Raw genomic sequence first — 41,472 nt, 5'->3', positions numbered from 1 at the left:
GCTCCTCGGCACCCTCGCCGGGTACTTCGGCGGCTGGCTCGACGCGGTCATCAGCCGCGTGATGGACATGCTGCTCGCCTTCCCGCAGCTGCTCTTCATCATCTCGCTCATCTCCGTGATGCCCAACAACATGCTGGGCCTGCAGGGGACGGGCGTCCGGCTGCTCGTGATGATCATCGTGATCGGCTTCTTCGGCTGGCCGTACATCGGCCGGATCGTGCGCGGCCAGGTGCTCTCGCTGCGCGAGCGCGAGTACATCGAGGCGGCGAGGAGCCTCGGCGCGGGGCGGCCCTACATCCTCCGCAAGGAGCTTCTGCCGAACCTGATCGCGCCGATCACCGTCTACGCGACGCTGATGATCCCGACCAACATCCTCACGGAGGCGGCGCTGAGCTTCCTCGGAGTCGGCGTCAAACCCCCAACGGCGTCGTGGGGCTCGATGCTCTCCGACGCCGTCACGTTCTACGAGACCGACCCGACGTACATGATCATCCCCGGTATCGCGATCTTCGTCACCGTGCTCTCGTTCAACCTCTTCGGCGACGGCGTGCGCGACGCGCTCGATCCCAAGGGGACCCGCTGACCCGCCACTTGAGACCCCGCCCCGCCGTCCCAGCGGGTGCCGATCTACACGGAGGACCACAATCGTGACAACCCAACGCTCAACCAGGCGCAGAGTGGCCGGTATGTCGGCGCTGACAGCCGCGGTCCTGGTTGCCACGGCAGCCTGCGGCGGCGGTGGCGGAAGCGAGGACAGCGAGGGCAAGGCGGCCGGCTACAACGCCGGCGTCGACAAGGTCGCCAACCCGTCCGACAAGAAGGGCGGCACGCTCAAGTACGTCGGCGTCCAGGACGCCGACTCCTGGGACACCACCAGGATGTACTACGGCTTCGCGTTCTCCTTCTCCCGCTACTACTCGCGCACCCTCGTCAGCTACACGGGAGCGCCGGGCCAGAAGAGCATCGAGCTCAAGCCGGACCTCGCCAAGGAGACGGCGAAGATCTCCGACGACGGCAAGACCTACACGTACACGCTCAAGGACGACGTGACGTGGGAGGACGGCAAGGAGATCACCTCCGAGGACGTCAAGTACGGCATCCAGCGGCAGTGGGCGCAGAAGACCCTCGCGGGCGGCCCCGTCTACGTCAGGGACGTGCTCGACCCCGACAGCAAGTACAAGGGCCCGTACGAGGACAAGGACGGCATCGACGCGATCGAGACGCCGGACAAGAAGACGATCGTCTTCAAACTCCCCGAGCGCAACGGCGACTTCGAGCAGATGCTCGCCATGCCGACCAACGCGCCGGTCCGCGAGGACAAGGACACCAAGTCGAAGTACGGCCTCAAGCCGTTCTCCTCGGGTCCGTACAAGTTCAAGAACTACACGCCCAACAAGGGCCTGACACTGGTCCGCAACACCGAGTGGAAGCGCGGCTCCGACCCGCTCCGCAAGGCGCTCCCCGACCAGGTCAAGCTGACGCTGCTCACCAACCCCGACGAGCGCGACAACCGCCTCCTCAACGGCGACGCCGACCTCGACATCAACCAGCGCGGCATGGAGGCCCAGGGCCGCCAGAAGGCGCTGAGCCAGAACAAGGAGAACGTCGACAACCCGCAGACCGGGTTCATCTCCTACGCCGTCTTCCCGAAGAGCGTGAAGCCCTTCGACGACATCCACTGCCGCAAGGCGGTCATCTACGGCACCGACCACAAGTCGGTCCAGACCGCGCGCGGCGGCCCGGCGGCCGGCGGCGACATCGCCACCAACATGCTGCCCCCGGTCGTCCCCGGCTACGACAAGGGCGAGGACCAGTACGGCCAGGCGAAGAACGGCGGCAAGGCCGACATCGCCAAGGCGAAGGAGGAGCTGAAGAAGTGCGGTAAGCCGAACGGCTTCAAGACCACGCTCGCCGTCCGCAACACCGACAAGGCGGACATGAAGTCCTCCGAGGCGATCCAGGCGTCGCTGAAGAAGATCGGCGTCGAGGTCGAGATCGACGCGTTCGACGGCGCGCAGGGTGCGTCCATCGTCGGCGTCCCCGACACGGTGAAGCGCAAGAACTACGGCATCATCATCTACGGCTGGGGCCCGGACTTCCCCAGCGGCCAGGGCTACGGCCTGCCGCTGTGGCACAGCGACTACATCCTCGACAGCGGCAACAACAACTACGCACTCATCGACGACAAGAAGATCGACGACGGGTTCGCGAAGGCCATCGCCGAGGAGGACCCCGACAAGGCGGCCGACACCTACGCCGAGGTCAACCACGAGGTCATGAAGGGCGCTTACTACATGCCCCTCACCTACCTCAAGGTCGTGCAGTGGCGCTCGGACCGGCTGACGAACGTCTACTCGGCCGACGCCTTCAGCGGCTGGTACGACTTCGTCAACATCGGCGTCAAGTGACCGACTGAACGACCGAAGTGACCCGTACCGACATCACCATCTGACGGCGTCACCCGCCGCTGGCACGAAGGGCAGGTGAAGGCCGCCGTCGCGGCGGTCCGGTGCTCCCCCGACCGGGGAGTCCGGGCCGCCGGCAGGCGGCCGAGAGCAGTGCTCACATATCTCATCAGGCGGCTGTTCGCCGTCGCAGTGATGCTGGTCGTCATTGTTCTGGCGGTCTTCTGCATCTTCTTCCTCATTCCGAAGTGGACGGGCACCGACCCGGCGCTGATGTTCGTCGGCAAGCAGGCCGACAAGGAGGCGATCGAGGGCGTCCGCGAGAAGCTGGGCCTCGCCGACCCGGTTCTCCTGCAGCTCCTCGAGTTCTTCAAGGGCATCTTCGTCGGCCGGGACTACACGGGCGGCGGTGACACGATCCACTGCTCCGCGCCCTGCTTCGGCTACTCGTTCCGGAACGAGCAGGAGATCTGGCCGGTCCTCACCGACCGCCTGCCCGTCACCCTCAGCCTCGCCCTCGGCGCCGCCGTGGTCTGGCTGATCATCGGCCTCGCCATCGGCGTGCTCTCCGCGCTCAAGCGGGGGTCGCTCTGGGACCGGGCCGCGATGACCGTCGCGCTCGGCGGCGTCTCGCTGCCCGTGTACTTCACTGGCCTCATCTCGCTGGCGCTCTTCGCCTACCAACTCGGCTGGGTGAATAACGCGTTCACACCTCTGGAGGAGAACCCGGCCCAGTGGTTCAGCGGCATGGTCCTTCCCTGGATCACGCTCGCCTTCCTCTTCGGTGCGATGTACGCGCGGCTCTCCAGAGCCACGATGCTGGAAGTGATGGGCGAGGACTACATCCGCACCGCCCGCGCCAAGGGCCTCAGGGAACCGGTGGTCATCGGCAAGCACGCGATGCGCTCCACCATGACGCCCGTCCTGACCCTCCTCGGTATCGACCTCGGCGCCCTGATGGGCGGCGCGATCCTCACCGAGACCACCTTCAGCATCCCTGGGCTCGGCCAGGCGGTACTGAAGGCGATCAACGAGCGTGACCTGCCGCTGATCCTCGGCGTCACCCTCATCACCGCCACCGCCGTCGTCCTCGCCAACCTGATCGTGGACCTCCTGTACGGCGTGATCGACCCCCGAGTGAGGCTTGCATGAGCGACGCAGCAGACTCCGCCGCCGGCGCGCAGAGCGCCGAGGCGGCGGCGGGCGAGCCGGTGGAGACGACGAAGGCGAGCGCACCCCCCTCGTCCTTCCTCGAAGTCCGCGACCTGCACGTGCACTTCCCCACCCAGGACGGCTGGGTGAAGTCCGTCGACGGACTCTCCTTCCGGCTGGAGAAGGGCAAGACGCTGGGGATCGTCGGCGAGTCGGGCTCGGGCAAGTCGGTCACCTCGCTCGGCATCATGGGGCTGCACACCGTCGGCCAGTACGGGCGGCAGCGCCCGCACCTCAGCGGTGAGATCTGGCTCGACGGCAAGGAGTTGCTCGGCGCGGAACCGGACGAGGTGCGCAAGCTCCGCGGCCGCGAGATGTCGATGATCTTCCAGGACCCGCTCTCCGCGCTCCACCCCTACTTCACGATCGGCAACCAGATCGTGGAGGCGTACCGGGTCCACCACTCCGTGACGAAGAAGGAGGCGCGCCGCCGCGCCGTCGAACTCCTCGACCGCGTCGGCATCCCGCAGCCCGACAAGCGGGTCGACAGCTACCCGCACGAGTTCTCCGGCGGCATGCGGCAGCGCGCGATGATCGCCATGTCGCTGGTGAACAACCCCGAACTCCTCATCGCCGACGAGCCGACGACCGCGCTCGACGTCACCGTGCAGGCGCAGATCCTCGACCTCATCCGCGACCTCCAGAAGGAGTTCGGCTCCGCGGTCGTCATCATCACCCACGACCTGGGCGTCGTCGCCGAGCTCTCCGACGACATCCTGGTGATGTACGGCGGCCGCTGCGTCGAGTACGGCACGGCGGAGAAGGTCTTCTACGAGCCCCAACACCCCTACACCTGGGGCCTGCTGGGCTCGATGCCGCGGATCGACCGGGAGCGCACCGAGCGCCTCGTACCGGTGAAGGGCTCGCCGCCGAGTCTGATCAACGTCCCCTCCGGCTGCGCCTTCAACCCGCGCTGCCCGTACGCGGACGTGCCCAAGGGCGGTGTCACCAGGACGGAGCGGCCCGAACTGCGCGACCTCGGCGGCGGGCACTACTCCGCCTGCCACATGTCGCAGGAGGACCGCACCCGCATCTGGGACGAAGAGATTGCGCCGAAGCTGTGACCGGCGTCCGGCGCACGGCCGCCGCGCCGAAGGCCCAGAAGAGAACGACGGACGCACCGAGGACGGCAGCGGCGCGGTACCCCTCGGCCGGCGGAACCCGCCGCGGGCGCCCCGAGTCGGACCAGCCAGAGCTGCGAGTGAGGACTAGCCGATGACGATCCCCCAGCAGGCTTCGGGCACCGCCGAGGTCGCGCCCGAGGCGGGGCCGGGCGAGACGCTGCTCAAGGTCAGCGGTCTGAAGAAGCACTTCCCCGTCACCAAGGGCCTGTTCAAGCGGCAGGTGGGCGCGGTGAAGGCCGTGGACGGGCTCGACTTCGAGGTGCGCTCGGGGGAGACCCTCGGCGTCGTCGGGGAGTCGGGCTGCGGCAAGTCCACGATGGGCCGGTTGATCACGCGGCTCCTCGAACCGACGGAGGGCACCGTCGAGTTCAAGGGCACCGACATCACGCACCTGGGCGTCAGCGGGATGCGTCCGCTCCGGCGCGACGTCCAGATGATCTTCCAGGACCCGTACTCCTCGCTCAACCCGCGGCACACCGTCGGCTCCATCGTCAGTGCGCCGTTCCGCCTCCAGGGCGTGAAGCCCGAGGGCGGGGTGAAGAAGGAGGTGCAGCGGCTCCTCGGCGTCGTCGGGCTCAACCCGGAGCACTACAACCGGTATCCGCACGAGTTCTCCGGCGGCCAGCGCCAGCGCATCGGCATCGCCCGAGCGCTCGCGCTCAACCCGAAGCTGGTGGTCGCCGACGAGCCCGTCTCCGCGCTCGACGTCTCCATCCAGGCCCAGGTCGTCAACCTCCTCGACGACCTCCAGGAGGAGCTCGGCCTCACCTACGTGATCATCGCCCACGACCTCTCCGTGATCCGGCACGTCTCCGACCGGATCGCCGTCATGTACCTGGGAAAGATCGTGGAGTTGACCGACCGCAAGTCGCTCTACGAGTCGCCGATGCACCCGTACACCCGGGCGCTGCTCTCCGCCGTCCCCGTGCCCGACCCGCGCCGCAAGGCCGACGGCGGCGGACGCGACCGCATCCTGCTCCAGGGCGACGTCCCGTCGCCGATGGATCCGCCCACCGGCTGCCGGTTCCACACCCGGTGCTGGAAGGCGACGCAGGTCTGCACCGTGGAGGAGCCTCCGCTCCTCTCTCTGCGCACCGGCCACGAGATCGCCTGCCACCACCCGGAGAACCACGAGGACCTCCGACCGGAGCCGCTCCTCAAGGAGGCGCCCGCGTCCGGCGGGGAGCGGATCGAGACGGCGAACTCCGCAGCGGAGGACGACGGTTCGACCGAGCCCGGCGATGCGGACGGCGGCTCCGAAGGGGCTTCCTCGCCGGAGAAGTGAACCGCTGGCCCCGGCTCCCGTCCTGGGTGTAGGAGGCGTGGGCCAGGGGCAGCCGGGTGCCCGACCCCGTGTCGGGCACCCGGCCTCGTACTCGGGGACGGCCGCCGCAGCGGCATGCGGCGCCGCCCGGTAGACATGCCGCGTGGACCTCTACCTCCCCTCGCTCCCGCACTGGCTCGACCTCGCCGGGATCTTCGTCTTCGCCGTCTCCGGGGCGCTCCTCGCCGTCCGGCGCGACCTCGACGCCTTCGGCATCGCGATCCTCGCCGAGATCACGGGGCTCGGCGGCGGCCTCTTCCGCGACCTGGTGATCGGCGACGTGCCGCCGCCCGCCTTCACCGAGCCCGGCTACTACCTCTCGCCGCTCCTCGCCGCGCTGCTCGTCTTCTTCCTCCATCCCGAGATCGAGCGGATCAACAAGGCGATCGGCGTCTTCGACGCGGCGGGGCTCGGCCTCTTCTCGGTGACGGGCACCCTCAAGGCGCACGAGTACGGGCTCGGACTCGGGGCCTGCGTGGCGCTCGGCCTCGCGACGGCCGCGGGCGGCGGCGTCCTCCGCGACGTCCTCGCCAACGAGGTCCCCTCGCTGCTCCGTTGGGACCGGGAGATCTACGGCGTCCCCGCGCTCGCCGGAGCCGGACTCGTCGCGGTACTCCTGGCCTGCGACGCGTTGACACCCGCCACGACGGTCCTCGCCGCGCTCCTCGGCTTCCTCCTGCGGCTTCTCGCCCTCCACTACAACTGGCGTGCACCGCGCGCCTGGCGGCGGGGGAGGGGGAAGACGTAGAACCGCGTGCTATCCCGCGTACCCCTCCCGCGCCGAGACGCACTGCTGGACGGAGAACCCGCGGACCATCGCCGCCGCCGTCTCCGCGTCCTCCGAGGCGGGCCGGATCCCTTGCGGGCCCGGTCCGTTGAGGTGGAACTCCGCCGTGCCGAGGAGCCGTGCGAGGTGCTCGCCGCGGTGCGGTTCCGCGGTGTGGACGGCGCCGACGGAACCGGTGGGGGTCGAGGCGACGAGCGAGGCCGTCTGCTCCTCGTCGTCGAACGGGAGGACCGGGAGCACGGGGCGCGGTACCTCCCGGCGGAAGACGGGCGAGTCGGGCGGCAGCGAGGTGAGCACCGTGGGGTGGACGAGGCAGCCCGAGGCGCGCCCGCGCAGGAGCGGGACGGCTCCGGCGTCGACGGCCTGTCCCGTGAAGGCGGGGACCGCCTCTGCTTGCGAGGTGTCGACGAGGGGGCCGAGGTCGGTGTGCGGGTCGTGCGGATCGCCCACGCGCAGGTCGTGCACACGGGCGACGAGCTTGGCCGTGAACGCACGCTCGACCGACCGGTGGACGAGGACCCGGGCTGCCGCCGTACCGCGGTGGAGGAAGCGGTCCCGCACCGCGTCCTCGACGGCGAGGGCGACGTCGGCGTCGTCGAGGACGAAGAAGGCGCCGTTGCACCGGAGTTGGAGCACCGTGCGCTTGAGGTGCGCGGCCGCGACCGAGGCGATGCGCCGGCCCGCGGCGGCGGAACCCGCGAACGCGACGGCCCGGGGCACCGGATGCTCCAGCAGCGCGTCGCCGATCTCCGCGACGTCCGTGAGCACGACGTTGAGCAGCCCGGGCGGAAGCCCTGCCGCCTCCAGGAGCGCCGCGAGGAGGGTGCCGCCCGCGACCGGGGTGCTCTGGTGCGGCTTGAGCACCACGGCGTTGCCGAGCGCCAGCGCGCAGCCCGCCGTGCGCACGGCGGCCGTCAGCGGGAGGTCGGACGGGGTGATCGCGCCGACGACGCCGACCGGCCTCCGGTGGAGGGCGTGCGCCGCGCCTTCCGACTCGGGCGGCAGGGCGCGGCGCTCCGGGCGCGCGGTCAACCGGGCCGCGTGCAGGAGGAGTTCGCGGGCGGCCGTGAACTGCTCGTCGGCCTCGGTCGCCGTGCTGCCCGACTCGGAGACGACGAGGTCGGTGAGTTGCCCGCGCTCCTGCAGGAGGAGGTCAGCCGCGCGTGTGAAGACGCGAGCGCGCGCCGGGTGAGCGGTCCGCGCCCACTCGCGCTGGGCGCGGGCCGCGGCGCGGTAGGCGGCGTCGACCTCGCGGGAGGTGGCGACGGTGACGGAGGCGAGGCGCTCGCCCGTGTACGGGTCGAAGTCGAGGAGGTCCCAGGAGCCGCTGCCCGGCCGCCACTCGCCGTCGATGCACTGGAGGGCCAACTCCGGGAATCCGCCGGCGAGTCGACCCGGCGCGTGCGCGACCGCTCCGCCCGGCGGCGTGCGGTCCCGCGCCCGGGGGTCGGTGGAGGCAGCGGGCATGGCAGATCCCCTCTCGCGCGCTTCCCTCGCGGTCCCGTGCCCGGCACGGGCCGAGGGCCGCGGCCCCATGTTACGTACGGGAGGGGCGTGTTGACCGTTCGCAGCGGGAGCGGTTGCGACGCGGCGTGGCGCACGGAGCACATAGGGGCGCACGTCGTTCCCACGGTGGTCTGACAGTGCGCCCCGGCGTGCAGTGGGGGAGCACCGGGGGCTGCGCGTGCGTCGGCTACTGGCGGGTAGGGTTTCGTCATGGCAGAAACCGCACTCCACGAGTTCGACCGGGACACCGCCGTCACCCGCGGCGGTCCCGGCGTCCACGACGTGGATCTCTCGGCGGGCTGGAGCATCGGCCACGCACTCAACGGCGGCTACGTCCTCGCCGTCGCCGGCCGTGCCCTCGCCGAGAGCCTCCCGCACCCGGACCCGTTCACCGTCACCGCGCACTACCTCACGGCGACCCTCCCGGGCCCCGCGCGCATCCGCACCGACGTGGCGCGCACGGGCAACACCACCTCGACCGCGTCCGCCGGCGTCTTCCAGACCGACGACGAGGGCCGCGAGACCGAGCGGATACGCGTCCTCGCCACCTACGGCGACCTCGACGCGCTCACCGACGAGGTGGGGACGACGGCCGAACCGCCCCCGATCCCGCAGCAGGCGGAGTGCTTCTCGGCGGCCGACAGCCCCGAGGAGTTCAAGCCGGAGATGGGCAACCGCCTCGATCTCCGCCTCGACCCGCACACTTGCGGTTGGGCCCTCGGCGAACCCAGCGGCCGCGGCGAGATCCGCGGTTGGCTCGGCCTCGCCGACGGCCGCGACCACGACCCGCTCTCGCTGCTGATGGCCGTCGACGCGCTGCCGCCCACCGCCTTCGACTACGGCGTACAGGGCTGGGTGCCGACCGTCGAACTCACCGTCCACGTACGTGCGATGCCCGCCCCCGGGCCCGTACGGATCGCTCTCAGCAGCCGCAATCTCGCGGGCGGTTACCTGGAGGAGGACGCGGAGGTCTGGGACTCCAAGGACCGGCTCGTCGCGCAGTCGCGGCAACTGGCACGCACGCTGCGCCGCAGGTGAGCGGGGCCGCCCGCCGCCGACGGGCCGCCGGGTCCCGCCGCGTGTAGCGTGGGAGGGGTGACGCAGCAGGTGCCGGGCGCCCCGGTGCCTCGGACCCGCAGCCGGAGAGGATGATCCGGAGTGGCGTACCCCGTCGAGAGCACGCTCCCCGCCGACGAGCTGAAGGTCGTGGGGGAGGCGCTCCAGGCCGAGTTGACCGACCTCGTCGACCTCTCGCTCGTGGCCAAGCAGATCCACTGGAACGTGACGGGACCGCGGTTCCGCTCCGTCCACCTCCAGCTCGACGAGGTCGTCGAGACGGCCCGCGAGTACTCGGATACCGTCGCCGAACGCGCGGCGGCCCTCGGCGTCTCGCCCGACGGCCGCTCCAAGACGGTCGCCATCGGCAGCGGCATCCGCACCGTCCCCGAGGGCTGGCTCGCCGACTCCGACGCCGTGCAGGCGATGGTCACGGCCCTCACCGAGTGCGTCTCCGGTGCCCGCGGCCGGATGCGCGAGGTGGGGCCCGTCGACCCGGTCACGGAGGACGTGTTCATCTCCCTCATCGGCGAGTTGGAGAAGCACCACTGGATGTTCCAGGCGGCCAATCAGGGCTGAGGGGCCTCTCGCGTACGGGCGAGGAGCGGGCGTCCCGGCTGTCGCCCGCACTCCGCACGGTCCCCGGTCACTTTCCGTGCGGACGCGTCGCCGGCGGAAGCGCCGCGAGTGCCGCTTCCCAAGGAAAGGCATCCGCGCTTCCCTGCCTCGGCGCGTGCGATGCGCAACCGCCTTCCCCGTACAGCACGTTGACACCTTGCGCCCGCAACACGTCGACGCTCCTGCCCACCGCCGGCTGAGCGGCTTGTGCCCGGTTGAAGTACGGCAGGGCAGCGGTCGGAACCCGCATGTGCACCCCTTCGGATACGAGCCCGATCGCCAGGGTGTCGGCGATACCGGCGGCCCACTTGTTGAGGCTGGTGCACGAGAGCGGTGCGACGACCATGGCGTCCGCCGAGGGCAGCACGTCGGACTCCCACGGCAGTTTGTACTGCGATCGCACAGGGTGCCCGGTCAACTCCGCCAACTCCTCGTGGCGTTGCTCCCACCAGCGCGCGGCGGAGGGCGTCAGGACGAGGCACACGTCCCAACCGGCTTCCTGGGCGCAACGTACACCGACGTCGACGTACTGCGCGGGGGCGGCGGCACAGGCGATCAGGTACAGGACCGAGGGCGGCATGGGGGGAGTCCACAGGGTTCGGGCGGTGGGGGCAAGGGGCACAGGCCGGTCTGCTGCCCCCGCCCGTCGGTGCTTTCCGGGAGCAACACCTCGTGCGGCGACACGACCTGAGCGGCAACCACCCGTCCTACCCTGGGCGTTGAGTGCTTTCACCCATCAAGGGGATGCGATGATCAATCCAACTGCCATGACGACCGGGGAGCGGATCAGGTACTACCGCACCAAGGCCGGGCGCACGCAGGCGTCGGTCGCGGGGCTCGTCGGCCGGTCGGAGGACTGGCTGAGCAAGGTCGAGCGCAACGTCATCGCCATCGACTCGCTCTCGATGCTCATCAGGATCGCGCGCGAACTCGACATCGACAACATCGCCGACCTCGTCGGCCCTTCGGTCGACCTCAGTCTCGCCGGCGGCCCCGAACACGACTCGGTCCCGGCGATCCGCCGTGCGCTCAACGCCCCGCCTTCGGCGCTCGGTTCGGGCCTGCCCGGCGAACCCCTGGCACCCCGCGAACTCGATGAACGCGTCACCGAGGCGTGGGGCGTCTACGAGACCCGCACGGAACGCTACGGTCCGGTCGGGGCGATGCTGCCCGGGCTCCTCGCGGAGTCGTACGCGACGCTGCGGCAGGCGAGCGGCGACGGCGAACGCACGGCGATGCGGGCGCTCGTCTCGCTCCTCCATCTCCACCAGGTGTTCCTGCGCCGTGTCGGTGAGCGCACGCTGTCGCTGAGGGCTGCCGACCGCGCGATGCAGATCGCCGACGAGACGGAGGACCCGGTACTGATCGCCGCTGCCGCGTGGAACGTGTGCGGCGTCCTCACGTCGAGCGGCGAGGTCGGCGACTCGCTGGAACTCGCGCGCCGGACCATCGACCACTGCCGCCCGGACGAGGACGCAACCCCCGAGCACCTGAGCGCTTACGGTGCTCTCCACCTCGCGGGCGTCATCGCCGCCGTCCGGCACAGCAAGGCCCCGACCGCATGGGACCTGCTCGCGCGGGCACGGGAGATCGCCCGCCGACTGGGCACGGACCGCAACGACTTCCACACTTCGTTCGGCCCCACCAACGTCCGGATGCACGGCGTCCACCTCGCGGCTGAGGAGGGCGACGCACACGAGGCGCTGCGCCTCGCCGACGACGTGGAGGTACCCGAACCCGGCGGCGTGCTCCCCTTGGAGAGGACCACCCGGTACCTCGTAGAGGTGATGCATGCGCACAGGCTGACCGGGGACGATTTCGGCACGCTGCACGTGCTGCGCCAGATCATGGAGGCGTCGCCCGAGGAGATCCGGTACTTCCCCCTCGTACGGGAGGCGGTGCAGGGCTTGTTGAAGCGCCCGCGTCCGCAGACCCGGAAGGAGGTGCACGGGCTCGCCGAACACGTCGGCGTGCTCGGATAGGTAGGGGCGCCGCTCGATCGCGGTACCCGGAGCCGGAGGCGGCCCGGAAGACGGTTCCGGGTCGCCTTTCGCCTTGCGCTCTACTGTCCTCACATGACGGGACATCAGCGACGAAGCGTTCGCGCCGCGACAGCCAACCCGGCACGGGGACTTCGGCTGCATCGGGAAGGTGCCTTACGGCGTACCGCAGCGGGTCGGCTTGCGCTGCCGCTCGAACTTCAGGCCGGCGGGGTGTCGATCGGAGTCCGCGCGCCCGCGATGACGATCGCGGAAGCGGCGGAACTCCACGACGAGCTCGGGATACCTCTCGCGCACGCGAACTCATCGACCGGCGCGAGTACGAACAGGGCAAAGTGGCATGACTCCTGAGCACCCCCAAAAGCACACTCGGACGACGGACGAGCACGTTCGGCGGGCACGCCTCTCCGACGCCTCCACACATGAAGTCTTTTTGCCGATCAATTGGGTTCGAGCGTGTCAGGTAGGTGTACGTGACTCCCTGACAGCCTGGGAGGACGGCCGACTGGCCGAACTGCCGGTCGGCGTCGGCTGGGACGTCGTGCGCCTTCCGAGGACCGAAGGCTGGGAGACGGTGCGGCAACTCCAGTGTCTGCGCACCGTGTTGGGCCCGGTGCTGCACACCCGGTACGGCGTCGACGTCCTGGTGCCGACCGGCACGGCCACCGTTTTCGACCTCCCGGACGCGGCCGTGATCGGCGCCGGGGAAACCCTCGAGGTGCCGCACCCGAGCGTGATCGCGCCGCACACCTGCCATGCGAGGTCGTGGATCGTCCCGCCCCGCGACCTCGGCGGGCTCACCGACTCCGCCGACCTCTACGGTGCGTACGCCGCAGCCCTGGCGAGCGTCCGGGGCGGACGGAGGTACCTCCCGTGACCGCCCACGCGCCACCTGTGCCCACACCGGGGCTGATCGCCTCGCTGCACGTACGCCTGTGGCTCGATCACACCGCCGACGGACGGCAGTTCGCGCCGCTGCTGATCACCCACCCGCCGGCCCGCCGCACCGGTGAGGACGCCGCGACGATCGAGGCGCGGATGCGCGGCGTCGCCGAAGCCATCGGCGCTTCGCCGCCGGGGCCACTCCTTCCGGAGAGCGGTCCGCGGCTCACCGTCCACGGCGCCGGCCTCCTGCTCGTGCACCTCGACGGCACCCCGCACGCCCTCCGCCTCCACCAGCCGGCCCGGCGCCTGCACGTGCTCGCCGGTCTCGGTCAGGTACTCCTCGCCGTCGGACTCGATCCGCTCGGGTCGCACGCGTGCGGAGCCGCGGTCGACCGGTACGTCGAGGCGGCGGGTGAGGCGGGGCGGGTCTGCTTCGCGGCTGCCGGCGTGCTCGTGGGAGGACGCTGGGGAAGAGGACGGCTGGAGGTGGCGAACCGGTTCGGGCAGCGGGGGAGTTGATCGGCGGCTGCGGCCATGGCTGGCTCGACGAGTGCGCGGATCCCGCCGGGCGAGCGGTTGACGGCACTGCCCTACGGAAAGCGATCCCAGCAGGGCAGTCGCATCGTGTCGCCGGCCCTCGTCGGGGAAGCAGTCGGCATCGGCCGGCGCCGGCCCTCACGACCATCGCGGGTCACGAAGGCCGACGTCACACCCGGGCTCCGGATTCACCGACGGTGTCGACGACGCCGGGGCCGAGGCGTGCCGACCGGATCAGGCTCCGGGGCTGGGCGCCTGCTCACCGGGGCGCCAAGCCCACGGGCTCCCGGCCGCGCGGCGCAAAGCCGGACGTGCGCGCCGCTCCTCGCCCGTCCAGCATCTTCGCGCCGTCCTGTACCGGTCAGCCGAACCCGTACGGCGGGGCCTACACAGGGAAGATCGCCCACTTGGCCGGTCCGGTCACGTCCGCCACCGTCGGCCGTACTCCGGCGGTGCGGCACAGGAGTTCGAGATCGTCCCAGAACGCGGCATCCTGCGGATCGTCGGCGTCCATCGCCGCCATGGCCGCTCGGACCTCCGACGTGGTCGGTTCGGCGCTGCCCTCCTCGGAGTGGTCGGCCACCACCTCGCCATCGCGGTACACCAGGAAACTACTGTCCGCGTTGATGCTTTTGTACGAGGTGACGGCGAAGGTGCCCTCGGACAGTTCCGGGGTACCGAGTGCCAACCAGCCGTTGTCCTCGACGAGCAGCGTGTGCGGGCCGAGGGAGAAGGCGGCGACGCACGCGTCGTCGATGTCCGCGTCCTCGGCCTCGCTCTGTGTCAAGAGGTCGTCCCAGGTCCCCGTCCTGATGCGGTCCGGGGCGGCACCGAGTCGCAGCAGGACCTCGTCGGGCGTGGTGTCGTGCACGACGGTGGCGCAGTACGCGGTGTTGTCCGTCAGCTTCTCCATCCATGCGTCGAAGTCCTCGGCCGAATCCGCCGGGACGCTGCCGGGATCGGCCACCTCTTCGCCGTTGCGCCAGACGACCGTGCCGTCAGCGCGGCACAGCAGGACCTCCCCCGGCTCCACGCGCAGTTCGTCGGCCGGACCGCCCAGCGGTGGCCGCTCGTCGTCAATGATCCGCAACATGCCGTCCTCGTCCAGCAGCAGTCCCGGCCGCTCCGCGTTCCCCAGGTGCTCATACCAGAGCTCTGTCCAGTCGGCCCCGAACAGCACCAGCCGCCTCTCGTCCCGGTGCCCGAGCACCGTGCTGCCGTCGGCGGAGGTGAGAGAGTGCCGGCGGAGGATCTGTCCCCGGCGGAGCACCGCACCGCGCGGAGTGTCCACGGCAGGGGCGTCGCAAGGCGCGTGTGCGTCCACCGACCACGCGGATGTGCCGTCCTCGTCGAGCAGTTCCACCCGGCCGTCGTCCTGGACCACGAGCCGCCGGGCACCCGAATCGGACGTTCCCGCGCTCCATACCAGCGCGCCGTGCGGGTTACGCACCACGAGATCGCCGTCAGCCGTCACCTCGGTCCACCCGCCGTGGGTCCAACCGGTGCCGGTCGACCACACGGTGCGGTGCTCGGCGTGGCAGTACAGCAGCAGGTCCCCGTCCTCCTGGTGAATCAGGGTGTGTGAGCCGGTGGGGGAGGTCAACGACTGATGCCGCAAGCGCCCGCCGACCCCGAGCTCGGCTCCGCCGTAGGCGTAGGGCACTCCTGCGGACACCGGCGCGACCGGGTTCGGCGCGAAATCGTTCCACAGGACAGCTCCGGCCGCGTCTGTCAGGCAGAGGAACCGAGCCTTCGTTTTCCTGCCCTCGACCGGCAGCATGCGCCAGGTGAGCAGTGTGCCCTCCTGCTCCAACCAATCGACCGGAGCAACGATGTCGTGGCTCCCTCCACTGCCGTTCGGCCGCACCTCGGTGACGCGGAGATTGCCACCCTGCTCGCGCACCACGATCCGCCGCATCTTGGCGGTCTCGCTTATCAGGTAGCTGCTGGCGGTGATGTCGGCCACGGGTGCGGCATTCTGCAACGCCCGAGCCTCCACGGGGCCGGTGCGCATGTTGCTGAGGAGTACGTGCGCGTTGTCGAGCAGCTCCAATTCGCCGGCATCCGTGAGGATCAAGTACTGGGCCCCGGGTGCCGCGAAGCCCGAACGCCATGCCGGCGCGCCGTCGTCTGCCTCGACCTGCACCTCGTGTCCCTGGCCGAGGAGCAGGAGACCAGCGGCACCCGCTCGCCAGGTCACCTCGTCCCGCTCGGTGTCCGTGATCACGGCGGTGTCCGTCGCGTCGCGATGCAGTACGTACCGCCCGGAGGGCGACTGCAGTTCCTTATCTGTGTACAGGCGCTCGAACATGAGCAATTCGTGCATGGTGGCCTTCCTCGGATCGAGTGCCGCGGTCGCGGCGTCCGTGTCCGGGATCCTCTCGGACACCACTGACATGGAGCCTCTTTCAACCCGGTTAGCCGGCCGTGGCGAGCGACGGCCACCTCGAAGTCCCGGTGTATTCGTGCTCATCGAGCGGGCGCGGCGCCTGTCGTCGTGTTCGTCGACATCCCCGAGCCGGTGGGCCGGCTCGAACGGATTGCGGCCTCGATGTGGGCCAGTCGGGCAGCGAGGATGTCCTCGAACGCGGCGCGGCGGTCCGTCCCGAGAGGGCGGATGTCACGGGCGAAGTGGGCCAGGGACGGGAAGAGTTCGGGGTCGGCGCCGAGCACCGCGACCCGGAAATGCTCCATGCCCTGTTCGCGCTCGGCGGGGGTGACCGCGCCGGCCTCGGCCTCGGAGGCGATCAACGCGGCGATGAGCACCGCGATCCGGTGGTAGTGCACCGGGACCTCGTCGTCGGGCAGGCCGGACGTGCGCAGCGCCTGCAGCACCTCTTCCATGACCAGCCGGGAACCGGTGCCGCCCGACGCGTAGCGTGCCCAGACCGTGGCGAGTTGGGGTTGTTGTCCGAAGGCTTCTCTCACGCGCAGGGCCAGGGAAGTGATGCGCTGCTTCCAGTCGCCCTCGGGGCTGTGGCCGTCCATGGCGGCCTGAAGAATCCGGTCGGCGACCGCGCGCAGCAGTTCGGTTTTGCTGCGGAAGTGCCGGTACAGGCTGGAGGAGTCGGTCCCGAGGGCCGCGGCCAGCTTGCGCACGCTGAACGAATCGGCGTCGCCCGTGCGCAGCAGCTCCGCCGCCGCATCCAGGATCTCTTCGGTCGACCAGCGCCTTCGGCCTGCCATGTTGCCCCTTTCGTCAACTCCCAGCATATCCAACGCACTTGGCGTTGCACGCACTGCGTGCATAATGAGTGCGTGAGCGTGCCGAGGGGTTCGGCAGCAGGCGGGCCGGCATCCCCTCGGGCCCTGTCGTCCGGGTCGGACGACCTGTACGGAACCTCGCCCCGGCGCATACGAGAGGACGCACGACGTGGAGAACCCACTGGATTCCGCGGAGCTGAACGCCGCCATGGAGAACGTCCACCGCGCCGGGATGCCGGGCCTGTTCGCCGAGGTGCGAGACGGCGACCAGGTGTGGCACGGCGCCGCCGGGGTCGCCGATGTCGCCACAGGCCGCCCTGTCACCGCGGATATGCGGCACCGCGTCGGCAGCCTCACCAAGACTTTCACCGCCGCCGCGGTTCTCCAGCAGGCCGAGAAGGGTCAGGTCGGTCTCGATGCACCGATCGGCCGGTACCTGCCGAGGCTGGTTCCCGGCGAACGCGGTGACGCGATCACGGTCCGGATGCTGCTCAACCACACCAGCGGCCTCGCCGAATATCTCCCGCACGCCTACCCGTCCCTCAAGGCGTTCCCCGTCCTCGCGGACACCCGGCCCCAGAGCCTCGACGATCATCGGTTCACGCGGTTCGACCCCGTCGAACTGATCGGGATGGGCGTCACCGCCCCTGCCGTCGGTGCCCCAGGCGGCACTCCGGGGGCCTACTCCAACACCAACTACCTGCTCCTCGCCCAACTCCTGGAAGAGGTGACCGGCGCCCCGGCCGAGCGGTACATCACGCGGAACGTCATCGAGCGCGCCGAGCTCAAGAACACCGAATTCCCCGTCGGCCCGTACGTCGACGGGCCGCACTCGCAGCTCTACGAGGCGTGGTTCGGCATGGTCGACCCGCCGCGCGACTACAGCGTCTACGACATGTCATGGGTCGGGCCGTCGGCCTCGCTGATATCGACGGTCGCGGACCTCAACCGCTTCTACGGGTTGCTGCTGGCCGGGCAGATCGTCACCCCGTCGTCGCTGGCGCAGATGCAACGCACCGTCCCGGTCGTCTCCCAGGAGGGAAGGACGATCGACTACGGCCTCGGCCTGCACCCGATGGAGGGTCCAGGACACAGCGCGTTCTGGGGTCATGGAGGCACGGTGTGGGGTGGTGGGGCGCTGGCCATGACCCGTGCTGACGGCAAGCGGCAGATGGCGGTCGCGGTGAACACCCAGAGGTGGAACGCACTCGACTCCGCCGGCAAACCGCAACCCCATCCCATCGACGACGAGCTCGCGACCCTGTACCGCTTGGCGATGTACGGCTGACCGGACCGGGCAGGGTGCCGGGTCCCGAACCACACCCCCCACCACACCGCGCCCACCCAGCGCGCCCCGTCACGACCCCCACCCCGCCCCCACGCCCCACCACGCGCCCCACCGGCGGCCGCGGCGGCCCCGTAGAATTGCGGAACCATGGCCCACATTGCCTACTTCGATCACGCCGCCACGACGCCCATGCACCCGGAGGCCGTGCGGACGTTCACCGCGCAGCTCGCGGTCGTCGGCAACCCCTCCTCGCTGCACGGTGCGGGGCGCAGAGCCCGCCGCACCGTCGAGGAGGCACGGGAGCAGCTCGCCTCGGCGCTCGGTGCCCGGCCCAGCGAGGTGGTGCTCACCTCCGGAGGTACGGAGGCGGACAACCTCGCGATAAAGGGGCTCTACTGGTCCCGCAGGGACGCCGAGCAGCGCCGTACGACGATCCTCGCGAGCCCGGCCGAGCACCACGCCGTCCTCGACTCCGTCGAGTGGCTGGAGGCGCACGAGGGCGCCTCCGTCGTGTGGCTCCCGGTCGACGCGTACGGGCGCACCCACGCCGAGGACCTCAGGGCGGCGCTCACCGAGCACGGGGAGAGCGCCGCGCTCGTCAGCGTGATGTGGGCGAACAACGAGATCGGCACCGTCAACCCGATCCCCGAACTCGCCGCCGTGGCGGCGGAGTTCGGTGTTCCGATGCACTCCGACGCGGTGCAGGCGCTCGGGCAGGTGCCCGTCGACTTCGCCGAGTCGGGGCTCGCCGCGATGACGGTCACGGGCCACAAGGTCGGCGGCCCGTACGGCGCCGGCGCGCTGCTCCTCCAGCGCGCGTACGCACCCGTCCCGCTGCTCCACGGCGGCGGCCAGGAACGGCAGGTCCGCTCGGGCACCCTCGACACCCCCGCGGTCGCCGCCTTCGCCACGGCCGTCCACCACGCCGTCGGACGCCGCGAGGAGTACGCACGGGAGGTGACGGAGCTGCGGGACACGCTCGTCGACGCGGTTCGGAGCGCCGTCCCCGACGCGGTCCTCAACGGCGACCCGGACCCGGCAGGACGCCTCCCCGCCAACGCGCACTTCTCCTTCCCCGGCTGCGAGGGCGACTCGCTGCTCCTCCTCCTCGACTCCCGCGGCATCGAATGCTCGACGGGCTCCGCGTGCACCGCGGGCGTCGCGCAGCCGAGCCACGTCCTCCTGGCCGCCGGCAGCACACCCGAACTCGCCCGCGGCACCCTCCGGTTCTCGCTCGGCCACACCTCGACCAAGGCGGACGTCGCCGCGCTCGCCGACGCGATCGGCCCCGTCGTCGAGCGGGCGAGGAGCGCCGGGCTGAGCTGAGAGGAGGACCCCGCGGCCAGGCGAGCTCGTCGGCGACGGAGGCCGCGCGTGCGATCAGCCGGTCGTCGGGCTCCGTGTCCTTGTCGCGCCGGACGTGATCGCCACGACGACGGGTGCGCCGTCGGGCAGCCGGACGACGGCGACGTCGCTGCGGACGAAGCCCCTTCCGTGGAACCGGAGTTCGCTGGCCGCGGTCACCGCCCCCGCCGCAGCTCCTGCTCGATCATGTGCAGGTACCGGTCCCAGTCCCAGTGCGGGCCCGGGTCGGTGTGGTCGGCTCCGGGGACTTCGATGTGGCCGACGATGTGCTGCCGGTCGGCGGGTATGCCGTACCGGCGGCAGATGCCGGCCGCGAGGCGGGCGGAGGAGCGGTACATCGACTCCGTGAAGGACTCGGGGCGGTCGACCCAGCCCTCGTGCTCGATGCCGATGCTGCGCTGGTTGTAGTCGCGGTTGCCCGCGTGGTAGGCGACGTCGAGTTCGCGGACCGCCTGCGCCAGGTGACCGTCCTTGCGCACGACGTAGTGGGCGGCGGCGCCGTGCGCCGGGTCGCGGAAGACCTTGAGGGCGACGGCGTAGCTGCCCTGGACGACGTGGACGACGATGCGGTCGATCTCGTAGTCGTCGGGGCGGCTCGCCTGGCGCCAGTTGCTCGGGGAGGCGCCGTCCCAGTCGGCGCGTGCGTCGTCGACCTCGCCCTCCTTGCGCGGCTTGATGTTGGACGGCATCCGCCACCACAGGCGGCCGAGGCCGTCCCGCGAGACGTACGCGAGTCCGCCGCAAGCGGCGGCGCCGCCCCCGAGCAGCACCGCGCGCCTGCCGGCCCTGCGCCCGCGCCCTTCGGCGCCCGTCGCGCCGCGGTCGCCGGTATCCCGGTCCGACCCGTCCGACGGGTTCTGCTCCTCGCGCTCCTCGCGCCGCTGCTGATCGCCCACGGCATGAACAACGGCTTCGAGACCGTCCTCGGTTCCGATTAGGCTGGGGACGTTATGACAGCCGTGAACTCCCACCAGCGCGAGGCAGCAGGCCGAGCGGCCGCCCCCGCTCCCAGCGCCCCCGGCGAACCGGAGGGCGCCCCCCGGCGTACGCTGCGGGTGCTCGCCGCCATGTCGGGCGGCGTCGATTCGGCGGTCGCCGCAGCCCGCGCCGCCGAGGCGGGGCACGACGTCACCGGCGTCCACCTGGCGCTCTCCGAGAACCCCAAGTCCTTCCGCACCGGCGCCCGCGGGTGCTGCACCGTCGAGGACTCCCACGACGCGCGCCGCGCCGCCGACGTCATCGGCATCCCCTTCTACGTCTGGGACCTCGCCGAGCGCTTCCGCGAGGACGTCGTGGAGGACTTCGTCGCGGAGTACGAGGCAGGGCGTACCCCCAACCCGTGCCTGCGGTGCAACGAGAAGATCAAGTTCGCGGCGCTCCTCGACAAGGCGCTCGCCCTCGGCTTCGACGCCGTCTGCACGGGCCACTACGCCACCGTCACCGAACTCCCCGACGGCACCCGCGAGCTCCACCGCGCGAGCGACGCGGCGAAGGACCAGAGCTACGTCCTCGGCGTCCTCGACGACCGCCAGCTCGCGCACGCGATGTTCCCCCTCGGGGACACCCTCACCACCAAGGAGGAGATCCGCGCCGAGGCGGAGCGGCGCGGCCTCGCCGTCGCCGAGAAGCCCGACAGCCACGACATCTGCTTCATCGCCGACGGCGACACCCGCGGCTTCCTGGAGCGCCGCCTCGGCCGTGCAGAGGGCGCCATCCTCGACGAGTCGGGCGAGCAACTCGGCACCCACGAGGGCGCGTACGGCTTCACCGTCGGCCAGCGCAAGGGCCTCCGCCTCGGCCACCCCGCGCCCGACGGCAAGCCGCGGTACGTCCTCGACATCTCGCCCGTGGAGAACACGGTCACCGTCGGCCCCGTCGAGGCGCTCGACGTCACCGCGCTCCGTGCGATCCGCCCCCGCTGGTGCGGCGCCCCGCCCGCGGCGCCCGGCACCTACACCGCCCAACTCCGGGCGCACGGCGGCGAGACGCGGGTGCGGGCCGAGGTCGTCGAGGGCGAGCTGCGGATCGAGTTCGCCGAACCGGTGCGCGGCGTCGCGCCGGGGCAGGCCGTGGTGCTCTACGACGGCACCCGCGTCGTCGGTTCCGCGACGATCGCGGCGACGGACCGCAGCACCGCCGCAGCGGGGTAGCCCGCGGGCGGCGTCAGGTTTCGAGGAGGTCGAGCGCCTCGGCGCCGTCCTCGGCGAAGGTGCAGAGCTCGGAGGCGGGCAGCGGCAGGAAGCCCTCCGCCTCCATCCGCGCCAACTGCTGCCGCAGGCCGTCGTAGTACCCCGCGGTGTTGAGGACGACGATGCGCTTGGTGTGCCGGCGGTGCTTGCGGAGTTCCAGTATCTCGGTGGCTTCGTCGAGCGTCCCGGTGCCGCCGACCATCACGACGACGGCGTCGGACCGCCGGAGCAACTCCGCCTTGCGCGACCCGAGATCGGCGGTGACGACCATCTCGTCCGCGTCCTCGCGCGCCGTGGCGCGGAGGAACTCGACGGAGACGCCTATGAGCCGCCCGCCCGCCGACTGCACGCCGTCCGCCATCACCTTCATCAGGCCCACGTCGGAGCCGCCCCACACAAGGTTGTGACCTCGTTTGCCGATAAGCTCGGCGAACTCCCGGGCAGGCTCGGTGTATACGGCAGAGAGCTCTGCGGCGGAGCAGAACACACAGATGTTCATGGGGGCGGTCATGCCAGAGGGCGGCACGGGGTCTGTGGAGGCCATGGGCAGAAGTCTAGGGCCAGGCAGTACGCGCGGACATATGGTGGTCTGCGGGGACAACGCACTTTCGCTGCGGCTCGTCAAGGAGTTGGCGACGGTCTACGGCCAGCGCGTCACCGTCGTCCTGCCCTCGCTGCGCGGCGGCGACCACGGTCCGCAGATCGCCGAACTCGTCGACCGGCCGCTGCGCGACGCCAACGGCCGCCCCGTCCCCGCCGGGCAGGCGGTGCGGGCCGTCGAGTCCCGGGTGCCCGACGACGACGCGCTCCGCCGCGCCGGTGTCGAGTCGGCCAGCGCCCTCGCACTCACCTCGGGCGACGACCAGCTCAACATCCACATCGCGCTGCGCGCCCGCAGAGTCAACCCCGAAATACGCCTCGTCATACGCATGTTCAACCGCACGCTCGGCGGCTACCTGGAGAGCCTCCTCGACCGCGCCGTCGAAGTCCGCAGCCCCCACCTCGACGCCACGGCCGTCGACACCTCGACGACCGTCCTCTCCGACGCCGACACCGCGGCCCCCTCGCTCGTCGCCGCAGCCGTCGTCGGCAGCGACAAGATCGTCCAGGCGGAGGGGCTGCTGCTGCGTGCCAAGGAGCGCACCCTCGGCACCGCCACCGCGCGCGACCCGCTCTGCACGCTCGCGCTGCTCCCCGAGTCGGAGGCGTCCGACGAGGGCGACGTCGACGAGGACGAGGGACCCGACCACGAGGGCCCGCTCCTGCTGCCCTCGGAGGCCGACCTCGCCGGACTGCCGCGCCAGCGGGGCGCCGTGATGCTGGAGGCGATCACCCGGCAGTCGAGCCCGCAGCCGGTACGGGCGCCCAGGCTGCCGCGGCTCCTCGCGTTCAAGGAGTTCTTCTCGCGGCGGCTGCGGTACTCGGTCCTCGTCCTCGCCGCCGTCGTCTTCGTCCTCGCCGCGTGGAACTGGGTACTCAGCGACGACTCGCCCCTCAAGGCGGGGTACATCACCCTCCTCGACCTCTTCGCCATCAACGAGCCGAAGGTGGAAGAGCCCCACGACGAGCAGGTCCTCCAACTCCTCGCAGCCCTCGCGGGGATGCTGATCCTTCCGCTCCTCATGGCCGTGGTCCTGGAGAGCTACGGCGCCTTCCGCAGGGCGAGCGAGATGCCGGCGCCGCCGCGCGGGATGTCGGGCCACGTGGTGCTGCTGGGACTCGGCAAGGTCGGCTCGCGCGTCCTCGACCGGCTGCTGGAGCTGGAGATCCCCGTCGTCTGCGTCGAACGCGACCCCGAGGCGCGCGGCATGGCGCGGGCGCGGGAGCAGCGGGTGCCCACCGTCGTCGCCGACGTCACGGAGCGCGACGTGCTGGAGGCGGCGAAGATCAAGCGCGCCCGCGCCCTTCTCGCCCTCACCAGCAGCGACGGCACCAACCTGGAGGCGTCGCTCTACGCACGCCAGGTCAAGCCCGAACTCCGCGTGGTGATGCGCCTCTTCGACGACGACTTCGCCGCCACCGTCTACCGCACCCTCTACGACACCTATCCGACGGCGCAGACGCGGAGCCGCAGCGTCTCCGCGCTCGCGGCGCCCGCCTTCGCCGGCGCGATGATGGGGCGGCAGGTGCTCGGCGCGATCCAGGTCGGGCGGCGGGTCCTCGTCTTCGCGGCGCTCGACGTCGCCGACAACGCGCTGTTGGAGGGGCGCACCGTCGGGCAGGCGTTCCACCGCGGCGGGTGGCGGGTGCTCGCGCTCGACACCGGCGGGCAGGCGTCGCCGCCCGATGCCGAGTGGCCCTCGTGGCAGGGCGGTACGGGCATGGAGTGGCGGCTCTCTCCCGACTACCGGCTCAAGGCCGGCGACCGCGTGGTCGTCGCCGCGACGCGTCGCGGCCTCGGCCGGCTGTTGGCGGCGGGACCCTCGCCGGGCCCCGCGATCCCCGGCACCGGCGAGTACGACCTCGGCGGTGCGATCCGCAGGGCCGACGGGCACCTGCCGGGCCGGCCCGGCAGGGGCGCCTGACCGCGCGGGGCGCCGTCAGGCCCGCACCGTCGGGAGGGGCTGGTCTCCCGGGGTGCGGGCCCGTCGCGGTACGGGGCTCAGCCGGTCGCGCGTACGGGATGCCCGCCGAACGCGCGTGGCCGTGCGATTACTTGTCGGTCAGCTTGAAGTGGAAGATGCCCCAGGTGAGGTTCTTCGCCTTGCCGCCTTCGACCCAGTGCTGGAGGCCCTTCTTCATGTTCTCCAGGTACTCGGCGCTGACCTTCTGCCCGAGCCCTTCGGCCTCCTGCTTCTCCGTCTCCTGGTGCACCCGGCCGTAGTGGGTCGCGAGTTGCTCGCGGTGCTCCTCGAAGCCGTCGCCGGTGCCCGGCTGGAAGCCGAGCTTGGTCAGCTCGCGCTTGTAGAAGCCAGGGGAGCCCATGTCCGAGAGGTGGATGCGGTCGAGGATCGGCTGGAGCGCTTTGGAGTCGACGCCGTCGGAGGCCATCGGGTCGGTGAAGACCACCTGGCCGCCCGGCTTCAGCACGCGGGCGAGCTCCTCCATCACCTTGACGCGGTTGCCGCTGTGCAGGAAGGCGTCCTGGGACCAGATGACGTCGACGCTGGAGTCGGCGCAGGGGATCGACTCGAAGGAGGCGTCGGTCACGTCGATGAGGTGGCTGAGCCCGGCGGCCTCCGTGTACTGGCGGTTGCGCTCGTTCTCCACCTCGCTGAGGTTGAGCGCCTCGACGCGGCAGCCGAAGGTCTTGGCGAGGTAGCGTGCCGAGCCGCCGAAGCCGGCGCCGAGGTCGAGCACCTTGTGGTCGGCGGTGAGACCGAGCCTCGACGCCATCTGCTCGACGGTGCGGCGGCTGGCGTCCGCGATCGGCTCGTCCGGGGTCTTGTAGAGGCCGACGTGAATGTCCTCGCCGCCCCACACCGAGTGGTAGAAGGTGTCGGCGTCCGTCGAGTTGTAGTAACTCCGGGCCGTGTTCGTGGATTCCGAGTACTCGCCCGGGCGGTACGCCTTCTCCGCGACGTGGATGTAGAAGTCCGGCTCGTCCTCGCGGTAGGTGTCCTGGAAGTCGCCGTAGGTCTCGATGTGCTGGAAACCCACCTCGGACATCAGCTTGCGGGTGTAGTCCTTCCGCAGCGGATACATGTTGAGGTAGTACGTCGAACCGTCGTTGAAGTCGTACTGCATGCGGCAGAGTCCGTCGTCGAGGTAAGCGGGCTCCACCTTGACGTCTTCGCCGCAGTAGTAGAACGAGTGCTTGCTGGAATAGCCGTTGTCCAGCATCGCGTCGTAGTTGCGCTGATCGAGCACGAGAATGCCGTCGTGCTTCAGCATCGCGTAGAACTCGGCGAGTGCTTTTCGCCTGTCCTGCTCGGAGAAGAGGTGGGTGAAGGAGTTGCCGAGGCAGACGATGGCGTCGTACTCGCCGTGCACGTCGCGGTTGAGCCAGCGCCAGTCGGCGTGTACGACGCGAAGGATGTGCTCCTTCTTCATGCCGTTCTCGAAGGCGACGGCGAGCATGTCGGCGCTGCCGTCCGCGCTCACGGTCTCGAACCCGGCCTCCAGCAGGCTCACCGAGTGGAACCCGGTCCCCGTCGCCACGTCGAGCACACTCTTCACGCCTCGCTTGCGCATGAGGTCGATGAAGAAATTGCCTTCGCTCTCTGTCCGCTTCTCCCAATCTATGAGCCCGTCCCACTTCTCCGCGAAGCTTGGGACGTATTCTTCTGTGTAGTGGCCCGTTTCCCGGACCTCGACGGGGTTGTCTCCGAACTCCTGAGCCGGTCGCGCGGAAATGACGAAACCTCCAGTACTGAGACGGTGGCCTATGGCGCGCGCCCCGGATGACGCCGCACTGGGGTGGCCCTGGAAGTGCCCAGGGAATGCACGGCAGGTTGGGGAGCACGCACGGTCTCTGGCGCATAGCTATCCAGCTCCGACAGATCTATGCCCCCAACTCGGCCCGCACACCGTTACATTGGCGTGAAACACCGCTTTGACCAGCGGATTTTCGGTTCCGAAAAAATGCGGGGGGCATGCGGCGCCAAACCATGACAAGTACCCGCTCTGTCCGACCGTAGCGACAAGCGGGCTGAACCGGACGATCCCGCGCGAACGCACCCCGCGGCGCGGTGGGCCGAGGGGCGCGGGGGAGCGGGTGCCCGATGCGGCAGGATGTCGGTATGGCAACACACTTGATCACCGGTGCCGGCTCCGGAATCGGAAGCGCGGTCTCCCGGCGTCTTCTCGACCGCGGAGACACCCTGTGGGTGCTGGCGAGAAACGCGGGCCGCGCCAAGGAGTTGGCGGAAAGGTTCCCCGGCGCACGGACCGTCGTAGGCGACCTCGCAGAACCCGCGCGACTCTCCTGGGCGTTGGAGAAACAGGAGCAGCCGGAAACGCTCGATTCGCTGCTGCACATCGGCGGCGTTGCGGAATTGTCCCCGGTTGCCGAATCGACTCCGGCGCTGTGGAACGCGACGCTCGCCGCGAATCTCGTCGCACCCGCAGAACTCACACGGCTGCTGCTTCCCCAACTCAGGCAGTCTCGCGGGCACGTCGTCTTCGTCAACTCGGGCGCCGGGCTCCGCGCCAATCCGGAATGGGGCGCGTACGCGGCGAGCAAACACGGACTCAAAGCCCTCGCCGACTCGCTCCGCGCCGAGGAGACCTCCGCCGGAGTGCGCGTCACCTCCGTCTACCCGGGGCGCACGGCGACACCGATGCAGGAGAAGATCCACCGCTACGAGGGCCGCTCCTACGACCCGGAACAATGGCTCGCACCGGCCGATGTGGCGCACACGGTGGTGTGCGCGCTCGACCTCCCGCGCGGAGCCGAGGTGACCGATTTGCAGGTGCGTCCGAAGAGTTGAGCTGCACGTCGGCGCCCGTCCGCCGGCCCGCACGGAGGAGCCGTCCTCAGGGGCCTTGCGCCCGGCCGCGTACCCTTTCCGGGTGAGTGAGACGGAACCGTACTTCCCCTGGGGCCGCGGCGCCGCGACCGGCGTCGGATCGATGCCCGGAGACGACGCACGCGAGGCGGCCAAGGCGGTGCTCGGCACCTTCGAGGCGCTGCCGCATCTGCCCGAACTGCCGGCCCGCGGTCCGGGCGCCGACATGCCGGGCCGCACCGCCGGGCTCCTCGCCGAGCTCTACGTGCAGGCGGAGCCGAGCGGTTGGCGCCTCGCCGACCGCCCGGGCCGCGACACCCGCAGGGCCCGCTCCTGGATCGGCGAGGACCTCGACGCGCTGGAGGAGTTCGCCGGCGAGCACACCGGGGCGCTGAAGATCCAGGCCGTCGGCCCCTGGACGCTCGCCGCCGCGCTGCAACGGCGCAACGGCGAGGCGATGCTCGGCGACGCCGGAGCCTGCCGCGACCTCGCCGCCTCGCTCCGCGAGGGGCTCGCGGCCCACCTCGCCGAGGTCGCCCGCCGCGTGCCGCACGCGCGCCTCGTCCTCCAGCTCGACGAGCCCTCGCTGCCCCGCGTGCTGGCCGGCCGGGTGCCGACCGCGAGCGGCTACCGCAGGTACGCACCGGTCGAGGACACGGTCGCCGAGTCGACCCTTCGCGATCTTGTTTCCGGCCTCGCCGCTGACGCGCACGCGAACCTTCCGGTGCTCTTCCACTGCTGCGCCCCCGGGATGCCCTTCGGCCTGCTCAGGCGGGCCGGTGCGACGGGCCTCTCCTTCGACGCGGCCCAGCTCGCGGGCGAGCGCGGCGCCGCCGACGAGGCGCGGGAAGCCGAGGACACGGCGCTGGGGGAGGCGGTCGAAGGCGGCCTCGCGCTCTTCGCCGGCGTCGTACCCGGCGCGGTCTCGGATGCGGCGGAATTGTCAGACCCGGCTAGTAGCGTCTCGGGTGTCAGGTCGTTGTGGCGCAGGCTGGGGCTCGCCCCCGGGCTGCTCAGCGAGTCCGTGGTGGTCACTCCTGCCTGCGGGCTCGCCGGCTCCGCGCCGGCGGCGGCCCGCGCGGTGCTCGCCCACTGCGTCCGCGCGGCGGGCTCGCTCGCCGACGACCCCGAGTAGTTCCCGAGTGGCTCCGTCGCCCGGGAGGAGCGTCCGCCGGCCGGCGGCGCTCTCCCGCGTCCCGGCGTGCGGCGTCGACCGGACCGGAGAGGAAGAGACTGTGGCCGGTGAAGAAGCGGCGGCCGTGCCCGCCGAAGCCCGCGAGCGGCACCAGCGGCTCGCGGAGGAGATCGAGGACCACCGCTTCCGCTACTACGTCAGGGACGCCCCGACCGTCAGCGACGCCGAGTTCGATCGGCTCCTGCGCGAGTTGGAGGCGCTGGAGGACGAGCACCCGCGGCTGCGCACCCCCGATTCGCCGACCCAGAAGGTCGCAGGGCAGTACGAGACGGAGTTCACCGAGGTCGCCCACCGCGAACGGATGCTCTCCCTCGACAACGCCTTCGACGACGCCGAGCTGGGCGAGTGGGCCGACCGCGTCGCGCGCGAACTCTCCGGCGTGCCCTACCACTTCCTCTGCGAACTCAAGATCGACGGCCTCGCCGTGAACCTCACCTACGAGCACGGGCGCCTCACCCGCGCCGCCACCCGCGGCGACGGCCGCACGGGCGAGGACATCACCCCCAACATCCGCACGGTCTCCGGTATCCCGGAGCGCCTCGCGGGCGAGCGCGTCCCCGAGCTCGTCGAGGTACGCGGCGAGGTCTTCTTCCCCATGGAGCGGTTCGACGACCTCAACAGACGCCTCGTGGAGGCGGGCGAGAAGCCCTTCGCCAACCCGCGCAACGCGGCGGCGGGTTCGCTCCGCCAGAAGGACCCGAAGGTCACGGCCACCCGCCCGCTGCAGATGGTGGTCCACGGCATCGGCGCGCGCGAGGGCTTCGACATCGACCGCCTCTCGCACGCCTACGACCTGCTGCGCGAGTGGGGCCTGCCCACCACCACCCACAGCCGCGTCGTCGAAGGGCTCGCCGGGGTGCGGGAGTTCCTTTCCTACTACGGCGAGCACCGGCACTCCGTCGAGCACGAGATCGACGGCGTCGTCGTCAAGCTCGACGAGATCGCGCTCCAGGGCCGGCTCGGCGCCACCTCGCGCGCGCCGCGGTGGGCGATCGCCTGGAAGTACGCGCCGGAGGAGGTCAACACCGAGCTCCTCGACATCCGCGTCGGGGTCGGCCGCACCGGCCGGGTCACGCCGTACGCGGTCGTCGAGCCGGTCACCGTCGCCGGCTCCGAGGTGGAGTTCGCCACCCTGCACAACCAGGAGGTGGTGAAGTCCAAGGGCGTCCTTATCGAGGACACGGTCGTCCTCCGCAAGGCCGGTGACGTCATCCCCGAGATCCTCGGCCCCGTCGCCGACCTGCGGGACGGCAGCGAGCACGAGTTCGTGATGCCGACGCACTGCCCCGACTGCGGCACGGCGCTGCGCCCCATGAAAGAGGGCGACATCGACCTCCGCTGCCCCAACGCCCGCTCCTGCCCTGCCCAGTTGCGCGAGCGGCTCTTCTACCTCGCCGGGCGCAAGTCCCTCGACATCGAGCACTTCGGATACGTCGTCGCGAGCGCGCTCACCCAGCCCCTGGAGCCGTCGCGACCGCCGCTGAGTGACGAGGGCGGCCTCTTCGACCTCACCGTCGAGGACCTCCTCCCCATCCGCGCGCACGTCGTCGACCCCGATTCGGGGCTCCCCAAGCGGGACCCGAAGACGGGCGAGGAGAAGGTCGTCACCCTCTTCGCCAACCAGCAGGGCGAGCCGCGGAAGAACACCCTCGCGATGCTGGAGAACATCGCGGCCGCCAAGGACCGCCCGCTCGCCCGCATCATCACGGGGCTTTCCATCCGGCACGTCGGCCCCGTCGCCGCGGCCGCGCTGGCGAGGGAGTTCCGCTCCCTCGACCGCATCGCGGAGGCCGACGAAGAGGAGCTGGCGGCGACGGAGGGCGTAGGCCCCACGATCGCGGCCTCCCTCAAGGACTGGTTCGCGGAGGACTGGCACCGCGAGATCGTCGCGCGCTGGCGGGCGGCCGGCGTGCGGATGGAGGAGGAGGGCGCCGCGGAGGAGGGGCCGCGCCCGCTCGCCGGGATCACCGTCGTCGTCACCGGAACCCTCGCCTCGTACACGAGGGACAGCGCCAAGGAGGCGCTCCAGAGCCGGGGCGCCAAGGTGACGGGTTCCGTCTCGAAGAAGACCGATTTTGTCGTTGCCGGCGCGGACCCAGGATCGAAGTACGACAAGGCCGTCCAGCTCAAGGTCCCGGTCCTCCGCGACGACGCCTTCGCACTCCTGTTGACGGAGGGACCGGACGCGGCGCGGGATGCGGCGGAGCCCGTCGAGGAGGAGGCCTGAAGCCGTGGCGGCCCGCGGCGGGCGGAAGGGCCCCGGCGCCCTTCCGCTTCGGGCCGTGCCCTTCCCCGGTCAACAGGGCGCCGGCACGCTTCCGTTCGGGGGCGCCGCCCGTCCCGCACCGGGCTCCCGGTTCGGCCGGCAGGGGAGCTGCACGAGGCGCAGGGACCGCCTGGGCCGCAGGCAGCGGGAGTTCACCGGGGTCCGGCTGTGCCGCAAGCCTCCCCGGCAGGCGGCGGTGCGATGCGTGACGTCGGGCCGCTGTTGTCCCATCTGTCGTGCTTCGTACGGCGGATGAGCGCTTCGGAGCCGATGGCTTCCGGGCAACCACCGCCGATCGCTGCCCCATATCGCCCTCGGCGGCCTACTGTTGAAGGGTGGGCCTGTGCGTGGCGAGAGCGGGCCCCGACGGCTGTGAGAGGGACCGGGATGCAGGATTTCACCGGGGGCAGTCTCCCCGCGGGCTCTCGTCTGCCCTCCGAGACCGGCGCCCAGGCGAGCGCGCAGGGCGGAGCATCGGGCGGTACGTCGGGCGGCAGGGGCACGGAGGACGTGCCCTCGTGGTTCCAGCGCCTCTCGGCGATGAGACCACCGCTGCTGCCTCCGCTCGTGACCGCGGCGGCCGGCGTCGTGCTCGTACTCGGATTCGTCCGCGTCCTGACGGACGGACACGCGCTCTTCCCCGACGGCGTCGCGGGCTGGGCGTTCGCGCTCCTCATCGGCGCCGTCGTGGGGCACCTGGTGGCACTGGGAAGGGACCGCTGGTGGGGCGGCACGGGCTCGGGCGCCGCGCTCACCCTCGCGATCCTCCTCCTCTACGGCTGGGTCCCGGCCGCGCTGGTGAGCCTCGCGGTGGTGGTGCTCGTGGGCGCGGCACGGCGGCACCGCTGGCGGCAGGCGCTGGCGCACGGCGCCATCGACATACTCGGCATCGGAGCGGCCGCGCTGATCCTGGCCGCGTTCGGCGTCCACCCTTCCGTCGCGCGTCCCTGGCAGCCGGAGCAGTGGGTCCCGGGGGCGCTGCTGCTCGTCGGGCTCGCCGTCGTCGGCTACCTCGCCGTCTCGCGGGCGCTGCTGTGGTTCTCCTTCGCGCCGCGCGCGACCAGCCTGCCGACACCGCTGCGCACGGCGCTTGCACGGCAGTTGCTCGTCGCCGTCGCGCTGTTGGGGCTCGCGCCGCTGATCGCGGTCGTCGCCGTCCACAAGGCCGCGCTGCTGCCGCTCTTCGCCGTCCCGCTGATCGCCCTCGACTCGACGCTGCGCATCGCACGCGCCCGCGCGGAGGAGCAGCTCCGCGACCCGCTCACGGGGCTGCCCAACCGCCTCTGGCTCATGGAGCGGAGCTGGGCCGCGCTCGACGAGGCCGAACGTACCGAGAGCAGGGCGGCCCTGGTTCTGATCGACCTCGACCGCTTCCGCTCGGTCAACGACACCCTCGGCCATCTCGCGGGCGACCGCCTGCTGTTGCAGATAGCCGACCGCCTCCGTACCGCCCTGCCCCGCGGCGCGGAGGCCGCCCGCCTCGGCGGCGACGAGTTCGCCGTCCTGCTGCCGAGCTGCACCTCGATCACGCAGGCCCAGAAGATCGCCCGCGAACTCGTCGGCGCCCTGGGCTCACCGCTCGACCTCGACGGCCTCAACCTCGTCCTGGAGGCGAGCGCGGGCGTCGCCGTCTTCCCCGAACACGCCCAGGAGGCCGAAGGGTTGCTCCGCCGCGCCGACGTCGCGATGTACGAGGCGAAGCGCGACCGCACCGCCGTCGAGGTCTACGAGGCCACCAGGGACGGCAACACCCCGGACCGCCTCGGCCTCCTCGCCGACCTCCGCCGCGCCCTCGACGCGGGCGAGGTCGCCCTCCACTACCAGCCGAAGGTCGGCTTCGACGGCACCGTCTCCGGCCTCGAGGCGCTGGTGAGGTGGGTCCACCCCGAGCGCGGCCGGGTGCCTCCCGACGAGTTCATCGCCATCGCGGAGACCTCGGGGCTGATGCCGCGGCTCACCGAGTACGTCCTGGAAACGGCGCTCGCACAGGTGGCGAGGTGGTGGGCGCAGGGGCTCACCGTGCCCGTCGCCGTCAACGTCTCCCCGCGCGACGTCCACTCGCCCGGCTTCGCCGGAGCCGTCGCCGCCCGCCTCGCGCGCCACGGAGTGCCGGCGCACGCACTCCAGTTGGAGATCACCGAGCACGTCCTCCTGGAGGACCCGCAGCGCGCCGCCGACACGCTCGCCGGGCTCACGGGACACGGCGTGCGCATGTCGCTCGACGACTTCGGCACCGGGTACTCCTCCCTCGTCCACCTCCGCCGCCTCCCCGTGAGCGAGCTGAAGATCGACCGCTCCTTCGTCGCACGCCTCGCCGTCGACACCGAGGACGCGGAGATCGTCCGCTGCACCGTCGACCTCGCGCACTCGCTCGGGCTGCTGGTCGTCGCCGAGGGCGTGGAGGACGACGAGACCTGGGAGCGCCTGCGCGACCTCGGCTGCGACGCCGTCCAGGGCTGGCTCGTCGCGGCGGCGATGCCGCCGAGCGAGACGACCGCGTGGCTCCGCGCGAGGGACACGGCGGCCGCCTCCCCCTGCACGGACCGCGAGGCACTCGACGGGGAACGCCTGGCAGGACCGCCACCCGCCGCCGGCACCCCCGCGACCGGCTCCGGGGACAACGGCGGGACCGCCCTCCCCGGCCCCTCCACCTCCGACGACCCGACCGAGCCGGCGCCCGGCACGAGCGCCGCCGCACCCCCGCCCCCCGGGGCCCCGCGGCGCTCGACACCGGAAGCGGGCGGCGCGACGCAGTCCCTCGCGCCCGCGCTCGAACAGCGCCCCGGGGGCGAGCGGCCGACGGGCGGCAGGCAACCCGTCCAGTAGCGGAGGGCGATCCGCTCGCGGGTGTGCACCCGCCCGGCGCGGACCACCCCGCGAGACCCATAGGATTGGGGCGGAAAATCCAACACTCACCCCAGAGGATCGCTGCATGCCTGGCATCACGCGCGAGGAGGTCGCCCACCTCGCCCGGCTGGCACGCCTGGAGCTGAAGGACGAAGAGCTGGAGCACTTCGCCGGTCAGCTCGACGACATCATCGGCGCGGTCGCCGCCGTCTCCGATGTCGCCGACGAGGACGTTCCGCCCACCTCCCACCCGCTGCCGCTCACCAACGTCATGCGCGAGGACGTCGTCCGTCCTTCGCTGACCCCGCAGCAGGCGCTCTCCGGTGCGCCCGCCCACGAGCAGCAGCGATTCATGGTGCCGCAGATCCTGGGGGAGGAATCGTGACCGACCTGACCAGACTCTCCGCGGCCGTGCTCGCGGAGAAGATCGCCGCAGGCGAGGTCACCGCCGTCGAGGCGACGGAGGCGCACCTCGCCCGCATCGAGGCCGTCGACGAGAAGGTCCACGCCTTCCTCCACCTCGACCGCGAGGGCGCGCTCGCCAAGGCCCGCGAGGTCGACGCGAAGCGCGAGGCCGGCGAGAAGCTCGGTCCGCTCGCCGGCGTACCGCTCGCGCTGAAGGACATCTTCACCACCGAGGGCGTCCCCACGACGGTCGGGTCCAAGATCCTCGAAGGCTGGATCCCGCCGTACGACGCGACGGTGACGCGCAAGCTGAAGGAAGCCGACGTCGTCATCCTCGGCAAGACCAACATGGACGAGTTCGCGATGGGTTCGTCCACCGAGAACAGCGCCTTCGGCCCGACGGGCAACCCCTGGGACCTCACCCGCATCCCCGGCGGCTCGGGCGGCGGCTCCTCCGCGGCGCTCGCCGCCTTCGAGGCCCCGCTCGCCCTCGGCACCGACACGGGCGGCTCCATCCGCCAGCCCGCCGCCGTCACCGGCACGGTCGGCGTCAAGCCGACGTACGGCGGCGTCTCGCGCTACGGCATGGTCGCCTTCTCCTCCTCGCTCGACCAGGGCGGCCCCTGCGCCCGCACCGTCCTCGACGCGGCCCTGCTCCACTCGGTGATCGCCGGCCACGACGAGCGCGACTCCACCTCCATCGACGCACCCGTCCCCGACGTCGTCGCGGCGGCCCGCAACGGCGAGGTGCGCGGCCTGCGCGTGGGCGTGGTGCAGGAGTTCGGCGGCGAGGGGTACCAGGCCGGCGTGATGCAGCGGTTCGGCGAATCAGTCGAGCTGCTGCGCGAGTTGGGCGCGGAGGTCGTCGAGCTCTCCTGCCCGTCCTTCACCAAGGCGCTCGCCGCGTACTACCTCATCGCGCCGAGCGAGTGCTCCTCCAACCTCGCCCGCTTCGACGCGATGCGCTACGGCCTGCGCGTCGGCGACGACGGCACGCACTCGGCCGAGGAGGTCACCGCGCTCACCCGCGAGGCCGGGTTCGGCGACGAGGTGAAGCGCCGCGTCATGCTCGGCACCTACGCGCTCAGCTCCGGCTACTACGACGCGTACTACGGCTCGGCGCAGAAGGTCCGCACCCTCATCACCCAGGACTTCGAACGGGCTTTCGCGCAGGTCGACGTCATCGTCTCGCCGACCACCCCGACGACGGCGTTCCCCCTCGGCGAGCGCGCCGACGACCCGATGGCGATGTACCTCGCCGACGTCTGCACGCTCCCCGTCAACCTCGCGGGCAACGCCGCGATGTCGCTGCCGTGCGGGCTCGCGCCGGAGGACGGCCTGCCGGTCGGGCTCCAGATCATCGCCCCGGCGATGGCGGACGAGAGGCTCTATCGTGTCGGTGCGGCGGTCGAGGCCGCCTACGAGGCACGTTGGGGCCATCAGCTGCTCGACGAGGCACCGTCGCTGTGAGGCCAACGGACGACCGAGGAACAGGAGACAGCACCATGAGCGGAAAGCTGGAGAAGGCCAAGGGCTTCAAGAAGTCCAAGCCCGGCACGTACCTGTCCATCGGGACCACGCTCTTCGGTGCGGTCAACGTGGTCAAGCAAGCGAAGAACGCTCGGCACGAGCAGGACACCCTGAGGCTCGTCGACGCGCTGGTGTCCGGCGCCTCCATCGTGACGGGTGTCGCCCTCCTCGTCCGCGAGCTGCGGCGGATGGGCGACGACGACATCCTCGCGGACTGACGCGGGGAAAAGAGAGGTTAGTTTTCCGTGACCGTCACTGAACTGGTGTCCTACGAGGACGCGTTGGCGTCCTACGAGCCGGTGATGGGCCTCGAGGTCCACGTCGAGCTCGGCACCGAGACCAAGATGTTCTGCGGCTGCTCCACCGGCCTCGGCGCCGATGCGAACAGCCAGACCTGCCCCACCTGCCTCGGCCTCCCCGGCGCCCTCCCGGTCGTCAACGCCGAGGGGGTGCGCTCGGCCGTGCGCATCGGCCTCGCGCTCCACTGCGAGATCGCCGAGTGGTGCCGCTTCGCCCGGAAGAACTACTTCTATCCGGACATGCCGAAGAACTTCCAGACCTCCCAGTACGACGAGCCGATCGCCTTCGACGGCTACCTCGACGTACAGCTCGAGGACGGCGAGGTCTTCCGCGTCGAGATCGAGCGCGCCCACATGGAGGAGGACACGGGCAAGTCGACGCACATCGGCGGCGCGACGGGCCGCATCCACGGCGCCTCGCACTCGCTGCTCGACTACAACCGCGCCGGCATCCCGCTCATCGAGATCGTCACCAAGCCGATCGTCGGCGCCGGCGACCGCGCCCCCGAGGTCGCGAAGGCGTACGTCGCCGAGCTGCGCGAGCTCATCAAGGCGCTCGGCGTCTCCGAGGCCCGCATGGAGATGGGCCAGATGCGGTGCGACGTCAACCTGTCGCTCCGGCCGCACGGCGCGGAGAAGTTCGGCACCCGCAGCGAGACGAAGAACGTCAACTCGCTGCGCAGCGTGGAGCGCGCGGCCCGCTTCGAGATCCAGCGGCACGCCGCGGTCCTCGACGCGGGCGGCACGATCGTCCAGGAGACCCGCCACTTCCACGAGGACGACGGCTCCACCACCTCGGGCCGCGTCAAGGAGGAGGCGGAGGACTACCGCTACTTCCCCGAGCCCGACCTCGTCCCGGTCGCGCCCCCGCGCGAGTGGGTGGAGGAGCTCCGCGGCACCCTGCCCGAGCTGCCCCGCGAGCGGCGGAACCGGCTCCGCGAGGAGTGGGGGATCAGCGAGCACGAGATGGAGTCGGTCCTCAACGCGGGCGCCGTCGGCCCGATCGTGGCCACCGTCGAGGCCGGAGCGCCGTCCGACCAGGCCCGCAAGTGGTGGATGGGCGAACTCGCCCGCCGTGCCAACGAGGACGGCGTCGACCTGGAGGCGCTGCCGATCACGCCGGAGCAGGTCGCCCGGGTCTGCGCGCTCGTCGCGGAGGGCTCGCTCAACGACAAGCTCGCGCGGCAGACGATCGAGGGCGTCCTCGCGGGCGAGGGCACCCCCGACGAGGTCGTCGAGAAGCGCGGCCTCAAGGTCGTCTCCGACGAGGGCGCCCTCGGCACCGCGGTCGACGAGGCGATCGCCGGGAACCCCGACGTCGCCGAGAAGATCAAGGGCGGGAAGGTCGCGGCCGCCGGTGCGCTCGTCGGTGCCGTCATGAAGGCGACCCGGGGGCAGGCGGACGCCGCGCGCGTGCGCGAGCTGATCCTGGAGAAGCTCGGCGTCGAGGGCTGAGCGTTCAACCACGCGGCGGGGTCCACCGGTTCGCCGGCGGGCCCCGCCGCGTGTCCGGGGGTGTCAGGGCTTGCGGGCGACGCCGCCGTAGAACGACACCTGGTAGTCGGAGTACTCGGAGGGCTCCTCGGGGCGCCAGCGGTGGACGGTGGTCACGCCGGGCTCGACCAGCTCCAGGCCGTCGAAGAACCGCTCGATCTCCGCCTTCGCGCGGAACTGCACGGGCGTCCCGCTCTGCAGATAGAGCTGCCGGACCTTTTCGGCGATCTTCGGCTCGAAGTCGGGCGTCGCGTGCGAGAGGACGAGGAAGCTGCCCGAGGGCAGCGGCGCCAGGAACCGTTCCACCATGGCGTGCGGGTCCCAGTCGTCGGGGAAGAAGTGCGTCAGGGCGATGAGGGAGAGAGCGATCGGCTGCTCGAAGTCGAGCACCTCGTGCACCTCCTGGTTCTCGCCGAGCGAGACCTCGCGCACGTCGGCCTCGACGTAGGCGGTGCGCCCTTCGGGGGTGCTGCGCAGCAGGGCGCTCGCGTACTCGAGGACGAGCGGGTCGTTGTCGAGGTAGACGACCTTCGAGTCCGGGGCGACCTCCTGCGCGATCTGGTGCAGGTTCGGCTTGGTCGGGATGCCGGTGCCGAGGTCGAGGAACTGCCGGACGCCGTAGTCGCGGGCGAGTACCCGGGTGGCCCGGTGCATGAAGTACCGGTTCTGCTGCGCGGTGACGGCGGCGTGCGGCCAGAACGCGATGGCCGCTTCGGCGGCCTGCTTGTCGGCCTCGAACCAGTCCTTGCCGCCGAGGTAGTAGTCGTACATCCGCGCCGAGTGCGGCCTGCTGGTGTCGATCGTCTCTTCGTCGGCCATGGGCGCTCCTCGGGCGGCGCGGGCAGGTGGAATCCGATCACGTGCCTGCCGTGATCGGTCAAGACGCAGCTTAATGCGCCGACTTGCGGTCGGAAGAGGCGGTGGGGGCCACAACTCGGGCGGACGGCAGCGGAGTTCGGCTACCGCAGGTGGGCGACGAACGCCGTCCAGGCGGCGCGGGGGAAGGCGAGGGTCGGGCCTCCCGGGAACTTGCTGTCGCGGACGGGGAGGAATTCGTGGTGTGCGTCGGCTACTTGGAGGCACTCGTTGTTGCCCCCGCTGTGGGTGCTGGTTCGCCACACGCTCCCGGAAAGCGGCAAGGACTCGTCTCGGCGGCTCATCTCTCGTGCTCCTTGGCCCTGCGGTGGATGAGTGAGCGGGACTCGACGCAGGACAGGGCGCCCGTGCGCGCGGCGTCGAACAGCTCCCCGTAGCGCCGGACTTCGGGTTCGTGCTCCAGCCATACGGCACCGGTCGGGTTGTCCGCCAACACGACGTCCATGGCCGTCTCCTGCCGGAAGCCCAGTATCAGGTACGGGCCGAACATACTGGCATGGGCCCCGTGCGAGAACGGGAGGACCTGGACCGTCACGTTGGAGAGTTCGGAGGCGTCCGTGAGGGCGGCCAACTGCTCCCGCATCACGCGCGGGCCGCCCACCCGTTGGAGCAGGACGGCTTCGGAGAGGACGGCGCACAGGTGCAGCGGCGGGCTGTCCGTGAGCCTCTTCTGCCGCGCCATGCGGACCGAAACGAACTGATCGACCTCATCGGCGCTCTGCCATGCGCGCGAGGCCACGGTGACGGCGCGGACGTACTTCTCCGTCTGGAGGAGACCGGGCACCAACTGGGCCTGAAAGGTGCGGACCGACTCGGCGACCGCTTCCAACGTGACGTAGTCCCGGTAGGTGTCGGCGAGCACGGGACCGTACCGGTTCCACCAGCCGTGCTGTCGGCGGTGGTTGGCGGCGCGTGCCAGATTGGTGAGCTTTCTGTGCGACTTCGGTTCATGAACACCGTAGGCATTGAGGAGAGCCGTCACGTCTGGTGACCTGACGAGTACCTTGCCGTTCTCCATGCGGCTGACCTTGCCCTTGGTGCAGTCGAGCACGTCGGCTGCGTCCGTGGTCGACAGGCCGGCGGCTTCCCGCAATCGGCGGAGTTCGTCGCCGAGTTGGCGCCCCAGGACGGTGGAGGGGCGCTCTGCGCTCGTGCGTGCACTCATAGCTCTTCTTGTAGCAGAAGAAAAGGGGGTGAGAGGACTGCTTCCCTCGTAAGGGTGAAAAAATAAATCAAAGCAACACGCAACGTTGCAAGTTGCCTTGTTTCAGGCCCACGCTGATCTTCCTTGAGTCTCAACCGGCCTGCATACGGGGCTGGTTGGCCCCGTGCGTACATCTGGAGACCGAAGTGGCGGCACCCCCGTACAAGATCACCTACCGCTTCCCCGGCACCCCGCGCAGTGTCCCCAGGGCGCGGACCGCGCTACGGGAGGTGCTCGGCGGGTGGGGGAGCCCGAAGGAGCAGTTGGAGACCGCCGCGCTCCTCCTCTCCGAGCTGATGGGGAACGCGGTACTGGCGTCGGAGGAACGCGAGCAGCCGGTCGGGGTACGGCTCGGACTGCGCGGCGGGGTGCTGCGGATCGACGTCAGCGACGCGGGGGTCGGCGTGCCGCTGCCCCGCACCCCGGGGTCGGACGAGGAGCACGGACGGGGGCTGTTCCTCGTCCAATACCTGGCGGACCGCTGGGGGTTCGAGCCGGGGGACGGGGGCTGCGGGAAGACCGTCTGGTGCGAGCTGGGGAACAGTGCCGAGTCGGGACGCGCGGACGGCACCGCTCCCTGACCTGCCGGGGCACCCGGTGTGCGGGCCGAGCGCGGTCGTGTGGCCATCCCCACATAGCGGACAAAGGATCATTGTCCGGTGCGATGCTGACGCCACAGCCCGCACCACCGCGCACGGCACTCCCGGGAGGGTTCGGCGCACGACCCGGGAAGCAGGCGAGCTCACGTGACCGCACTCGCACGCTGGTGTCTGCGACGCCGCGTCCTCGTCCTGCTGCTCTGGCTGGCGGCGCTCGCCGGGACGGCCGCCGCCTCCTCGCTCGCCGGCTCGGCCTACTCGGCGGACTACGACGTCCCCGGGACCGAATCCGGCGCCGCCGCGCGCCAGATGGAGAAGGCGTTCCCCGATCGCTCGGGCGACTACGACACGATCGTCTGGCACACCGACTCGGGGACGGTCCGTGCCGCCGACGTCGAGCAGCGGATGACGGAAGTCCTCCACGAGATCGGGGGCCACAGCGGGGTCGCCTCCGTGCGGAGCCCGTATGCCGGGACCGGCGGCGCGCAGATCAGCGAGGACGGCCGCACGGCTTACGCGGACCTGCGCTACGAGGCCGCCTACGACGAGCTGGAGGAGCGGGACGTACGCGCGGTCGTCGACACGGCCACGGCCGCGTCGTCGGACGGGCTCCGGGTCGAGGTCGGCGGACCGGGCTCGGGGACCCTCCAGGCGCCGTCGGCGACGGCCGCGGAGGCCGTCGGGCTCGGCGTCGCGGGGGTCGTCCTCTTCCTCGCCTTCGGCTCGCTCGCCGCGACGGCGCTGCCGCTCGTCACGGCGGTGGTCGGGGTCGGCACCGCGGCCTCGGCGACCGGACTCCTCAGCCACCTGCTCCAGCTCGCCGACTTCGCGCCGATGCTCGGCACGCTCATCGGCCTCGGCGTCGGCATCGACTACGCCCTTTTCATCGTCACGCGGCACCGCCGCGGGCTCCGTGCCGGGCTCCCGGTGCACGAGGCCGCCGCGAAGGCGGTCGCCTCCTCGGGGCGCGCGGTCGTCTTCGCCGGCGCCACCGTCTGCGTCGCGCTCCTCGGGATGCTCATCCTCCGGCTCGGTTTCCTCAACGGTGTCGCGCTCGCGGCCTCGCTGACGGTCGTCCTCGCCGTCGCCGCCTCCGTCACGCTGCTGCCGTCGCTGCTCGGGCTCATAGGCACCCGCGCGCTCAGTCGCAGGGAGCGCCGCCGCCTCGCGGAGCGCGGTCCGCAGCCCGACGTGCCGACGGGTTTCGCGGTGCGGTGGTCGCGGTTGGTCGAGCGCCGCCCCAAGCTCCTCGCCGCCCTCGCCGTGGCGGTGATGGCCGTCCTCGCGGTACCCGCGCTCGCTCTCCACCTCGGCACCTCCGACCAGGGCAACCACCCGGCGAAGAGCACGACGCGGCAGGCGTACGACCTCGTCGCCGACGGCTTCGGGCCCGGCACCAACGGCCCGTTGACCCTCGTGGGCGAGCTCGACGGTTCCGGCGACCGCCTCGCCTTCGACGGACTCCCCGAGACGCTGCGGGAGACCCCGGGCGTGGCACGGGTCAGCGGTCCGGAGTTCGACGGCAGCGGCACCACGGGCGTGATCACGGTGGTGCCGGAGACCTCGCCGCAGTCGGCGGCGACCTCCCGGCTCGTGGCGGAGCTGCGGGACGACGTCCTGCCCGACGCTCTCGGCGACGCGGCGCCCGAGGTGAACGTCGCCGGACTCACGGCGGGCAACGACGACTTCGCCGAGGTGGTGACGGGCAAGCTGCCGCTCTTCGGCGGCGTCGTGATCGGACTGGGCTGCCTGCTGCTGATGCTGGCGTTCCGCAGCCTCGCCGTACCGCTCAAGGCCGCGGTGATGAACGTCGCCGCCGTCGCCGCCTCGTTCGGGGTGGTCGTCGCGGTCTTCCAGTGGGGCTGGG

Annotated in this window: 36 protein-coding genes; 25 read left to right on the top strand and 11 right to left on the bottom strand. The window is 71.2% G+C overall.

The window, feature by feature from the left end; genetic code table 11:
* The 6 genes from UWG_RS0125345 to UWG_RS0125320 form a co-directional block, all read left to right on the top strand.
* A partial coding sequence (locus tag UWG_RS0125345) for an ABC transporter permease (RefSeq protein WP_016909997.1) occupies positions 1-583 on the top strand: 583 nt, incomplete at its 5' end.
* 103 nt (positions 584-686) lie between these two features.
* Positions 687-2,408, top strand: coding sequence for an ABC transporter substrate-binding protein (locus UWG_RS0125340; RefSeq protein WP_016909996.1), 1,722 nt, complete (start codon positions 687-689; stop codon positions 2,406-2,408).
* Positions 2,409-2,558: 150 nt separating this feature from the next.
* Entirely contained in the window at positions 2,559-3,557 is a 999-nt protein-coding gene (locus UWG_RS0125335) for an ABC transporter permease (protein WP_029391766.1), read from the top strand.
* A complete protein-coding gene (locus UWG_RS0125330; protein WP_016909994.1) occupies positions 3,554-4,681 on the top strand; it encodes an ABC transporter ATP-binding protein in 1,128 nt (375 codons plus the stop codon). Before UWG_RS0125335 ends, UWG_RS0125330 begins: the two co-directional genes overlap by 4 nt.
* A 151-nt stretch (positions 4,682-4,832) precedes the next feature.
* Complete coding sequence (locus UWG_RS0125325) at positions 4,833-6,026, top strand: ABC transporter ATP-binding protein (protein ID WP_016909993.1); 1,194 nt, start codon at positions 4,833-4,835, stop codon at positions 6,024-6,026.
* A gap of 142 nt (positions 6,027-6,168) precedes the next feature.
* Complete coding sequence (locus tag UWG_RS0125320) at positions 6,169-6,813, top strand: trimeric intracellular cation channel family protein (protein ID WP_016909992.1); 645 nt, start codon at positions 6,169-6,171, stop codon at positions 6,811-6,813.
* 9 nt (positions 6,814-6,822) lie between these two features.
* Here UWG_RS0125320 and UWG_RS0125315 read toward each other — a convergent pair whose 3' ends face one another.
* Positions 6,823-8,319 (bottom strand): aldehyde dehydrogenase family protein, encoded by a 1,497-nt coding sequence (locus UWG_RS0125315; protein WP_016909991.1) that lies wholly within the window; start codon positions 8,317-8,319, stop codon positions 6,823-6,825.
* Between the two features lie 249 nt (positions 8,320-8,568).
* On the opposite strand from UWG_RS0125315, the gene UWG_RS0125310 reads away from it, so the two are divergent.
* Positions 8,569-9,396, top strand: coding sequence for a thioesterase family protein (locus tag UWG_RS0125310; protein WP_016909990.1), 828 nt, complete (start codon positions 8,569-8,571; stop codon positions 9,394-9,396).
* Between the two features lie 120 nt (positions 9,397-9,516).
* The gene (locus UWG_RS0125305) at positions 9,517-9,993 is read left to right on the top strand and encodes a Dps family protein (RefSeq protein WP_016909989.1); all 477 of its coding nucleotides are present in this window, start codon (positions 9,517-9,519) and stop codon (positions 9,991-9,993) included.
* Between the two features lie 67 nt (positions 9,994-10,060).
* On the opposite strand, the gene UWG_RS0125300 is transcribed toward UWG_RS0125305, so the two are convergent.
* Positions 10,061-10,612, bottom strand: coding sequence for a flavoprotein (locus UWG_RS0125300; RefSeq protein ID WP_016909988.1), 552 nt, complete (start codon positions 10,610-10,612; stop codon positions 10,061-10,063).
* Positions 10,613-10,781: 169 nt separating this feature from the next.
* On the opposite strand from UWG_RS0125300, the gene UWG_RS0125295 reads away from it, so the two are divergent.
* From UWG_RS0125295 to UWG_RS0125280, 3 genes are all read left to right on the top strand, one after another.
* On the top strand, positions 10,782-12,014 hold the full coding sequence (locus UWG_RS0125295) for a helix-turn-helix domain-containing protein (protein WP_237720283.1): 1,233 nt from the start codon (positions 10,782-10,784) through the stop codon (positions 12,012-12,014).
* 559 nt (positions 12,015-12,573) lie between these two features.
* Positions 12,574-12,909: a hypothetical protein gene (locus UWG_RS0125285; RefSeq protein WP_016909985.1), complete on the top strand. Its 336-nt coding sequence runs from the start codon at positions 12,574-12,576 to the stop codon at positions 12,907-12,909.
* Positions 12,906-13,436, top strand: a complete 531-nt coding sequence (locus tag UWG_RS0125280; RefSeq protein WP_029391765.1) for a hypothetical protein — start codon at positions 12,906-12,908, stop codon at positions 13,434-13,436. The genes UWG_RS0125285 and UWG_RS0125280 overlap by 4 nt, the downstream gene beginning before the upstream one ends.
* 403 nt (positions 13,437-13,839) lie before the next feature.
* Here the strand turns inward: UWG_RS0125280 and UWG_RS30995 are convergent, their stop codons facing one another.
* Positions 13,840-15,927, bottom strand: a complete 2,088-nt coding sequence (locus UWG_RS30995) for a DUF6461 domain-containing protein (protein ID WP_157838599.1) — start codon at positions 15,925-15,927, stop codon at positions 13,840-13,842.
* A complete protein-coding gene (locus tag UWG_RS30990; RefSeq protein ID WP_016909982.1) occupies positions 15,924-16,640 on the bottom strand; it encodes a TetR/AcrR family transcriptional regulator in 717 nt (238 codons plus the stop codon). Before UWG_RS30990 ends, UWG_RS30995 begins: the two co-directional genes overlap by 4 nt.
* Positions 16,641-16,827: 187 nt before the next feature.
* Here UWG_RS30990 and UWG_RS0125265 point away from each other — a divergent pair, with 187 nt between their 5' ends.
* Together UWG_RS0125265 and UWG_RS0125260 are read left to right on the top strand one after the other, a co-directional pair.
* On the top strand, positions 16,828-17,946 hold the full coding sequence (locus UWG_RS0125265; protein WP_016909981.1) for a serine hydrolase domain-containing protein: 1,119 nt from the start codon (positions 16,828-16,830) through the stop codon (positions 17,944-17,946).
* Positions 17,947-18,102: 156 nt separating this feature from the next.
* On the top strand, positions 18,103-19,272 hold the full coding sequence (locus UWG_RS0125260) for a cysteine desulfurase family protein (RefSeq protein WP_029391764.1): 1,170 nt from the start codon (positions 18,103-18,105) through the stop codon (positions 19,270-19,272).
* Positions 19,273-19,326: 54 nt separating this feature from the next.
* Here the strand turns inward: UWG_RS0125260 and UWG_RS33195 are convergent, their stop codons facing one another.
* Positions 19,327-19,470: a hypothetical protein gene (locus UWG_RS33195; RefSeq protein ID WP_016909979.1), complete on the bottom strand. Its 144-nt coding sequence runs from the start codon at positions 19,468-19,470 to the stop codon at positions 19,327-19,329.
* Positions 19,467-20,207 (bottom strand): N-acetylmuramoyl-L-alanine amidase, encoded by a 741-nt coding sequence (locus tag UWG_RS0125250; protein ID WP_016909978.1) that lies wholly within the window; start codon positions 20,205-20,207, stop codon positions 19,467-19,469. The genes UWG_RS33195 and UWG_RS0125250 overlap by 4 nt, the downstream gene beginning before the upstream one ends.
* 159 nt (positions 20,208-20,366) lie before the next feature.
* Between UWG_RS0125250 and mnmA the strand changes: the two genes are divergently transcribed.
* Complete coding sequence (gene mnmA, locus UWG_RS0125245) at positions 20,367-21,461, top strand: tRNA 2-thiouridine(34) synthase MnmA (protein WP_016909977.1); 1,095 nt, start codon at positions 20,367-20,369, stop codon at positions 21,459-21,461.
* Between the two features lie 13 nt (positions 21,462-21,474).
* Here the strand turns inward: mnmA and UWG_RS0125240 are convergent, their stop codons facing one another.
* Complete coding sequence (locus UWG_RS0125240) at positions 21,475-21,999, bottom strand: LOG family protein (RefSeq protein ID WP_029391762.1); 525 nt, start codon at positions 21,997-21,999, stop codon at positions 21,475-21,477.
* Between the two features lie 82 nt (positions 22,000-22,081).
* Here UWG_RS0125240 and UWG_RS0125235 point away from each other — a divergent pair, with 82 nt between their 5' ends.
* Positions 22,082-24,025, top strand: a complete 1,944-nt coding sequence (locus UWG_RS0125235) for an NAD-binding protein (RefSeq protein ID WP_016909975.1) — start codon at positions 22,082-22,084, stop codon at positions 24,023-24,025.
* 127 nt (positions 24,026-24,152) lie between these two features.
* Here UWG_RS0125235 and UWG_RS0125230 read toward each other — a convergent pair whose 3' ends face one another.
* Positions 24,153-25,796 (bottom strand): glycine/sarcosine N-methyltransferase, encoded by a 1,644-nt coding sequence (locus UWG_RS0125230; RefSeq protein WP_474773784.1) that lies wholly within the window; start codon positions 25,794-25,796, stop codon positions 24,153-24,155.
* Between the two features lie 386 nt (positions 25,797-26,182).
* Between UWG_RS0125230 and UWG_RS0125225 the strand changes: the two genes are divergently transcribed.
* The 8 genes from UWG_RS0125225 to gatB all read left to right on the top strand — a co-directional run bounded on the left by UWG_RS0125225 (position 26,183) and on the right by gatB (position 36,887).
* Positions 26,183-26,872 carry an SDR family oxidoreductase gene (locus tag UWG_RS0125225; RefSeq protein WP_016909973.1) on the top strand — a complete coding sequence of 230 codons (690 nt, stop codon included), beginning with the start codon at positions 26,183-26,185 and terminating at the stop codon, positions 26,870-26,872.
* Between the two features lie 82 nt (positions 26,873-26,954).
* Positions 26,955-28,025: a uroporphyrinogen decarboxylase/cobalamine-independent methonine synthase family protein gene (locus tag UWG_RS0125220; protein WP_029391761.1), complete on the top strand. Its 1,071-nt coding sequence runs from the start codon at positions 26,955-26,957 to the stop codon at positions 28,023-28,025.
* 100 nt (positions 28,026-28,125) lie between these two features.
* Positions 28,126-30,312, top strand: coding sequence for an NAD-dependent DNA ligase LigA (ligA, locus tag UWG_RS0125215; protein WP_016909971.1), 2,187 nt, complete (start codon positions 28,126-28,128; stop codon positions 30,310-30,312).
* Positions 30,313-30,891: 579 nt separating this feature from the next.
* Positions 30,892-33,177: a putative bifunctional diguanylate cyclase/phosphodiesterase gene (locus UWG_RS0125210; RefSeq protein ID WP_237720285.1), complete on the top strand. Its 2,286-nt coding sequence runs from the start codon at positions 30,892-30,894 to the stop codon at positions 33,175-33,177.
* Positions 33,178-33,283: 106 nt separating this feature from the next.
* Positions 33,284-33,583: an Asp-tRNA(Asn)/Glu-tRNA(Gln) amidotransferase subunit GatC gene (gatC, locus tag UWG_RS0125205; protein ID WP_016909969.1), complete on the top strand. Its 300-nt coding sequence runs from the start codon at positions 33,284-33,286 to the stop codon at positions 33,581-33,583.
* Positions 33,580-35,073, top strand: a complete 1,494-nt coding sequence (gene gatA, locus UWG_RS0125200) for an Asp-tRNA(Asn)/Glu-tRNA(Gln) amidotransferase subunit GatA (RefSeq protein WP_016909968.1) — start codon at positions 33,580-33,582, stop codon at positions 35,071-35,073. Before gatC ends, gatA begins: the two co-directional genes overlap by 4 nt.
* Before the next feature lie 35 nt (positions 35,074-35,108).
* Positions 35,109-35,351 (top strand): hypothetical protein, encoded by a 243-nt coding sequence (locus UWG_RS0125195; RefSeq protein ID WP_016909967.1) that lies wholly within the window; start codon positions 35,109-35,111, stop codon positions 35,349-35,351.
* 27 nt (positions 35,352-35,378) lie between these two features.
* Complete coding sequence (gene gatB, locus UWG_RS0125190; RefSeq protein WP_016909966.1) at positions 35,379-36,887, top strand: Asp-tRNA(Asn)/Glu-tRNA(Gln) amidotransferase subunit GatB; 1,509 nt, start codon at positions 35,379-35,381, stop codon at positions 36,885-36,887.
* Positions 36,888-36,950: 63 nt separating this feature from the next.
* Here gatB and UWG_RS0125185 read toward each other — a convergent pair whose 3' ends face one another.
* The 3 genes from UWG_RS0125185 to UWG_RS0125175 all read right to left on the bottom strand — a co-directional run bounded on the left by UWG_RS0125185 (position 36,951) and on the right by UWG_RS0125175 (position 38,967).
* Positions 36,951-37,745 (bottom strand): SAM-dependent methyltransferase, encoded by a 795-nt coding sequence (locus tag UWG_RS0125185; protein ID WP_016909965.1) that lies wholly within the window; start codon positions 37,743-37,745, stop codon positions 36,951-36,953.
* 140 nt (positions 37,746-37,885) lie between these two features.
* Positions 37,886-38,086, bottom strand: a complete 201-nt coding sequence (locus tag UWG_RS0125180) for a DUF397 domain-containing protein (RefSeq protein ID WP_016909964.1) — start codon at positions 38,084-38,086, stop codon at positions 37,886-37,888.
* A complete protein-coding gene (locus tag UWG_RS0125175) occupies positions 38,083-38,967 on the bottom strand; it encodes a helix-turn-helix domain-containing protein (protein ID WP_016909963.1) in 885 nt (294 codons plus the stop codon). Before UWG_RS0125175 ends, UWG_RS0125180 begins: the two co-directional genes overlap by 4 nt.
* 185 nt (positions 38,968-39,152) lie before the next feature.
* Between UWG_RS0125175 and UWG_RS0125170 the strand changes: the two genes are divergently transcribed.
* On the top strand, positions 39,153-39,587 hold the full coding sequence (locus UWG_RS0125170) for an ATP-binding protein (protein WP_016909962.1): 435 nt from the start codon (positions 39,153-39,155) through the stop codon (positions 39,585-39,587).
* Between the two features lie 165 nt (positions 39,588-39,752).
* A partial coding sequence (locus tag UWG_RS0125165) for an MMPL family transporter (protein WP_016909961.1) occupies positions 39,753-41,472 on the top strand: 1,720 nt, incomplete at its 3' end.

Origin of the sequence: Streptomyces xiaopingdaonensis (assembly GCF_000262345.1) — a bacterium.
Lineage (GTDB): Bacteria > Actinomycetota > Actinomycetes > Streptomycetales > Streptomycetaceae > Streptomyces > Streptomyces xiaopingdaonensis.
The sequence above is the reverse complement of the archived record's forward strand: the minus strand, read 5'-3'. Positions and strand labels throughout refer to the sequence as shown.

Coding starts and splice junctions, on each gene's coding strand:
- UWG_RS0125325 (WP_016909993.1), top strand. CDS start 4,833: ATGACGATCCCCCAGCAGGCTTCGGGCACCGCCGAGGTCGCGCCCGAG.
- UWG_RS0125210 (WP_237720285.1), top strand. CDS start 30,892: ATGAGACCACCGCTGCTGCCTCCGCTCGTGACCGCGGCGGCCGGCGTC.
- UWG_RS0125175 (WP_016909963.1), bottom strand. CDS start 38,967: ATGAGTGCACGCACGAGCGCAGAGCGCCCCTCCACCGTCCTGGGGCGC.
- UWG_RS0125295 (WP_237720283.1), top strand. CDS start 10,782: ATGATCAATCCAACTGCCATGACGACCGGGGAGCGGATCAGGTACTAC.
- UWG_RS0125225 (WP_016909973.1), top strand. CDS start 26,183: ATGGCAACACACTTGATCACCGGTGCCGGCTCCGGAATCGGAAGCGCG.
- UWG_RS0125240 (WP_029391762.1), bottom strand. CDS start 21,999: ATGAACATCTGTGTGTTCTGCTCCGCCGCAGAGCTCTCTGCCGTATAC.
- gatC (WP_016909969.1), top strand. CDS start 33,284: ATGCCTGGCATCACGCGCGAGGAGGTCGCCCACCTCGCCCGGCTGGCA.
- UWG_RS0125310 (WP_016909990.1), top strand. CDS start 8,569: ATGGCAGAAACCGCACTCCACGAGTTCGACCGGGACACCGCCGTCACC.
- UWG_RS0125185 (WP_016909965.1), bottom strand. CDS start 37,745: ATGGCCGACGAAGAGACGATCGACACCAGCAGGCCGCACTCGGCGCGG.
- UWG_RS0125235 (WP_016909975.1), top strand. CDS start 22,082: ATGGTGGTCTGCGGGGACAACGCACTTTCGCTGCGGCTCGTCAAGGAG.
- UWG_RS0125195 (WP_016909967.1), top strand. CDS start 35,109: ATGAGCGGAAAGCTGGAGAAGGCCAAGGGCTTCAAGAAGTCCAAGCCC.
- UWG_RS0125180 (WP_016909964.1), bottom strand. CDS start 38,086: ATGAGCCGCCGAGACGAGTCCTTGCCGCTTTCCGGGAGCGTGTGGCGA.
- UWG_RS30995 (WP_157838599.1), bottom strand. CDS start 15,927: ATGAGCACGAATACACCGGGACTTCGAGGTGGCCGTCGCTCGCCACGG.
- UWG_RS0125300 (WP_016909988.1), bottom strand. CDS start 10,612: ATGCCGCCCTCGGTCCTGTACCTGATCGCCTGTGCCGCCGCCCCCGCG.
- UWG_RS0125340 (WP_016909996.1), top strand. CDS start 687: ATGTCGGCGCTGACAGCCGCGGTCCTGGTTGCCACGGCAGCCTGCGGC.
- UWG_RS30990 (WP_016909982.1), bottom strand. CDS start 16,640: ATGGCAGGCCGAAGGCGCTGGTCGACCGAAGAGATCCTGGATGCGGCG.
- UWG_RS0125330 (WP_016909994.1), top strand. CDS start 3,554: ATGAGCGACGCAGCAGACTCCGCCGCCGGCGCGCAGAGCGCCGAGGCG.
- UWG_RS0125315 (WP_016909991.1), bottom strand. CDS start 8,319: ATGCCCGCTGCCTCCACCGACCCCCGGGCGCGGGACCGCACGCCGCCG.